We start from the raw sequence: 49,405 nt of genomic DNA on the forward strand, positions 1-49,405 counted from the left end.
GTGTGTCGGTGCTGTCCTCTGCGCTGCCCCACATCGAGTCCGGCAAGATGATTCCCCTGGGTGTCACCACGCCAACACGTTCACGTGCCGCGCCGCAAATCCCTGCGCTCGGCGAAAACCCCAGGCTCAAGGGTTACGACATGAACGTCTGGTTCGGCCTCTTCGGCCCCGCGAAATTGCCCGCGCCCATGGTCGCGCGGCTCAACCGCGAGCTCAACGAAATCCTGCGCGAGGAAGCCGTCTGGCAAAAACTCCAGAAAGCCGGCATTTCGAATGAAGGCGGTACGCCCCAGGCACTTACGGCTTTTGTGCGCGCCGAAACACAACGCGTGCGCGCGGTGGTTAACAAGGCGGTGGCGACCGGTACCACTTCATGATCGGGAGGATCACCAAAGTCCATGCGGTGCAGCTGCAGCCACCAGGGCTGTCTTTTTGGGCGGCGTCCTCCACGGGGATAGCGCATGTGCAGGAGCGCACTTCAACCGAAGCCGGTCCGGAAGTGCTGGTGACGGCGTTGGTGCACGGCAATGAATATTCGGGCGCCTGGGCACTGGATGCGTTTCTTCTCAGCGGGTTGCAGCCGCGCCGCGGGCGAATCACTGCTGTGTTCTGCAACACCGAGGCCTTCATCCGGTTCGACCCCCGCAAGCCCGACGCCTCCCGCTTTGTTGACGAGGATTTCAACCGCGTATGGTCCGCCGACCTGCTGGATGGCCCCAGGCGCAGCGCCGAGCTGCTACGCGCCCGCGAAATCCGGCCATTTGTTGACCGCGCCACCCACCTGCTGGACCTGCATTCCATGCATGAGCCCGGTGGGGCTTTGCTGGTTACAGGCATGTTGCCGCGCAATATTGCTTTTGCGCAAGACTTGGGTACGGCGGGCCAGGTGGTCGTCGATGCCGGCCACGCCGACGGTGTCCGCATGCGGGATTACGGGCTGTTTGGCGACGAAAACAGCGACCGCATTGCCCTGCTGCTGGAGGCGGGCCAGCATTGGGAGCTGGCGTCGCTGCAGGCGGCGCGCAACGTGCTCATGCGGTTTCTGGTGTGCTCTGGGGTAATTGATCGCGGCGATGTCCCCCCTGGCTGGTTGCTTCCTGATGCGGCGCCGCCTCCACCCGTGACGGTGACACACCGCGTCGTTGCGCAGTCGATGGACTTTGCGTTTGTGCAGGATTTTTGCGGCGGCGAAACCATAGGCCGCGCCGGTACACCGATCGCGCATGATGCGGGCGAAGCGGTGGTGACACCCTACGATGATTGCGTGCTGGTCATGCCGTCGGTGCGGCAATTGCGGCCTGGTGTGACGACAGTGCGTCTGGGCCATCGGGCTTGACACGCCCCGCTTCGCGACGCTCCGTTACAGCGGGTGCTCGGTGTAGAACTTGCCGCCGTGAAACAGCAGCGGTGCGGCGCCAGCGCGGTGGGTGCAACGCTCCACCTCGCCCACAAAGATCACGTGGTCACCTTCTTCATACCGGCTGCGGTTAAAGCATTCGAAAGTGGCTGCGGCGCCTGTCAGCAGCGGCGCGCCTCCGACACCCTCCGTAAACAGCACACCTTTCCAGCGGTCTTCGCGCCGGCTGGCGAAGCGTTCGGCCAGCTCTTTCTGGTCAGCCGCGAGGATGTTGATGGCGTAGTGTGATCCGGTGCTGAGCGCGGCCATCGAACCGGCCGCCTGCGCCAGGCTCCAGAGCACCAGCGGCGGTTGCAAAGACACTGAATTGAATGAGTTGGCCGTCAGGCCGACCAACGCGCCATCCGCCGTGCGCGCGGTGACGATGGTCACACCGGTGGCAAACATGGCCAGCGATGCGCGGAACTCCCGCTGTGAGAAGCTGGGGCTGCTCGCTTTGCGAGGGGTGGCGGGGGTCGGCATAGGCGGCTAATTTAACTGAAGCGCCACGGGCGTACCGGCGGCAGGGTTTCGGCGGGCCCCGCCGAAGCGCGGATGGCCTGACAGTTAAACTTGAAGCCATGCACCTTGCCCGCCCTGTCGTCTGGTTTTTTGCTATCTATTTAATAGCTGCTGGCGCTCGTGCTGATTCGCCTTGCGCCGAATATGCCTCCAAACTTCCGAATGTAAGGCGTGAGCTGTGCGAAGCGGCGCAGCTGCAGCCGTCGGGCGCGCGTTCGGTCAACGGCCGGGCGCTGTGGGTGCGCGACATCAAGCCGGAGAATCCCAGCTTGCGTGTGCTGGTCGTTGGCGCGATTCATGGCGATGAGCTGTCTTCAGGCGCCGTGGCGCTGCACTGGATCAGGCTGGCTGCGCAGCCGCCGCTGGATTCGCCGCAGGCCATTCACTGGCGATTTGTTCCCTTGCTCAACCCCGACGGGGTGCTTTCCACGCCGCCGCGCCGCGTGAACGCGCACGGCGTTGATTTGAACCGCAATTTCCCCACCCCCCACTGGGACCGGGACGCCAAGGTGTACTGGGAAAAGCGCACCGGCAAGGATCCGCGCCGCTGGCCTGGGCCGAAGCCCCTGTCCGAGCCGGAATCCCGCTTTTTGCATGAGCAGATGCAGAGTTTCAAGCCGCAGCTGATCGTCAGCATCCACGCGCCTTACGGGGTCCTGGACTTTGACGGCCCTTCGGTTCCACCGTCGCGGCTGGGGCGGCTTTATCTCGATCAGGTGGGCATTTTCCCGGGCTCGCTGGGCAACTACGGCGGCGTGCACAAGGGAGTGCCCGTGGTGACCATTGAGCTGCCCAATTCCACCCGCACACCGCTGGATGCGGAAATGCGCCAGATGTGGCTGGACCTGTTGCGCTGGATGAGTGAGAAGGTGGCGGTGCAGTCCCATTTGCCTGGCCCGGGTGTGGCGCCTTCTTCGCACCCGGTGCCCTGAGCGCTTACAGCTTCTTGTAGGCCCGGTCCAGCTCGGCGCCTTTGCTGGTATCTTTCAGCCCGCGCGCCACATCGTTACCGGCCTGTTCAATCACGGGATGGGGCTTGGCGTTCGTCATGTCCACCGCCTGGTCGCGCTCATGCGGCAATTCGAGGCTGGACTCCACGGCGCCGTCCTTTAAGGTGTCCTGCTTGCCGGGGCGCGAACGTTGCGCCCGCGGGTTTTTGGCCGGCATGCCTTTTCCGGCGGGGGGATCCGCTGGGGTACCGGGATCGGGATTGCCGTGTTGGGAAGAATTCATGGCTTGACTGTGCAGCGGCCGATTCGGCCGGGCTGTCAGCCCGCCCGGGCAGGTCCTGTAGGAAAAAGCCACCTTGCGTGGGGTGGCGCCCCCTGCTCCCAGCCTCAGCCGGCGAGGAAAGTGGCGGCTTGGGCGACGGCCGCTGCATCGGCCTTGACCGCATCGGGCGGCCCGCCTTTGCCCCATAGTTCGCCGCGATAGTTCATGGCCATGAACTGTGCGCACAGCCGGATCGAGTCCACCATGGGCTGGGCCTTGGTGCGGTCGCCGCTGGTGGTGATCAGCCACAACGCCTTTTTCGCCATTTCTTCCTTGAAGGGCAGGCCGGGCACGCGCATCCAGGCGCTCCAGTGGTCCAGGTAAGTCTTCAGCGGCGCCGGAATGCTGTACCAGTACACCGGCGCGACGAAGACGATGTCGGTCGCGGCCAGGGTGGCGTCCAGCAGGGCTTTCATGTCGCCCTCGGGCATGGGGTATTGGCCCGTGGTGTGGCGCTGGTCCACAAAGGGAGGCATTTTCATGCGCGCCAGGTGATGCCATGTTTGGGCCGTGCCGGCCGGCAGCGCCGCTGCTGCCTGTTGCGCGAGCCATTCGGTGTTGCCCAGCGCGCCGGGCTCCCGTGTAGAGGTGGTCAGAAAGAGGAATTGAGGCTTGGAAGTCATGGCGGCATGGTAGCGGCAGCCGCCGGCTCGCGCTGGTGCGGGGTCTGGGCCTCCATGCCAGAATGAATCATCAAATTTTGAGGCCCTTGAGGCGCTCTTTTCATGATTCATATTCGCGATATCGACCACATCGTCTTTCGGATCTTGAACCTCGACAGGATGATGGCGTTTTACATCGATGTGCTGGGGTGCTCCGTTGAGCGCCGGCAGGACGAGATCGGCCTGGTCCAGCTGCGCGCAGGGCGTTCACTGGTGGACCTGGTGCCGGTGGATGGCAAGCTGGGCCGGGCCGGCGGTGCTGCGCCGGGCAAGGAAGGGCGCAACGTCGACCATGTCTGTTTTCGTGTGGAGCCTTTTGACGCCGAGGCCATACGCCGTCACCTTGCCGCGCACGGTGTGGACCCGGGTGATGTGGAGTCGCGCTATGGCGCTGAAGGCGAAGGCCCCTCGATTTACCTCAACGACCCTGAGGGCAACACCCTGGAATTAAAAGGCCCGGCATGGCCCGAAGGCGGCGCTCCGCGCTAGAACCGGCTCCAGCCTTGCCAGGCGGTGAAGGCGGCGCATACGATCAGCACCGCGCCCACTGTGCGTGCCATCGCCACACTGGCGCCAGGCCTCTCGGCCAGCCACTGGCGCGCCCCTGCTACGGCCAGTGCGAGTGAGCCGTACACGCCGGCCTGGGTGATCGCAATGATCAGCCCCAGCGCTGCAGCCTGCACCCAGAGCGAGCCGTACTCCAGTCGCAAAAACTGCGGAAAGATCGCCAGCATGAAGAGGTAGGCCTTGGGGTTGAGCAGGCAAGTCAGCGCCGCCTGCCGGAAGGTTCGCCACGGCGAGGTTTCTTCAATGTCGGGCAAGGCGCCAAACACAGAGGTGCTGCGCATGAGCGACCAGCCTATCCAGGCGATGTAAAGGCTGCCCGCGAGCAACATCACGTTCACCATGCCCGGCACCAGCTGCAGCAAGATGCCCAGCCCAAGGGCGCCGGCCACAACATGGCAAATGCCGCCGGCCACGATGCCCCCTACTGCGAAGAGCCCATACCGGCGCCCGCCGGTCAACGAGCTGGCCATGACAAACGCCATGTCCATGCCGGGCAGGATGATGATGCCCAGCACCATCAGGAAAAACAGCCAGAGGTGTGCAAAGTGGTCCATGAACAAGCCCGTTCTTTTTAGCGGTGCACCGCGTGGTAAGCGGGGCGCGACAGCCGCATGACCCAATTGGTTTCCCAGTGGCGGCCGCCGTCGGCCGAGAATGCCCGCTCCCAGCACGCGTGGCTGGGTGTTATGCCGGACCAGGTGAAGCGGACCCGCACCGGCCGGCCTTCGTGGCTGTCGTTTCCTTCGAACTGGCCGGTACCGTTGGCAAAGCAGCCGACCACGGGCGGCTGTAGCAAGCCGTTGTTGTGGCTGACCCAGTAAAGGCTCCACATCCGCGTTTGCGGGTTGAAAAAGCGCAGGGCCATGCCAATGGTCTTCCTGTCCTCGGTGACCAGGTCGTTCATGTTGCCCAGTCCGCCGAGCAGCAAAGCGCCGTCCTGCACAGCGTCGAAGCTTTCCCAGTCGGCACTGCCCTCCAGGCACCGTCGCAGGCGCTTGTTGCTGACCAGCCAGCGCCCGGTGATGAAATTGAAGTCGTGACGTCCGTCGGCGACTTCGGCCAGGTCCGGCGTGGGTGTCAGGGTAGTGGTCATGGCTTGGAGGGCGCAGGCGCCTGCGGTGAATGCGTGGCAACCCAGTCTAAAAATGTAATAGGGCTATTTCGGCCCTAATTTCCCGTTAGACTTTTTCACCATGTATTCACCCACCACGCGCGTACTCACCGTCCTGGAGCTGCTGCAGTCCCATGGCCGGCTGAGTGGGGCCGAACTGGCGCGGCGGCTGCAGGTGGATGGCCGCACCCTGCGCCGCTATATCGCCAAGCTCGAAGAGCTGGGTATCCCGGTGGTGGCCGAGCGTGGCCGCTATGGCTGCTACAGCCTGATTGCCGGGTTCAAGCTGCCGCCCATGATGTTTACCGACGACGAAGCGCTGGCCTTGTCGCTGGGCCTGCTGGCCGCACGCGGCCTGGGCCTCGCCGAGGCGGCGCCCGCGTCAGAAAGCGCGCAGGCCAAGCTGGAGCGGGTGATGCCCAACAACCTGAAGAACCGCATCCGCGCCTTGGGTGAAACCGTGACGCTGGACATGCGCCAGGCAGACGCCCCTGGCGACAACACGGCCTTGCTGGCGCTCAGCATCGCCGCGCATGGCTGGCAGCGCGTGCACATGGCCTACCGTTCGGCCGACGGCGACATCACCGAGCGCGACTTTGACGCCTATGGACTGGCGTTTCGACGTGGCCGCTGGTATGTGGTGGGTTGGTGCCATCTACGCGGCGCGTTGCGCTCATTTCGCCTTGACCGGGTGAAAGAGGTCAAGCCGCTCAACGTGGTGTTCACGCCACCGGCTGACTTCAACGCCGCCCAGCACCTCGTCTTGGGGCTGGCCACCATGCCGCGCAGCAACGCCGTGCGCCTCTTGCTGCATACCGACCTGCAGACCGCGCAGAAGGAACTTCCCGACAGCATTGGGGTGTTTCAGCCCAGCGACGAAGGCGTGCTTCTGCACAGCCAGACCGATCACATTCCCTGGTTTGCGCGACAGCTTTCGCGCCTGCCGTTTGCTTTCGAGATACAGGAGCCCGCTGCGCTGCGTGTTGCGCTGCGCGAGCATGCCCAGCGCACGCTGGACCAGCACGCTGCGTAAGCCGGCCGCTCAGGCGGTTGTGGCCTGCAGGCGGCCGCGCGCGCGGTCCAGGCCGTAAAAGCCGAAATCCATCGCCGGCACCTCGCCGCAGATCAGTTCGGCCATGGCTTTGCCCGACCCCGCGCCGTGCGTCCAGCCCAGCGTGCCGTGGCCCGCGTTCACCCACAGGCGGCCGACTGTTGTCTTGCCGATGTAGGGAATATTGGTGGGCGTGGCGGGGCGCAGACCGGTCCAGAAATTCGGCGTGCCGCCTTGCTCTTCAAGGCGGGTATCGCACACGCCCGGCAGCACCTCTTCGATGCGGTCGGCCAGCATCTTGCAGCGCGCTTTGGCGAGCGGCGTGTCCAGCGAAAGGTCATAGCCGCCGACCTCAATGGTGCCGGCAACGCGCAGGTGGTCGTCCAGGCGGCTCATGGCGCATTTGACTTCGTCGTCAATGGTGCTGACAAAGGGCGCCCGCTGCGGTTGCAGGAGTTTGAAGGTGGCGCTGTAGCCCTTGCCCGGGTAGATCGGCAGGTCTACCCCCACCGTGCGCAACAGCGGCGCTGTGTAGGACCCGCAGGCCACCACGAACTCGTCGGCCTTGAGGTTGATGGCAGGCTTGTTCCCGCTTCCGGCGCTGCGGTCACGAACAGCCACCGACTGGATCGCACCGCCGGATTTTTCCAGGCGCTCAACGTCGTGCCCATACAGGAAGCGCACGCCCCTGTCAGCGCAGCGTTGCGCCAATGCCTGGGTAAAGATGCGCGCGTCGCCGCTTTCGTCGCTGGCGGTGTAGGTGCCTCCCACGATACGGTGCGCAAACGATTTGAAGGCGGGTTCAATGTCCAGCAGCTCGGCCGTGTTCACCACACGGCGCGCAACACCGTATTTCTGCATCAATGCTGCCGCTTCGCCTGCGGTATCAAACGATTGCTGGTCGGTGTAATAGTGGGCGATGCCTCTTTCGAGGCGGTTGTACTCGATGCCGGTAGCCCGGACCACTTCCTTGAGCGCGGCGTGGCTGTAGGCGCCCAGCGCCACCAGTTGCTGCACATTTCGCTCGAAAGCGGTGTCGTTGCATTGCGCCAGAAACTGCAGGCCCCAGCGCCACTGCTGCCACCCGTCCCCCAAAGGCCATTGCGGCCGGAACAGCAGGGGCGCGTCGTCGCGAAACATCCATTTCAGCGCCTTCAAGGGCGCATCCTTGTTGGCCCAGGGCTCGCAATAGCTGACCGAAATCTGCGCGGCATTGCCAAAGCTGGTTTCCAGCGCCGCGCCGGGCTGGCGATCCACCACGGTCACCTCGTGACCCCGCTCAAGCAACTGCCAGGCTGTGCTCACGCCGATGATCCCCGCCCCCAAAACCACTACTTTCATACAACCCCCTTTACAACTTTCGAGTGTGAAGGATGTTGCTTTCAATTAATAGAAAAATTAAACTATCAGAGAAAACATCAGAATAACTAATAGAGAGAAGGGGTCGTATGAGTACTTTTGATCCTGATGCGCTGGAGTGCCTGGCCGCGATTGTGGAGGAGGGCGGCTTCGAGCGAGCAGCCCAACGCCTGTCGATCACGCAGTCGGCGGTGTCGCAGCGCCTGCGTGCGCTGGAAGCTCAGGTCGGCACGGTGCTGATCGTCCGCAGCCGGCCACTCAAACCTACCGCGGCCGGCCAGCTGCTGCTGAAACACACCAAGATGCTGCGCCTGTTGCGCGCTGACCTGGAGCGCGACATGAAGGAGCTGGCACCGAGCTCGCTCGGAGGCTCGCGCGAGGAAGAGCGCATCTCGATCGCGATCAATGCCGACAGCATCGCCACCTGGGCTTTGCCGGCGCTGACCGATCTGGCGCAGCAGGGCCTGCCCATGGAGATCATTCACGATGACCAGAACTTCACGCACGAATGGCTGCGTGAAGGCCAGGTGCTGGGCTGCGTCACTACGCTCAAGCAGGCGCTGCGCGGTTGCAAGGTGGAGCCGCTGGGCGCAATGCAGTACATCGCGGTGGCCACGCCGGACTTTGCGCGAAAGCGGCTTGGCTTTCGCGACGATTCCGGCGGCCGGCAAACGGCGCCCGCCTTGACGCAATACAACTTCCGCGACGTGCCCTTCATTGCTTTCAACCGCAAAGACGAGCTACCGGTCGATTTCGTCAGCAAAGCCTTCGGACTCAAGCGGGTCACGCTGAACCAGTTGTTTGTGCCGTCGTCAGAAGGCATGGTACGGGCGGTGCTGGCGGGCTGGGGCATCAGCGTGGTGCCGCGCCTGTTGGCGCAGGGCCTGATTGACGAGAACCGGCTCGTCAATCTTGCACCTGGTTACACCTTGCCCATACAGCTCTATTGGCATTGCTGGAACCTGGAGTCCGAGGTGCTGGACGCCCTGACCGCCGCGCTCAAACAGTCGGCAGCGGAGTCGCTGGTCCCCTGAGCACGGGCCGCGGTGCCGCCGTCGGGAAGCCGAAGGCGCAGCGATCATGCGATGTCGTGTGGCCCGCATTCGGGCCGCAGCGGCGGTCCCTGCCGAGGTTGTTTTTACTCACTGGCCAATGCCAGGGGGGAGTAATCCCATTTACAAAAGGCACCGGTTTCCTCACACTGCACACTGTGACGAGATACGCGCGTGGCGCCATATTGCAGTGAAAGGCACGAGGTAACGAATGCTGGGATGGCTGGGGCTGCGTACCCGTCTGGTTTTGTTGGTGCTGTTCGCGCTGCTCCCGGTTTTTGGGTTGCTCGTCTACTATGCCGAGCGGGACCACCAAGCTGCATTGGCACACGCCAAGGTCGACCTGCAGTCGCAGGTCTCTTTGCTCGCCGTTCATCAGCAGCGCACGGTGGAGCGGGTCCATGAGCTTCTCAACGGCCTGGCCAGTGCGCCCCATATCCAGAGCCACGGGCCCGGGTTGTGCGGGCAGCAGCTGAAAAACCTTCATCGGGACCATCCTGAGTTCACCCATGTGGGCGTCGCCGCGCCGGACGGCCGGTTGGTCTGCAGCTCATTGGATCTGTCCGCGGGGAACGTTCAGGTCAACGATCGCTCATTCTTCCAGCAAGTCATGGCAGGGCAGCGGTTTGCTGTCGGCACCTACGGCATAGGCCGCAGCACCGGGTTGCCAGGCCTGATCTTCGCCATACCGCTTCATGACAGCGCCGGCGCCTTGGCCGGGGTGGCTTTCGCGTCTCTGGGCTTAACGGCACTTGCAGAGCCCTTGACTGCAGCGGCCATGATGCCGGGCGCAAGGTTGACGGTGCTTGACCGTGACGGGGTGGTGTTGGCCGTCTCCCCGGCAGCTCCTTCCTGGCTCGGTCGGAGGCATCCAGACTCCGCCGTGCTTCAAGGCGCACAAGCGCGCGATTCGGGCATGTTGCAAGCGGCCGATGCGCAAGGAAGCCAGCGTGTTTATGCCTTTGCGCCCGTTGTGGGGGGTGGCCGCGACGGGCTATTTGTGGTGGTGAGCGTCCCGCAGGAAGTCATTGCCGCAGAAAGCAATGGCAACCTGCTTTCGGAATTGGCGGCCTTGCTCGCCATGGCCGTGGCGAGCGCGGTCGGCGCATGGTGGATGGGAAACCGCCTGATCGTCAATCCGGCCAAGGCCATCCTGAAAGAAGCCAATGAGGTGACGCAGGGCAATCTCGCAGCACGCATCAGGCTGGGCCCGCTGTATCAGGGTGAGCTGGGCGATATCGGGCAGACTTTCAACCGCATGGCCGCGTCGCTTCAGGCCAGGCAGGAAGAACTCGACGCCATGCTCAGCCGCGTGGACAAGGAGCGCTCCCTGCTCGACCTCATCCTCAACAGCATGAGTGAAGGCGTGATTGCGGCGGACACCGAAGGCCGCTTTCTGGTATTTAACGCCACAGCCCGCAAACTCTTTGATGCGGCACCCGGCCCCGGCATTCGCGTCGAGGAATGGCGCCGCAGCCACGAGCTGCTGATGCTGGACCGGAAGACCCCCTTGCCCGAGGCCGACCGGCCGCTGACACGCGCTGCGCGCGGCGTCAGCACGGACAATTGGGACCTGGTCATTCGCAGGCCCGGTGCCGAAGACCGGGTGCTCCGGATGAGCACCCGACCCCTGCAGGATGATGCAGGCGGGTTGGTGGGCGGCGTTGCGGTGTTCAATGACATCACCGAGGTCAAGGCGGCAGAGGACTTCGCACGGGCCCAGGCGCAGATACTGGCGCTGATAGCAGGCAGCGCGTCCCTGCAGCGTTCGCTGGAGGCGGTGGTGCAACTGATCGAAACCAGTTCGCCGGACAGCCTGTGCTCGATCCTGCTGGTTGGCGGACAGCAACTGCATCTGGGCGCAGCGCCCAGCTTGCCCGAGAGTTACAACCAGGCCATCGAAGGCCTGCAGATCGGCGAAGGCGTGGGCGCTTGCGGCACAGCAGCGTTTCGCAATCAGACGGTGATTGTCGAGGACACCCAGCAAGACCCCTTGATGAAGGACTACCGCGAACTCATGCTGACGCACGGCCTGCGTGCATGCTGGTCCACGCCGGTGGTGTCAACGGACGGTGAAGTGCTCGCGACATTTGCGATCTACCGCCGTTATCCCTGTGCGCCCCAGCCTCACGACCTCGAGCTGATCACGTCCGCCGCGCGGCTGGCCGGCATCGCGCTGGTGCGCGCCCGCGCAGAGGCGGCCTTGATCAGCAGCGAAGCCCGTTTTCGCGAACTGGCGGAAAACATCAACGATGTTTTTTACAACGTGGACCCCCGGTCGGGCCAGTTGCTCTACATCAGTCCCGGCTATGAGAAGGTTTGGGGCCGCAGCCGCGAGAGCCTGTATGCCGATCCGCTGTCGTATGCCCAGGCCGCGCTGCCGGAGGACCAGCCTTTGCTGAAGCTTGCCAGGCAGCGTAACCGCGCGGGGGAGGTTTCCGACACGGAATACCGCATCCTGTCTGCGGATGGCCATCTGCGGTGGATACGCGACCACTCTTATCCGGTGTTCGACGCCTCCGGGACGCTTGAGCGCGTGGTGGGCACTGCGCGAGACATCACCGATCGCAAGCTGGCCGACCTGGCGCTGGCCAGCACCAACCGGGCACTGCAGATGCTCAGCCAGTCCAGCATTGCCATCAATCGCATCGAAGACGAGGAGGCCCTGTTGACTGAGGTCTGCCGCGTTGCCGTTGATGTGGGCGGCTATCGCATGGCATGGGTGGGCTACGCCCAGAACGACGAGGCACACACCATACAGCCCATGGTGCACGCCGGCAATGAAGGCGGCTATCTCACGGTGATCCGCCTGACCTGGCGCGATGACCAGGTGACGGGCCAGGGCCCCGCGGGCCAGGCCATTCGCACGGGGCTACCGCAGCAAAGCGGAGACATCAGCCATGCCGAGAACCATTTTCACTGGCATACCGATGCGATGAAGCGCGGCTACCAGAGCGCGGTCTGTCTGCCTTTGCGTGAAGCAACCCGCAGCTTCGGCGTGCTGTGCCTCTATTCGGCAGAGACGCAGCACTTCACACCTGAAGAGGTCAAACTCCTGCAGGAGCTTGCCGACAACCTCGCGTTCGGCATTGTCAGCCTGCGCGAGCGGCTGGAGCGCCAGCGCAGCCAGGAGGCCGCGCGCCAGGCCGCCGCCAAGTTGCGTGAACAGGCCTCGCTGCTGGACCGGGCGCAGGACGCCATCATGGTCCGCAACCTGGACCGGACCCTGCGCTTTTGGAACAAGGGCGCTGAGCGCCTTTACGGGTGGACAGCGGAGGAGGTGTTGGGCAAATCGATGGAGGAGTCCATGTACAGCAGCCCCCAGGTGCTGAAAGACGCCATGGACAGAACCCTGAGCAATGAGGGGGACTGGACAGGGGAGCTGGAGCAGCGCGCGCGGGACGGCTCCACGGTAAGCATCGAAGCGCGCTGGACCGTGGTGCGCGACGAGCACGGAAAAGTCAACGGGGTGCTGGGCATCAACACCGACATCCGCGAGCGCAGGCGCGCGCGGGAAGAAATATTGCAGCTCAACGCCAGCCTGGAAGAGCGCGTGCAGCAGCGCACTGCGCAGCTCGAATTTGCCAACAAGCAGCTGGAGGCGTTTTCCTATTCGGTATCGCATGACCTGCGCAGTCCATTGAGCGCCATCGACGGCTTCAGCGACCTGCTGCAGCGTGCTTTGACCAAGGCCGACAACGCGTCCTCGCTGGAGCGCAGCCGGCATTACCTGGCGCGCATACGGGCCGGGGTGGGGCAAATGGGAGAGCTGATCGATGCGATGCTGTTGCTGGCGCAGGTGTCGCGCTCCAGCCTGCGCTGGGAGCCCATTGATCTCAGCGCGATGGCGCGCGACCTGCTGGAGGGCTACCGCGAACGTGAGCCCGACAGGCCCGTGGTGCTTCATGTGGAAGACGGCCTCACCGGACAGGGCGACCCACGCCTGATCAAGCAGCTGCTGGACAACCTGCTGGGCAACGCCTGGAAATTCAGCGCCAACCAGGCGCGCACCGAAATCAGCGTCTGCCGCGAAACCGGTGAGGCCGGAGAAACGGTGTATGTGGTGCGTGACAAAGGCGCCGGGTTTGACATGGCCTACGCAGAGAAACTTTTCGGCGCCTTTCAGCGCCTGCATTCGCTGACGGAATTCCCCGGTACCGGCATTGGGCTGGCCACCGTGCACCGCATCGTGACACGCCACGGCGGCAAGGTCTGGGCCCAATCATCCCTTGGGCAGGGTGCCGCGTTCTATTTCACACTAGGAGAAACACTGTAATCACCCCCGTCCAGGCTCACTGCGTGTAGCCTGTTCCCCCAAAAATTGGTACGCCCCTGTCCAAGCTCACTCCGTGTAGCTTGTTCCCCCCTCAGGGGGGGGGCGGCGCCTGTGGCCCGGCTAAGCCGGTTCCACGGCCCCCACTGGTAGTGCCAAAAGAACTCTTAAAGCCAGCATGAGCCGCGGGACTGGCTTTGCCAGACCGCAGGCGGGTGGCCCCCTCAGGGGGCAGGGAGCTACGCGCAGTGAGCGATCGTGGGGGCTGTATTAGAAACTCTGCTGTTGCAGGGTTTCGCGCAGGGTTTGTGCCTTGTCGGCGTCAAACTGACCTTCGAAGCGTGCCAGCACTTCACCCTGGCGATTCACCACCACGGCATAAACCTGGTCGATGCTGTTGAGTCCGGCAGAACGCACAAAGCTGGCGCGGTCAGTGAATACCGGCACCAGCCTGGCGCGCTCGGTATCGGCCGGGTAGTGTTTGAGCAGCTTGTCTTCGACGGCGCTTCGTCCCGTCAGCGTCCCGGGGTCATTGACGACCGGCATGCGCATCCAGGTGATCGAGGGATCGTTTCGCAGGTTCATCCCCTGGATCCAGCCCTCAACCTGCGCGTGCTGGCCGCGCTGAAAAGTGATCAGTGCCAGCGTGCGGTCTGAAGGCAGGCCCTCCGGCACGGTGACAGGCTGTCGCAGGAGCGTCTGCGCCATGAATGCAGGCAGGCGCCCCATCACGCTGGAGTCGTTGGGCGACGCAATTGCGAGCCCGAAAGCCAGGCCGACGGCCAGCAGCCAGGCGGCAAGGTAGGACACATTGCTTTTCATGATGCTCTCCCGATGCGGGTCTGGTGCAAGAGATATTGCACAAACCCCTCTTGCAAGATACATGCAAGCCGAAGGCCGTGCAAACCCCCAATTGGAACAAAGTGTTCGGTGTTGCTGATGCCTGTTGGGTTGCGCGCCGGCCGGGAAGTTCAAAAAGTAAATACAAAGGTAAATACATCACATCCCCGGGCAATGGGCGGCCGGCCAGACGGCGATCACGCGTTGCTATCTTTTTGGTAGCTGATTGCGGGTGTGAAATAAGGGCTAGAGCCCGACACCGATCAGCATGTTGGGCAAATACCCTTCTTGTTCGCCCTTGCGCGCATAGCCCAGCGGGTTAGCCACCACGCGGCAGTTACGGCTGGTGTAATCAATGGCGCAATGTAAATGTCCGTGCAGCCACAGTTTGGCCAGCGGCAGCAGCTCGTCAAGTGAATTGCAAAACCCCGCAGTGCCGGCCGCCAGCCCGTAGCGCGGGTCCGCGCTCAGCAGGCTGGGCGCAAAGTGCGTCACGGCCACGGTGGGGCCGTCAAAAGGCTGGGCCAGCACCTGCCGCAGCCATGCCTGGCTTTTGAGGCCCTGCTCACGCACATCGGCTGCCAGAAGGGGCTCGCCGTTCCTGAAAGAGTGGTTTTTGCCGAGGTAGAAATTGGCCGCGCGAAAGGCTTTTTCACGTGCCTTCAGCTGCTCGCCCAGCGTGATGTCCGCGCTCTGGGGCTGGCCCGCGCTCAGGGCGTCGAAATCGGTCCACAGCGTGCTGCCGACAAAGCGCACGCCCTGCAGCACCAGGGTTTCCTCTTCCAGCCAGACAATGCCAAGCCGCTCGCAGGTGCTGCGCAGGCGGCTCCGGGTTTCGTCAAAGTCCAGTCCGTCGTATTCATGGTTGCCAGGCACAAACAGCACCGGCGTGGGCCAGCCCGCACCGCCTTCGGCAACCGGCAGCGGTGAAAACCGCGCAAGTCCGAAGTCCGGGATGTTCAGCTCGGTGAGGAGCGAACCCTGCTGGTACGAGCCAATATCGCCGGCCAGCACAAGGAGGTCGGCGCCCGGCACAGGCTGCGCCACAAAGTGCGGATTGGATTCAAGGTGGAGGTCGGAGAGCAGCTGGATGTTCACCCGCCCGATTGTGCGGGAAGACACCGGGCACCGGCGCCGGCGCTGCGTCACCCTTGCGCGTTCGGTGTTAGGCTTTTGGTGGGGTGACACGGGTTTCGCACCGATATTCGGGCAGTGATGCATCTCATCCGCAGGAGGCGCTGTTGCAGCAGATTTTGAACGCAGGGGTTGCCCAGGTTTTTGCGTCTTACCCGCCGGACCTGCGGCGCAAGCTGATGGTGCTGCGCCAGTTGATACTGGAGACGGCGGCCGACACGCCCGGCGTCGGTCCGATCGAGGAAACGCTCAAGTGGGGCGAGCCCGCCTACCTCACGCCACACAGCAAAAGCGGCAGCACGCTCCGGTTGGGGCCGGTGAAATCCAGCCCCTCGCGGTACGCCCTGTACTTCAACTGCAACACCACCCTGGTGGACACCTTTCGCACCGTGTTTCCGCACGAACTGCGCTATGAAGGCAACCGGGCCATCGTGCTGGAGGTGGCCGACGCCTTGCCGCATGACGCGCTGGCGTTTTGCATCCAGGCGGCCCTCACCTACCACCGCAAAAAGCCGCTGCGATAAGCACAGAGTGCTGCGCCAACGCAGAGTCGATTCCATGAAAGAGAAGGACACACCATGAAACCTCGCCTCACACTGATCACCCTGGGCGTTGACGACCTCCAGCGCGCGCTGGTTTTTTACCGCGATGGCCTGGGGCTGGCGACGCCGGGCGTCGTCGGCGAAGAGTTCGAGCATGGCGCGGTGGTGTTCATCGAACTGCAAGCCGGCCTCAAGCTGGCGCTGTGGCCGCGCGGCAGCCTGGCACACGACAGCGGTTTGCCGCTTTCGCAGCGTGGCGCACCGTCGTTTTCACTGGCGCATAACGTGGCCTCGCAGCAGCAAGTCGACGCCGTGATGGCCGAAGCCGCGAGGGCGGGCGCCACGATCACCAAGCCGGCAGCGAAAACTTTCTACGGCGGCTACGCGGGCTACTTCCAGGACCCGGACGGCCATCTCTGGGAGGTCGCGTGGAACCCGCAGTTCGACGTGGCGGATTAGGCGGCGTGCGCTGGGCGAGGCTGCACGTGCAAGAAATTTCATTGCTGAATTTACAAGAAATAGGCCTCTACCCCAATACCAACGGGCGCAAGCAGCTCCTGAATTGATAGCGCTGAATGAGGCGCTGGGGGCAGGCCTCCTCAGGCCGGTGGTGCGGCCAGGCGTACGGTGAAGGTCGTGCCGAGCCCCAGCTGGCTGTTCACCTCGATGTCGCCTCCGTGCAGGGTCACACACTCCTTCACGATGTGCAGACCGATGCCGGTGCCGGAGATGTTGCCCACATTGCTGCCCCGGTGAAAACTGCCGAAAAGCCGCGGCAGGTCGGCCTCCGGAATCCCGATGCCCTGGTCGCTGACGCGCAGGTGGATCTGGTCGTCCACGCCGCGAACGGCAAACTGCACCGGCGTGTCCGGGTTGGAGTACTTCAGCGCGTTGCTCAGAAGGTTGATCACGATGTAGCGCAGCAGCTGCTGGTCTGCGATGCGCGCTGCGTCCAGCCCGTCGCAGGTCAGCGATATGCGCGTCGCCTGCGGGCTGCCGCGCTCCAGTTCGTCCATCACCTGCACCAGCCAGTCAGGCACCAGAAGGGGCGCGGCTTCAAACCTGAACTTGCCCAGCTCCAGGCGGCTGGTCAGCAGCACCTGTTCAACCATGCCGTTCATGCGCGCGACGGCGGTCTTGATTTGCCCGAGAAGCTCGCGGCGCTCGCCCGCCGGAAAACTCGCTCCGTAGGTGTCCAGCAACTCCACTGACGACAGGATGGCGGCCAGCGGCGTGCGAAATTCGTGGGAGGCGACGGCCACGAAACGCGATTTGAGCTCCGACAGCTCGCGCTCGTGGGCCAGCGCTTTGCGCATGTCTTCTTCGGCCTGGCGCTTGAGCGTCACGTCGGTCAGGAAGTTGAGCGTGGCAGGTGCGCCTTGCCACTCGAACATCACCGCGCTGATCTCCAGCCAGCGCGTGGCAACCTGGCTGTGCTGCACGCGGAACTGGTAATAGTTTTCGACCGTTTCGCCGCGCAGGCGCTTCATGTGGTTGCCCAGCACCTTCTCGCGGTCGTCCGGATGGATGAATTCGATGAAGGGCCGCGATTTGGCGGTTTCCTCGTCCAGCGAGGTCAGCTCCAGCGCCTTTGGGTTGGCGTACAGAATGCGCCCGGCTGCTGTCACCAGAATGCCTTCGCTGACGTTTTCCACCACTGCACGGTACTTGGCCTCGGAGTCGGTGCGCCGGCCGATTTCCACACGCAGCTGCTTGGAGGTGTCGAGCTGCCAGGTGATGTTGTTGGCCAGGTGGATGATGCGCAGCAATTCGCCCGAGGGGCTGTGCATGGGCAGCGCCCGCTGGCTCAGCCGGGCGGTACCGCCTTGCGGCCGAATGACCTTGTACTCTTCGCTGCGCTTCACGGGGCTGGTCTGCAGGCTTCGTACCCGCTCACGGTCTGCCGACTCCACGTGTTCCAGCCATTGCCAGGGCTCGTCTGCCAAAGTGTTGGCCGACAGGCCCCAGAACGCCTCGAAAGCCGGGTTGGTATAAGAGATGCGGCCGTTTTGCGGGTCCCAGGACCAGAGCATCGCGTCAATATTTGAGGCGATCTGCTGCAGCAGCGCCAAGGCTTCGCCCGGCGGCGAAGTTGGGGTCCCCGCCATGGGCGGAGAAGGAGGACGCGGGGGATTGGACACCGGCCAAGCATAGCCTCCGGCTTCGTGAAGTTCTCCACGGAAATCACCTAGACGTGACATACATGTGCCGTGGCGGAGCACGTTATGCATTCTCTGCATGGGTTTGGGCCCGGGTTAGGCTTGAAACCCTAGGGAAAACCCTTATTCTTGGTTCATCGCAACTTTTCGCCCCCATGGGGTGACCCTGACATGTACAGCCTGCTTTCCCAGATCGCCCGTTTCCTGCCTTCCATCGCTGGCGTGGCTCCGGTCAATGGCGTGGCCCACAACCTGATGGAGCGCGCCGAAGCCCGCGCGGGCCGCAACCCGCTGCAAGCCCAGGAACTGCGCACCGCCGCGTACGCTTACCTCAGCGTCGTTCGCTGAAGTTTCAATCCGGCGTTTTTTTACGCTACCTGCGGCCGCGCCGCCAGGTCCTGGACTTCAGGCTGATAAAGCCTCACGCCAGCGCCTTTGACGGCCAGCACCAGCACCTCCCCCTGCTCCGCACAAAAACGTCAACGTGACGGGGCGACCGGGTGGGTGGTATTGCCCAACTCCAGCTTTTTCCTTTTGATGTCACTGCCGGCAAACAGGTCGCTGGTGGTTTGGGCTGCTCCCTTCGTACCTACCAGCGACTGCGCAAGCCCACCAGCACCGCCAGCTTGCGTTGTGCCGAATTGTGCTCGGCCTGCACGTCCGCGAAGAGATCCACTCCCTTGCCAATGCTGCCTGTGGCGCCCAGCCCGAGGATCAGCGTGTCGCGCTTGAGAGTTGCACCCGAAATCTGGAACGGTGAAGCCGCAGCCGCGCCCTGGAACTGCACCGTCATCGGTGTGTTCAGGTCGCCGAACTCATGGGCCCAAATCACTCTTGGTTCGAAGCGTATACGGCCTGCGTCGAAGGATGCTTTTGCACCCAGCAGCGATTTGGATGAGTTGATGGTTTGTTCTGCGACTTGCAGATTCAGTGCGCCTGCGCCGGTTTCAGTAAAACCGTCAGCCTTGCTTCTGCTGAGTGAAAGCCCGGCTAGTGGCTGCAGCGTCCAGCCATTCATCGAAATTGAATAGCTGGCCTCGCCGTAGGTCGCCAGCGTGTTGCTGTCGAAGTCTGACGAAGCCACGCGATTCAAACCACCCACGACGACGTTGCGATCAAGATGGTTCTTGCCCCAGCCCATGCTGGCTGAGCCGCTGAAACTCCACGGACCGTTGGCGTAGCTGCCGTAAACCGCCACTGCAGTTCCGCGAGTCTTGCCGCTTTCGTTGTTGTCAGTAGAAAGCCGCGACGTGCCGCCGGTGGCCGCGACGCCGATGCGAACGCCGTCCTGCACTTCAGCATCAAAGCCAACGCTCAGGCCGCTGCTGCGAATCCGGCTGGCTGCGGCGTTGCCGTCGCTATCGGTATTGCCATAGCCGCCGTTGCCGCGAACCCAGAAGCCTTTGCCCGCTGCTTCTGATGAAGAAGAAAGTGAAGAGGCACCGCCGGCTAATGAAAACTTCTGCGGTGCCGAGTCAGAAACAGGCGCCATCAGGTCCGCCAAATGGTCGTTGGCTGCAAGCAGCACCGGTCGGCTGTTGAATGAATTGGCAGCGAAGCCCGATGCTGCGTTGGCTTGGGCGCCCAGCCGCGCGTGCAGCTGGCTGCCGAAGCTGGCAGCGAAGCCCGCACCCGCGCGCCGCAGGGCGACGATGCCGGCGCCGCTGGCTGAGTCATACGCAGCCTTGGCCTGCGCTGCTGAGAGTCCAGTCAGCGCGGTTTGCACTGTGCTCATATCGCCCGTTGCACCAGCGTTCGCATTCTGCAGCGCGGTCGATGTGGCGATCTGGTTAGGCGTGACCGCCACGGCGCTGAAGCTGATGTCGTTGCGCGCCAGTGTCAGGAAAACGTTGTTGGCGTCGTAGCCCAGCGTGGGGGTCAGGAAGGCGAGGTTGGAAGTGACGCCGGCAAAGTTGCCGGTGCGCCCGCCAGCGGCATTGAGGATGGTGTACTGCGTGCTGGCCTGGTAGGTGCCGGCGCTGGCCTGCACATCGACGGTGCCGCCGTTGATTGTTGCCGTGCCCGTGGCGTTGATGCGGTCGTTCGCGCCGGTGGCGTCGACTTCCACGCGGTAGATGGAGCCTGTCGCGAAGCTCAGGTTACCGTTGACCGTCAGCGTGCCGATGGAATTGCCCGGCGCCAGCACGCCGCCCGTGGCGATAGTGGTACTGCCTATCGTGCCGCTGCCGCCCAGCGTGCCGCCATTGTTGACGGTGACAGCAGAGTTGCTGGTGGAGCCGTTGACCGACAGCCTGCCGGCGTTCACGGTGGTGGCGCCGGTATAGGTGTTCACGCCCGACAAGGTAAAGGTGCCGGTGCCGGTTTTGGTCACGCCGCCGCCGGGGCCGCTGATGACGCCGCTGAAGGTGGTGCTGGTGTTATCGCTGCCGGTAGTCAGCCTGCCTCCTCCCGCAGTGACGCTGCCGCCGCCCGCCAGGGACCCGATGCTCTCGTCAAAGTTATTCAGGTTGAGCGTTGCGGGGGCATTCACGGTGAAGGCGCTGCTTTGCGAGAAGGCGGCGGAATTGAGCGCCTGCAGGGTACCGGCCGAGAGGGTGGTGGCGCCGCTGTAGGTGCTGGCGCCACTGAGGACGGTTATTCCCGTGCCCGTCTGCGTGAGGCTGCCCGTGCCGGCCACGTTGCCGGTCACGGTCGTCACGCCCAGGGCGTTGAAGACCAGCGAACCGTTGGTGGTGATGGCCGTGGTGCCTCCCAGGGCACTGACGTTGTCGATCTGCAAGGTGCCGCCGCCGGCCACCGTGGTGGCGCCGACGTAGCTGTTGTTGCCCGACAGGATGACGGTGCCGCCGGCGACGGCCAGGGTGCCCGTGCCCTGGATGGCGTTGGCAACAGTGAGGGTGTCGCTGCGGTTGAAATTGAGCGAGCCGTTGTTGGTGACGGAGCCCGTCCCGAGGGTGCCGGTGGTGCCGCCGTTGCCGATCTGCAAGGTGCCGGCAGAGATGGTGGTGCCGCCGCTGTAGGTGTTTGCGCCCGTGAGGATCAGGTTGCCAGTGCCCTGCTTGGTCAGGTTGCCCGCGCCTGAAATGACGCCAGAGCCGGTCAGCGCGTTGACGCTGGTGTCCACGGTTCCATTGCCGCCCAGAACAAGGCTGCCGAATGACAGGCCGGTGTTGCCCGCCACGATGCTGGCCGTTGCGCCGCTGTTGATACCGATGGCGCCCGTCAGCACGGAGCCGGTCTGCAGCGTCAGGCTGTTGCTGCCGCCCGTAAAGGTGATGGCATTGGCCCGCACGCCTGCCGCGGTGCCGCCCGCGATGGTGCCGCTGTTGGTGAGGGTGATGCCCGCACCGGTTACGCCCACGCCGCCTGTGCCTGTTTGGGGCGTATTACCCACAAAACCCAATGCGCCGCCACTGCCCGTGCCGCCGTTGGACCAGGCCACTCCCCCGCTGACCGTCCCTGCGCCATTGCCGCCCTGGACGATGCCGGCATTGACGAGGGTGCCGCTTGAGAGCAGGGCCACACCCGTGCCGCCTAAACCGATGCCGCTGGCGTTGCCGCCGGCAATCACACCAGTCGCTGTGGTGTTGATGCTGCCCGCACCGACCATGAGCACGCCGGCACCGGCGTTCCCCCGGCGGCTAGGGCTGCCAGAGGTGTTGCCATCGCCCCCGGTGATGCCTGCGGAAGTGGTGAGCTGCCCAGCGCCTTGCAAAATCACGCCAGCGCCGCTGCCGCCGCTGCCACTGCTGCCGCCGCCGCCGCCGATGCCGCCAGATACCTGCGCCGAGGTGGTCAAACTGCCATTGCCCAGCCACACCACGCCAGCGCCGCCGCCGCCGCTGCCAATGATGCCGTCGCCACCGTTGCCGCCGGTCACGGTGGCCGATACCGACACCGGACCCGGGGCTGTGATTCGCACACCATCGCCACCGCCACCGCCGCCGCCGGAACCAATGCCGCCAACAATGCCGATGCCGCCGTTGCCGCCCTGGAGCGGCGAATTGATGTCTCCGGTTGCTATGTTGCTGTAGCCGCCGCCGCCGCCGCCTTCGCCAAAGTTAATTCCGACACCTCCATTGGGTGATCCCAATGTCCCCGCCGCCCCGCTCCCCGCTCCGGCCCCTGCGGCACCGGCAGCACCTCCGTTAGGTGCGCCGCCGGTAGCCCCGTAGTTTTGTGCCCGGCCCATCCCGGGCGCCAGCAGCAAGCTCAGCGCCAGCACGCCACCGGCCACCGCCGTCAGGCGGGACCCGCCGCTGCGTTTGCCGCAAACCCGGGTAATTTCAGAGACGGCGACCCAGGCGCCAAGCGAGGGGTTCCAGAGACTGCGGTGGGATGTGTTCATGGTTCAGACAAAGCGTGACTGCAAACGTGCCACGCGATTAAAGACGGGTGCAGCACCGCCGTAAATACCGCAAAGGGGTTAGATGGCGTTTTGGAACGGCAACGGTCGGGCTGGCATTGCTATGCTATTAATAGCAATTGATCCGCGCAGTGATTGGGCTGCAGTACTATTTGATTCAGAGAACCGGTGCCTGGCAGCTGCAGGCCCGGGAACTATTTACGCGTTCCAGGTTGCCGCCAGCACCTCGCGCAGGGCCGATTGCAGCGCCTGCGGCTGGCAGGGCTTGCGCACCACAGGCACGCCGCTGTGGGCGATGCGCTGCAGCTGGGCCGGTGCGGTTTCACCGGTGATGACCAGTGCGCGCAGGCCGGGCAGCCGTTCGCGAAAGGCGGCGAGCACCGTCAGGCCGTCGCGGTTTTCGGCATCGTTCAGGTGCAGGTCGGTCACCAGCAGGTGAAGGCCTTGCTTTGCTTCACGGCCTGCTTGCCCCAGCCAGGCAAGCGCGGCTTCGGCGCTGTCAAACGGCTGCACCGGCAGGCCGAGGTCGCTCACGGCTTGCGTGGTAGCGGCCAGCGCCATCGGGTCGTCGTCAAGCACCAGCGCCTGCCAGCCGCTGAATGCGCCGGACGATGCGTCGCCTGCTGCCTGCGGTGGACTGACGCGGGGTGTTCTGCCTGCATGCAGGGGAAGGTTGACGCTGAAGATGCTGCCACGACCCGGTGCGGACTTCAGCGTCACGCCGGCGTCCATTTGCGCGGCCAGCCGCTTGACGATGGCCAGGCCCAGGCCAAGCCCGGCCTGCTCTTTGTCTTGCGGCAGCCGCACAAAGGCGTTGAACAGGCGCTGCTGGTTGGCTTCTGAAATGCCGGGGCCGGTGTCAATGACGCCGATGTGCACGCGGCCGGCCTGTAGTCGGGCACACAGCAGCACCGCGTTTCCGCTCGTGAACTTGATGGCGTTGCTGGTGAGGTTGAGCACGATGCGTTGCAGCGCATCGGGTGGCGCGTTCACCCACAGGTCGGGGCGGGCGCGCACACGCAGCCGGATATTGCGCTGGGCGGCGGTGGCAGCCAGCGTGCCGGCGACGGAATCCAGCAGCGCATTCACGGGCAGCGGTGACGCGGCAAGCGGTGTGGCACCGGCATCGAGCTGCGCCAGGTCGAGCAGGCCTTCAAGCAAACCGTTGAAAGCCATGACGCTGGCTTCCAGCTGGCCGGCCATGCGCTGGGCCTGCGCAGCCGCGGGCTGGCCGCTGCCCGTGAAGGCCTTGGCCAGCGTGGTTTTCAGCCCAGTTGCAAACAGGCCTGCGGCATACGCGGGCTGGCGCAAGTCATGCGTGGCGGCGGCCAGCAGGGCGGTCTTGTCGGCGCTGGCCAGTTCGGCCCGGTCGCGTGCGGCCGCGAGGTCGCGCACCAGCTGGGCGTTTTCAAAACGCAGCGCGATGGAAGTGAGCAGGCTGCGGTTCAGACCGCGGCCATAGCCCAGGCACACCAGCATGAAGACCAGCGTCAGCAGGCCGAAGCCGGCAAACTCGCGCGGGCCTTCGGTCATGCAGCGTAGGGCAAACGGCAGCACCGATGGAATCGAATAGGCCATGAAGGCCGGGTAGTACACCGAGAGCGAACCGAGTGCGCCGCTGACCATGCCGCCGAGCAGAAAACCCAGAAACAGCGTGGGCACATAGGCCTGCGGATCAAACGCCATCAGCCCCAGGATGCCCCAAAGGCATCCCGACATGAACGAGCCGGTGGCAAAAGCGCGTGCCGCGCGGCGCGTGCTGCTGATGTCCAGTCGCGGCTCCGGCGCCGCCTGTACCCGTTTGAAGAAGCGACGCACCAGGGCGAACCGGCTGGCCGTAAGTAACACCACAGCGCCCAGCCAGCCCCAGAGCAACTGGCTGGCCAGCGGGTTGGTGTGGCCAGACGGCTGCAGCACCACCGCAGCGACGGTGCCCGCCAGCAACGTGCCGAGAAAGGTGCTGGTGGACTGTCTGTAGAGCGTCTGGAGCTGCTCGAACAGCACAGGATGGGCAGAGGTCATGGTGCGTAGAATCCGTCAGGGTTGGCGTGGCGATGCCGGTAGGCGCACAGCCTGCGCTGCCCTCTGCCCGTTTTTCCGGCCCCGCCGATCGTAGTTGATTCCCTTGCCTGACGACATGACGCAAACACCCATACGCCTGCTGCTGGCCGACGACCACGACCTGGTTCGCGAAGGTCTTGCTGCGATGCTGGCGTCGTGTGAAGACATCGAAGTGGTGGCTTCAGTCGCCGGCAGCGACACCGCCATCGCCGAAGCGCTGGCGTTGGCGCCCGATGTGGCGGTGGTCGACTTTCAGTTGCCGCCCGCAGACGGCGTGGTCGTTGCGCTGGCCCTGCAGGCGGCGCAGAGCCCGACCCGCGTGCTGTTGATCACCGGCAGCCAGGAGCGCGCCGACATTGAACGCATTTTTGCGAGCCCGGCGCAGGGTGCATTGCACAAAAGCGGCGCAGCGGCCGAGCTGATTGCCGCCATCCGCGCGTTGGCCGAAGGCGACCTGCACTTTTCTGAATCCATCGCCGCACTGCGCCAGCCGCCGGGCATTGACGCGCTGGTCGAGCTGCACAAACTGACCGAACGTGAAAAGCAGGTGCTGTGCTCGGTGGCGGAGGGCGCGTCCAGCAAGCTCATTGCCGCAAGCCTGCTGCTGCAACGCGAAACCGTGCGCACGCACAGGCGCAACCTGATGCTGAAGCTGGGCATGCACAACAGCGCCCAGCTCACGGCTTTTGCGATTCGCGCCGGCTTGATCTAGCACCCACGCTTAAAGCCGGACGCCCGCGCCCTTGACGGCCGGCGCCAACACCGCCACCTGCTCCCGCACAAAACCGGTGAACGCTGCCGGGCTCATGGGCTGGGTGGTGATGCCCAACTCCAGCATCTTCTTTTTGATTTCCGCCGTCGCCAGAATTTCATTGCAGGCGCTGTTCAGCCGTGCCACGACATCGGCCGGCATGTGCGCCGGGCCGCTCAGGCCGAAAAAGTTGTCGAGCACCAGCTTGCGGTAGCCGAACTCGACCACGCTGGGCACGTCCGGCACCAGCGGTGAGCGGGTGGCCGAGGTCACCGCCAGCGGCACCAGCTGCCCGCTCTTGAAATAGGGCACAAACGCCGTCAGCACATCAATGCCCACCGGGATCACCCCGGCGATCAGGTCGGTCGTCATGGGTGCGCCGCCGCGGTACGGAATGTGCACCAGGTTCACGCCCATGGCTTTTTTCATCAGCTCGCCGTAGATATGGCCGATCGAGGCGGGCCCGCCCGAACCGAAGTCGAGCCGGCCGGCCTTGCGCGCCTGTGCTTCGACGTCGGTGATGGTCTTGATGGGTGCGTGCGGGTTGGCCATGACCACGCAGGGCGCATTGCCGATCAGCGCAATGTGGGTGAAGCTTTCCACCGGGTCATACGGCTGCTTTTCCAGCGCGAACGGGCCGATGGACACGGGGGTGGAGTTGCTCAGCATCAGCGTGTAGCCGTCTGCCGGGGCCTGCGCCACCACCAGCCCGCCCACGCTGCCGCCGGCGCCTGGGCGGTTGTCGACCACCACCGCCTGCCCCAGCTTTTTGCCCAGTTGCTCGGCCATCACACGCGCGACGATGTCGCTGGCGCCACCGGCGGGAAAGGTCACGACGATCTTGATCGGTTTGTCGGGCCAGGCGGCCAGGGCCGGCAAGGCCATGGCCGCTGCGCCGCTGGCGAGGATCTTCAGCGCAGTGCGGCGCGGGAAGGCGCGCGGGGATTGTGGATGGTCTGGCATGCGAGGCTCCTGCGTACAGTTTGTGTGCAAAACTGTGTGCAAAAACCATGCCCTTGGGACACCAACCATCCAAACCGGATGGCTGGCGCGCACTGGGTGCCGCGCGATGCTACTAAATTAATAGCTGCTGGCGCTCGTCCCTGTTGGGCTGTGACCCGATTGGGTACCTAAAAATGGCGATTCAAGGGCTTTTTGACCCTCAAATTTGCGTCTGGACGCCGCGAAATTCCCCTTGGGGCTGGAAAATCCGGAAAACCATCGATTTTCAGTGCCAAAAATGGCCGCGGCCCAATAAGACAGTGCGCCAGCAGCTATTAACTTGATAGCAATCAACATAATGGCCACCCCCTGGCTCAGCCTGCCTCTCCAGGTGCATGCGCACGATCCCGTTGCAGGCTCGCGATTAGCGCCACAGCTCTCCATTGAAAGAGACGCTTTTGACCATGCGCTCTTCTAAATAGGCTTCCTTGTACGCGGATCGCACGGTTTTCCAGGTTTCGCTGGTGGCGGGGAGGTCCGTGCGCGCCGAGACGGCAGCGCGAAACGGGATGTTGCCGACGCCGGTAAAGGTAGCCTCGGAACGCAGCACCACATGGCAGTTGATGGTCTCCCCCGGGCCGATCAACCCGGCAGGGCAAATGTCAGCCTGTACATCGCTGGATTTGAGGGTCAGTCTGGTATTGGGCAGGGGGTTGAGGGTCAGCGCGATGCGCGGCGGGGTCACCCGGACGGCGCGGCGGCCTGCGTTGGTCAGGGAAAAGTCGAAGGAGACGGTGCGGTCCAGCCAGGTGACCTTTTGCTGGAACTTGACCTGCAGGTTAGGCGCCAGGGAGTCCACCAGTTCGTCGACCACCTTGACCCGTTCCAGCCGCTTGCGTTCTAAGGCCTGGGCGTCGGGGACAGGTTTCGGGGCGGGCTCCGGAACCGGTTCCGCAGCGGCTTTGGGCAACTGGATCTCGGCCTTCATCTGCTCCACGTTGGCGCGCAATGCCTCGGTCTGGGCCTTCGCCTCGGCGAGCTTTTGTTCTAGCTGCTGCTGGTTCTTCTGGTTTTCGGCCATCAGTTGCTGCATCAGCCACTGGGCCTCCCTTTGCGCCTTGGCCGCAGGCCGGTCCACCAGGACGTAGCGCGCCGCGCCGCCGGCCACCACCATCACGAGGCTGACGATGAGCAGAAAAACAATGGTGTCGTACCGGCGGGCCCCTGCGTCTTTGCCGGGGTTTAAGGGCTTGAGGGGCTTGAGCGGCGGGTTTGCCGGGGGGATGGGGGGCATGCTTTTGTAGGGCATGGGTTGTGCGCGGGTCATGTGGATCAATCGGTTTCAAACGGTCAAACGGTCAATTGGCCAAAAACGGATCGACAGGGCGCAGCCGGGGCTGGCAGACCAATGCGAGGGCCGTGCTCACCATTTGCCGCGCACCCCCATCAGCAGGGCCAGGTTGCGCTGGCGTGCGTTCTGTTCGGTTTGAAGGTCAGCGAAGAGCTTGAAGTTGTCATGGATGCGGCCCGAGGCCCCGACGCCGAGGATCACGGTGTTGGCATTGAGGGCCACGCCTGCAATCTGGAACTGGTAGGGTGTGGCGGCGCCCTGCAGCTGGGCCGTCATCGGGGCGTTGTATTGGCCAAACTCGTGCGCCCACATCAGCCGCGGCTCAATCCGCAGCCGGCCCACGTCAAAGCCGGCCTTCAGCCCCAGCAATGATTTCGTCGAATACACGGTTTGCGCGGCGACCTGCAGGTTGAGCGCACCGGCGCCCTGTTCGGCAAAACCGTTGGTCTGGTTGCGGCTGAAGGCCAGCGCGGCCATGGGCTGCAGTATCCAGCCGGCCATGTCCAGGTCATAGGTCAGTTCGCCGTAGCCCGTGGCGGTGCTGCTGTCGAAATTCGACGAGGCCATGCGGCTGATCGGCCCGACCACGATGCCGCGGTCCATGTGGTTGCTGTGAAAAGCCAGGCTGGCCAGGCCGTTCAGGCGCCAGGCGCCGTCAGCGTAGCCGGCGTACATCGCCAGTGCTGCGCTGCGGGCCCTGCCCTGGTCGCCTGAATCAAAGCCGACCTTTGATGTGCCGACCGTGACGGCGCCGCCCAGCATCAGGCCCGGCGCCACTTCGGCGTCGTAACCCGCGCTCAGGCCGGTGCTGTTCAGGCGGCTGGCCATGGCATTGCCGTCGCTGTCGGTGGTTTGGAGGCTGCCGTAACCGCGCAGCCAGAAACCGCAGCCGTCCTCGACGGCCGGGAAAAGTGCCCGCAGGGCTTCGCGGCCCGCTACATCGTCGTTTCCGCATAGGGTGCCCTGGCTGCTTCGGCCCATGCGTGCCTGCAGCTGTTCGCCAAATGCGGCGGCAAAGCTGGGGCCGGCGCGGCGCAAGGCCACGAGGTTGGCGCCGCCTATGGCGTCAAAGGCGGCCAGGGCTTGCGGCGCCGACAGGCTGTTGACGGCACTGAGCACCGTGCTCATGTCACCGCTCGCGCCGCCGGAGGCATCCTGCAGCGCGTTGGAGGCCGACTGCTGGTTGGGCGTCATGCCTGGCAGGTTGTTGTAGCTGACGTTGTTGCGGGCGAGTGTCAGGTACACATTGTTGGGGTCGTAGGTGAGCGACGGTGTCAGGAACGCCAGGTTGGTGTTCACGCCGTTGAAGAGGCCGGTGCGCCCGCCCGCGGCATTGAGGATGGTGTACTGCGTGGTCAGCGAGTAGGTGCCGACGTTGGCCAGCACGTTGACCGTGCCGCCGTTGATGGTCAGCGTGCCGGTGGCATTGGTGCGGTCGTTGCTGCCCGCTGAGTCGACCTCCACGCTGTAAACGGAGCCCGCATTGAAGGTCAGGTTGCCGACGACGGTGAGTGTGCCGATGGAGTTGCCGGGTGCCAGCGTGCCGCCCGACTGGATGGTGGTGTTCCGCACGGAGCCGGTGCCGCCCAGCGTGCCGCCATTCAGCACCTGCACGGCAGAGTTGGTCAGGCTGCCGTTGACCGACAGTGTGCCGCCACTGACGACAGTGCTTCCGCTGTAGGTGTTGGTGCCGGAAAAGTTGACGTTGCCGGTGCCGCTCTTCACCACCGGGCCGATGCCGCTGATGACCCCGGCAAAAGTGCCGTTGCCTGGCTGCGAAAACTCCAGGTTGCCATTGTTGGTGATGAATCCCTGCAGGCTGCTGGTGGTGCCGCGCAAGGTACCGCCGGAGATGATGGTGGCGCCTGTATAGCTGTTGGTGCCGGACAGAATGACCGTGCCGCTGCCTTGCTTGAGCAGTGTGCCGGTGCCGCTGATGGATCCTGCATAGGTGCCGTTGGCGATCTGGTCGAATTCCACTCTCCCATCGTTGCTGATGGTGCCCTGAAGGCTGGTGGTGGTGCCCTTCAGGTGCCCGCCGTTAGCCACGAGAGTACCGCCGGTATAGCTATTGGCGCCGGTCAGTATGGTGGCGGCGGGGCTGTTACCGAGCACAACGACCGATCCGGTGCCTGAGATCGCGGCGGAGAATGTGTAGTCCGTGCTGTCGTTCTGGTTGAACCTGATCAGGGAGCCGGCAGTGCCAAGGACCACGGCGCTGGCATCCAGGGTGCCGCTGGGACCGATGTTCCCGATGGTCACGAACCCGTCGGCGGCGCCGCCGACGTGCAGCGTGCGTGAGCCGTTGACAATGACCGTGGCACCCGATCGAATGTTGAGGGAGCCTTCGCCGTTCTTGCCGACCACAAACTGGTCGGCGGCAGCCAGGCTGGCGGGCGCGAGGACCAGGCTCGCGCCTGCACCATCCACGACGATCTGGCCACCCGCTGCCACCTCGCCCACGCTGCCGCGAGTGGCGCTGACCGTGCCATTGATGATCAGGGATGCCGTGCTTGGGGAGGCGACGCTGCCGACCTGGAGCGTGTCCACCGTCAGAGTTCCGCCGGGATTTACGACAACTTGCCCGGTGTGCTGGATCTGCAAGGTACCCGCCTGGGCGCCTGGCGCAGTCACATTAACTTCCTCGTTGATCGGGACCCGCACGACGCTGGCTGCTGTGGGCACGCCGGTGCTCCAGTTCGTCGGGGTTTGCCAGTCCTGGTCGGACGTGGAAGCGAAGTCATTGTTCTGGGCACGGCTTGTACCTGACGCCATCAGGGTCAGCCCAGCCAGGGTGAGTGCCCGGTGAAGCGGGTGCGGCGACAGCTTGAGGCGCAAAATCATGGGAGGCGATTGGTGTGTTCGGATGCCTCCGGGGCGAACTCAAGGCTGAAAGCCAGCCCGTTTTCCCGACCCGGGGATGGCTTCAACTTTGCTGTATGTTACATTTTTTTGCAAGTAGGGCATTTGACCGAATTTATGCGGGTCGAGGCTGAATGCCAGTACAAAAGTACTAAATTTCGGAATGAGCAGGGCTTTGTGTCCATGATCCCCAGCACCATGAGAGGAAAAAGGGGGTCGATCCACGCTGCTACCGTCCAATGTCAGGCTTGGTTTGCGGCGAAAGTACACGTAAGTAGTTGTGATGATGTGCCCGATTCGCGCACTTTCGGTATCCGGCCTGCCCGGCAAGTGCCATTAAATTGGTAGCTGGTTGCGCCCGCCCTGTATGGACCAGGCCCCGAATCTTCGGGGAACAGGTGGGGTCAGCACGGCGTCAGGCCGAAAACGCCTTGTCGGCAGCCCGCGCCACGGCGTGCCGCAGCCACATGTGGGCGCTGCGCTGTTGTGAGCGGCGGTGCCACACCGCGTCCACATGCACCGGCGACACATCAAAGGGCAGGGGGCGCAGCACCAGTTGTTCAGCGATGCCGGTGACGCGCACGAAGTGGCGCGGCAGCACGGTGAGCAGGTTGGAATTGGCCACCACGCGGCCTGCGGTGAAGAACTGGTTCACGGTCAGTACGACCTGGCGTTCACGTCCTAGCGAGGCCAGCGCTTCGTCGATAAAGCCGTAGGGTCGACCCGAAAAGCTGACCAGCATGTGGCGCGCGGCGCAAAAGCGGGTGAGCGTGAAGGGACCGGTGGCCAGCGGGTGGTCTTTGCGCATCACGCAGACGTATTCGCCGTCATACAGGCGCTGGTGCAGAAAAGGCAGGGGTTCGCCGCTTTGGGCGTGCGCGGTCAGGTCGGCCAGAAATGAGGGAAAGTAGCCAACGGCCAGGTCGCAGGTTTCTTCGTCCAGCAAACGCCGCGGGTCACGCGTGGTGAGCGGCAACACCCGCATCGATACGCCGCGCGCTTCCTGGTCCAGCGTTTCCACCAGGCCCGGCACCAGTTCGGCCGCCGTCGCGTCGGCCATGGCCAGCACAAAGGTCGTGTTGGCCTTGCCGGGCTCAAATTCGTTGGGAATCAGCGACTCCTGCAGCTGCTGCAGGGCCTCGCGGACCGCCGGCCAGATGGCCACAGCGCGCGGCGTGGGGGCCATGCCCTGGCCGCTGCGCTGCACCAGCTCATCGCCCAGGGTTTCGCGCAGGCGCCTGAGCGCGTTGCTGACGGCAGGTTGCGTCAGCGACAGGTTGCGCGCGGCCCGCGTCAGGCTGCGCTCGGCCATCACCTCGTCGAAGACGCGAAGCAGGTTGAGGTCCAGCGTCCGGAAATTGAGGGGGGTCAACGGGTTTTTCATGGGGTCTGGCCGTGGATAGCCGGCGGAAGAGATGTCTGATAACTGGCTACCAGTGCAAGTTATCACTAGTATGAATGAATCTCATCATAAAGATAAAGTTGAATAACATCAGTGATAACCCTAATATCCTCCTACCCGCTGCAATTTTGGTTTGGCGGGAACCGTTAAACCAGGGAGTCCATCATGACCAGCTTCGTCAATATCAAACATTCCACACAGCACCCCGGCGTTGTCCGTGCTGAGTCGGCCTTTGGTGCCGCACGTCAGCTGGTGCATGCTTTTTCCGGCACCCGCGGGCTGGCTACGCTGCTGCTGTCCGCCATTGCCGCTGCCGTCATGGTGGTGGCCTACCAGGTGATGGACAGCGTGACCGAAGGCCACTTGCTGGTGATGTGGATCGGTCTGTGGGCTGTTGCTTTTGCCGTTCTGGCAATTTTTGCCAGCGCTGCCCGCAATGCAGCGATCAGCCTCAAGGCCGGCCTTGACGGCTGGTCACGCAGCCTGGCTGAAGCCCGCGCCGACCAGCGCCTGTGGCAAGCCGCCAAGAACGATCCCCGCGTGATGGCTGACCTGCAAATGGCTTTGCTCCGTGCGCAAGCCGATGTCGAAGTTGCGGCTGACGTCGCCGTGGCAAGCCCTGCTGCCGTGGTATCCGCCCCTGCTGGCCTGACACAGCGTGCCATTCGTATGGGCGGCGCCGAACTGAAGGCCTTCCTGCAAAATGCCAAAGCTGACGCACAAGTCGCTACCAGTGCACCTGCTGCGGCGGCTGCTGCTGAGTCGGCTCCCGCCGGCCTGACACAACGCGCCATTCGTCTGGGCGGTGCAGAACTGCGCGCCTATCACCACTACTACGTGTAAGCGTCTTTTCACTGTGCCGCTCTTGCAGCGGCCACAAAAAAGCCACCCGATGAGGTGGCTTTTTTATGCCCCGGAGATGTCAAATCAACCGTGGCAGAGGTGCAGCGCAGGTTATGCGCAACGCCCCCGCGCGTGGTGTTGCCGGTCAGGCAGCCAGGCGGCGCTCGATCGCGGTTTTGGTCTCCTCCAGCTCTTTCGGCAGGTGATGTTCGAGTTGCTTGAACAGTTCGGCGTGCAGCGCCAGCTCTTTGGTCCAGGCGGCCTTGTCGATGCTGGTCACGGTGTTGAACTGCTCGGCGCTGAAGTCAAGGCCGGTCCAGTTCATGTCTTCGTAGCGGGGGCTGACGCCGGTGATGTGCTCCACGCCCTGGCCTTTGCCTTCGATGCGGTCGATCATCCACTTCAGCACGCGCATGTTCTCGCCGTAGCCGGGCCAGACGAACTTGCCGTCTTCACCTTTGCGGAACCAGTTGGCGGTGAAGATCTTGGGCAGCTTGGCGCCCGAGGTTTCCAGCTGCTTGCCCACATTGAGCCAGTGCTGGAAGTAGTCGGACATGTTGTAGCCGGCAAAGGCGATCATCGCGAACGGGTCGCGGCGCACCACACCGACCTGGCCGGTGATGGCGGCGGTGGTTTCGGAGCCCATGGTGGCGGCCATGTACACGCCTTCCACCCAGTTGCGTCCCTCGGTAATGAGCGGTACGGTATTGGAACGGCGGCCGCCAAAGATGAAGGCGTCAATCGGCACGCCGGCGGGGTCGTCCCAGGCCGGGTCGAGTGCCGGGTTGTTGATGGCGGCGACGGTAAAGCGCGAATTGGGGTGGGCTGCCTTGGCGCCGGTTTCCTTGGCAATCTGCGGCGTCCAGTCTTTGCCTTGCCAGTCGATCAGGTGCGCCGGCAATGCCTTGCCCGGGGCGTCCTGCTCCATGCCTTCCCACCAGACATCGCCGTCGTCGGTCAGGCCGACGTTGGTGAAGATCACGTTTTTGTCCAGGCTGCGCAGGCAGTTGGGGTTGGTCAGCATGTTGGTGCCAGGCGCCACGCCGAAGTAGCCGGCTTCCGGGTTGATGGCGTAAAGGCGCCCGTCCTTGCCCGGCTTGATCCAGGCGATGTCGTCGCCGATGGTGGTGACTTTCCAGCCCTCAAAGCCTGCAGGCGGCACCAGCATCGAGAAGTTGGTCTTGCCGCAGGCTGACGGGAACGCCGCCGCGACGTGGTACTTCTTGCCTTCAGGTGAGGTCACGCCCAGGATCAGCATGTGTTCGGCCAGCCAGCCCGGGTTGCCGGAGCCGTCTTGCGAAGCCGCGCGGCCCATGTTGGAGGCGATGCGCAGCGCAAAGCATTTTTTGCCCAGCAAGGCGTTGCCGCCGTAACCGGAGCCGTAAGACCAGATCTCGCGCGTCTCAGGGTAGTGCACGATGTACTTGGTCTTGTTGCAAGGCCATTTCACGTCTTTCTGGTCTTCGGCCAGCGGTGCACCCACGGTGTGCACGCAGGGCACAAACTCACCGTCGAGGCCAAGCACGTCAAACACGGCCTTGCCCATGCGGGTCATGATCTTCATGTTGACGGCCACGTAGGGGCTGTCGGACAGTTCGATGCCAATGTGCGCGATGGGTGAGCCCAGCGGGCCCATGCTGAAAGGCACCACATACAGGGTGCGGCCCTTCATGCAGCCGTCAAACAGGGGCTGCAGGGTGGTGCGCATGTCGGCGGGCGCCATCCAGTTGTTGGTCGGGCCGGCGTCTTCCTTTTTGGCTGAGCAGATGAAGGTGCGGTCTTCGACGCGTGCGACGTCGGTCGGGTCGGAGCAGGCCAGGAAGCTGTTCGGGCGCTTGGCTTCGTTGAGCTTTTTGAAGGTGCCGGCATCGACCAGCTGTTGGCACAGCCGCTGGTATTCGGCGTCGCTGCCGTCGCACCAGTAAATGTTGTCGGGCTTGCACAAGGCCACCATGTCGGCGACCCAGGCGATCAGTTTGGCATTCTTGACGTAGCTGGGCGTATTGAGATTCAGCCCTTGCATCGCGGGGTGGTTCATCGAAAAAACTCCAAAGTTAAAAAGCGTTATTTCGGGAAACGTCGCGCGGCAACCTGGGCGGTGACGGCAAGGAGGCGTTTGTCGAAATAAAGCTTGGGGGCGTAGAACGTTCTCGGGCCAGAAACTTCCTCGTGAGCAACCAGTCCCGCCGGCGGGCGAAAAGCCGCAGCTTTGAGGGATGCTGCGGCGTCGGTGGAAAAGCCCCGGCAGAGTGACGCTTTTCCATCTCCACGGGTCGGCTGGAAAATTCATTTTAAGAACATCAGGCCCAGTTACCTTGGAGTTACACCCAAAAGTTATGCATAACAAGCATGAGGTTATGCATCACAAAGTTTTGATTCAGGCCGCCATGATCTAACGGTCATGAATCCGCAAAAACTGGAATGAGTGTTGGAAGCCCGGGCTCGCCTGACGGGGGAAGGGCGCCCAATATAAGAGGGACAGTCGGGGTCAGCGCTACGGTGACAACGAGGGGGAAGGAGAGTCAGGAAGCAAAAAAGTCCGCACGAGGCGGACTTTTGGGGGTGACCGGGGAGCGGTCTTCAGGCCATGTAGATGGCGATAAAAGCCAGCAGGAACATCAGCACGCCGCCAACAAGGGGCAGAACAATCGGAATCATCGGGACGATGGCGTCAACGGCTTCCTGCTCCTGGACTGGAGTAACAGTGTCGTGTGCGGCGTTGGTGGTGTGGCTGGTTGGGCTGGACATGGTGATTCCTGAATGCTTGAAAGTCTTGCGGTATTTTACCTATTTGGTGTGCCGCAGGGCAAAGGGGCGGGTTTACTGGTTGCGGTACCCTTTAAGCATGATCATTTTGTGGAAAGACGCATGAAATCTTCCCTTTCTTTTTTTTCGGCCTGTGCGGCCCTCTGCGCAGTGGCCCTTGTCTCGGCCTGCGCTTCCAGTGGGCCGCAAAGCGCTTCAGCCCGGCCCGTGCTGTATCCCAACGCCACCCTTCAGCGCGTGGGCGATGCGCAGGGCCAGGTGGAAGTCAGCGGCTGCATGTCGCGGGCCTCGGCCGCCGGGCTCAGCCCGTCGCAAAGTACCAACGAAGTGGGCCGGCGTGCCGGTGAAGGCGCGGCCGTTGGCGGCGTGGCTTCAGCTGTAGGGGCGCTGATCACGGGGCGCGGCGGCGAGGGCGTATTGCGCGCCGGTGCCGCAGGTGCTGCCGTGGGCGGTTCGGCCGGCGCAGTGTCAGGCGCGTTTCACAACGACAGGCCCAACAGCACCTACCGCAGTTTTGTCCAGCGCTGCCTGAGTGAAAGAGGCTTTGATGTGATTGGCTGGAACTGATAGGCCCCCACGCTTTTCACTGCGTGTAATGCGCTGACCCCCGAGGGGGATGTGCGGCCCCAAGGGGTACTCAGTGCTGCTCTGAAGCCTCAAAACCGGCAGCATTCAGCGCGGCCAACACCTGCTGGATGTGATCGCGCCCACGCGTCTGGATCACCAGCTCGATCTCGACATTCTGGGCCGACAGCATGGTGAAGGCCCGTTGGTGATGCACCTCGTCGATGTTGGCGCCCGCGTCGGCCACGGTGGCCGTGACCTTTGCCAGTGAACCGGGAATATCGCGCACGCTGACCTTGATGCGCGCCAGGCGCCCGGCGCGTACCATGCCGCGCTCAATGATGGCAGCCAGTAAAAGCGGGTCGATGTTGCCGCCGCACAGGACCAGGCCCACTTTCTTGCCGGCGAAGCGCTGCGGGTACTTGAGCAGTGCGGCCAGTCCGGCCGCGCCGGCGCCTTCGACCAGCGTCTTTTCAATCTCCAGCAGCATGACCATGGCCTGCTCGATGTCTCCTTCGTCCACCAGCAACAGGTCATCGACCAGCCTGGCGATGATGGCCTGCGGGATGACGCCCGGTGTTCCCACCGCAATGCCCTCTGCAATGGTGCTGGTGCCTTGCGGATGTTTGGTGCCCTTGATGGCGTTGACCATGCCGGGAAAGCGCGAGGTTTGCGCACCGATGATCTCGATGTCCGGCTTGATCGCCTTCGCTGCCGTAGCCATGCCGGCAATCAGGCCGCCGCCGCCTACTGCGATGACCAGCGTGTCCAGGTCGGGCACGGCGCGCAGCATTTCCAGCCCCACGGTGCCCTGCCCGGCGACGATGGCTTCGTCGTCATAGGGGTGCACGAAGACCAGCCCATCCCGTTCAGCCAGCGCCAGCGCATGGGTGCGGGATTCATCAAGCGTGTCGCCGTGCAGCACCACTTCAGCGCCGAAGCCACGGGTGCGTTCGATCTTCACGCCCGGCGTGAAGCGCGGCATCACGATCACGGCCCGCAAGCCCAGGCGCTGTGCATGGTAGGCCACGCCCTGGGCGTGATTGCCTGCGCTCATCGCGATCACGCCGCGGCGTCCATCCTCGCCCGAGAGCTGGGCCAACTTGTTACAGGCGCCGCGCTCCTTGAAGGAGGCTGTGTACTGCAGGTTCTCGAACTTCAGGTAAATCTGTGCTCCGGTCAGCTGCGAGATCGTCTTGGACTCTACGCAGGGCGTATCGAGCAGGTGGCCCTGCAGGCGTTGGGCGGCTTGTTCTACATCGTAAAGACTGAGCATGGGGTTCCTCTGCGGGGCGTGGGCGATTGTGCCGGGTCATTTTCCGTGTCTTTGGAAGAGATTCTGTGGCGCATTTCACACCAGGGCATTCAAGTAGTGTCTTCCATGATGCTTCAAGCTGCGTTATGGTGGAGTCTCTTCGAATCAGGTCGCGCCTGTGGTGCTTTGGTGTCCAGTCAGTGGGAGTCGGTCCCAATGCAGGCACCTCACCGTATGTCGACCCGCCGTGCCGTTGCAAAGGGAGTCTGTCCATGAGCAAGCGTTCCGTTAGCGAGCAGCAGTGGCTGCTGTCCCCCGGGCTGAAAGAGGCCCCGGTGCTGGACCTGATGTGCTCGCACTTCGTGCTGACGCTGGCGGCAAGGCAAGGCGCCAAGTTCAATGTGCGCCGCGACCTCAACAGCCTGCTTTCACTGTCGGGCCGGCATCTCGTGTGGCCCTTGCCGGCCTTGCAGCGGCTGCGTGAGTTCCTCGGTCGGCGCTGCAAAGACAATGAGTTTTGGCGCGGGCATGAGAGCCTCACTGACGCGGAGTTCATGGCACGCCACGGCGCCTGGCGCGGGCCTTATGAAGAAGGCACCCTGTTCTTCTACCTCGACGAACACGCGAAGGACCAGCCCAAGGACTTGCTCTCGGTGCTGGCTGCCACCGGAGAATGGCTCACGCATGCGCTCAAGAAGCAATCCACGCTGGTCGAGAAGAACATCGACGCGCTGGCCAACCTGCTGCAACTGAACCGCGCCGAGCGGGCGTTGCTGCTCTACGGGACTCTGGCGCGCTACCAGCGTGACCTGCGCTCGCTGCTGGTGGAGTTCAAGGTCAGCAACGCACCGGAGGCCTACGCGGCCATTGCGGATGTGGCCGGCGTGAAAGCGCCCGAGGTTGCCGAGGCTCTGCGCGCCGGTTCGCGCCTTGAGCGCATCGGCATGGTCGAAAACCTGATCTCCGAACACAACATCACCGACCTGGCAGATCTGATGAAGGTGAGCGAGAAACTGCCGCCCGTGCTGATGCGCGAATACCGCGACCAGAACGAGTTGATGGCCGTGTTTACCCGGCCGGCCGCGCACAGCAGCCTGGGGCTTGCGGACTTCGCCTTCGTGCATGAGGACACGCAGGTGCTGGTGTCGCTGCTGCGCAATGCTGTTGCCGGCAAGGAGCAGGGGGTCAATGTGCTGCTTTACGGCCCGCCCGGAACCGGCAAGACCGAACTCGCCAAGGTGGTGGCGCACGCCGCCGGCCTGGATTTGTTCGAAGTCGAATATGCCGACCGCGACGGCAATTCGCTGAGCGGACGCGACCGCTACCGCTCGCTGCAAATTGCACAGGTGTTCCTCAAGGGCAGCACCCACTCCGCCTTGCTGTTTGACGAAGTGGAAGACGTCTTCCCGCCGATTTCCAGCGAAGCTGCGCAACTGATGGCGCGGTCCGAGCAATTGCCCGTACCCGGCAGCAGCTCGGTAAGTGGCAAGGCCTGGGTCAACCAGATCCTGGAGTCCAACACGGTACCCACGCTGTGGGTCACCAACCGCATCGAACAGATCGACCCGGCGTTTCGCCGCCGCTTCGCCTATCACCTGGAGCTCAGGTCGCCCCCGCCGGGTGCCCGCGAAGGCTTGGTGCGCAAGACCCTGGAAGGCGTTCAGGTCAGTGATGCATTTGTTGCCAAGCTGACAGCGCGCAAGGGACTTACGCCTGCGCAGATACGCACGGCCGTGCGTTTTGCCCGGCTGGCCAGCGCGCCCGAAAACACGATGGACGCAGACGTGGACGCCGAAGGCATGCGGGCCATCCTGTCGGGCGGGCGGTCGTCGCTGACGGAGTCGCTGATTGAGCGCCAGCTCAAAAATGCCGATGTCGCGCTGGGCAACCGCTCAGAGACCTCGGGGCGGCGCAACGTGACGACGTACGACCTGTCCATGCTCAATGTTGAATCCCGGTTCGAGGTGCCGCGCATCGTGGAAGCACTGAAGAGCCGAAGCCACGGGAGCCTGTGTTTCTACGGTCCGCCAGGCACCGGCAAGACGGCCTTGGCCGAACACATCGCGAAAGCGCTGGATCTTCCCCTCATCATCAAGCAGGCAAGCGACCTGATGAGCAAATACGTCGGTGAAACCGAGCAGAACATGGCGGCCATGTTCCGTGAGGCCGAGAGCGAAAAGGCTGTGCTGTTGCTCGACGAGGCCGACAGCTTTCTGCAGGACAGGCGCGGCGCCCAGCGAACTTACGAGGTAACCGAAGTCAACGAAATGCTCCAGGGCATGGAGCGCCACAACGGTATCTTCATCTGCACCACGAACCTGCTCGAAAGCATGGACCAGGCGGCGCTGCGGCGGTTTACTTTCAAAATCAAGTTCATGCCGCTGACGCAGCCGCAGCGGGAGCAAATGTTCGTGACCGAAGCCCTCGGCGGCGATGCAGGCAGGCTTGCAGCGCCACTGGGAGAGCGCCTCCACAAGCTGACGCAACTGTGCCCGGGCGATTTTGCCGCGGTCAAGCGGCAGGTGGATATTCTTGCGGCGGAATTTTCCGCTGAGGAATTTCTGGCCCAGCTGGAAGCCGAGCACCGCATCAAGCCCGAGGTGCGCGAAGGGCGAACCATGGGTTTCATGCAATAGGTGTTGCCATGACCGTTGCGGAGTGCTATCAAAAAGATAGCTGCCTGCGCACGTTGTTATTGGGCAGAACGCCAATAACTATACGCAAGCCAGATTGGCTTCATTCTTTCGCTGCACGTCCTCACTGACTTTCAGTTGTGCCTGCCGCACGATGCGGCCGCCCTCAATCCACAGCAATTGCCCAGGCTGCAGCTGTTGCCAGTTTTCATTGAGCGTCAGCGGCTGGGTGGCGACGACGCACAACCGGTCTTCCTGGGCATTGGTCTGGGCAAAGTCGATGCTCAGGTCGGCATCAACGAGCTTGGCGTTTGAAAACGGCCACTCCCGCACCAGGTAATACAGCCGCGTGGAACAGTGCGCAAACAGGGCCTGTCCGTTGGACAGCAAATAGTTGAACACGCCGTACTCGCCTGTGCTTTCACTCATGCTGCACAGGGTTTCAAACACTGTGTCCAGCGAGCAGGGCTCACGCGGGCTGATGGCCTTGAGTTTTTCCATCAGCGCGCAGAAAGCCCGTTCACTGTCGGTGGTACCGACCGACTGGTAATTGCCGCCCAGGGCCGGAACGTAATTGATCAGGTCGCCGTTGTGGGCAAACAGCCAGTGGCGGCCCCAAAGCTCGCGGGTGAAGGGATGGCAGTTTTCCAGGCGATGCGCATCGCCCTGCGTCGCCTTGCGGATATGGGACACGACATTGCAGGACTTGATGGCATAGCTTTTGAGCAGCTCGGCCACGGGTGAGGTGGCCGCGGGCTGGCTGTCCATGAAAATGCGGCAGGCCTTGTCTTCAAAAAAACCGATGCCAAAGCCGTCACCGTGGTGGTCCGTCAAGCCGCCGCGAGCGGCAAAGCCGGTGAAAGAAAAACGAAGGTCTGCCGGTTTGGCCGAGTTCATGCCGAGGAGCTGGCACATTCGCTCAGTGCCCCAGGATCTTGGAAAGGAAATCTTTCGCCCGGTCAGTCTGCGGGTGATTGAAGAAGTCCACCGGCGTGTTCTGCTCAACAATCTGGCCCTGGTCCATGAAGATCACACGGTCGGCGGCCGCCTTGGCAAAGCCCATTTCATGCGTCACGCAAAGCATGGTCATGCCCTGCTCGGCAAGCGAGATCATCACATCCAGCACTTCCTTGATCATCTCCGGGTCCAGTGCGGACGTCGGCTCGTCAAACAGCATGATCTTGGGTGTGAGGCACAGCGCGCGCGCAATCGCCACGCGTTGCTGCTGGCCGCCCGACAGCTGCAAGGGGTACTTTTGGGCCTGCTCTGCGATGCGCACGCGCTCGAGCTGGTGCATGGCCCGCTCCGTAGCTTCCTTTTTGGAAAGGCCCGCCACCCAGGTGGGTGACAGCGTCAGGTTTTCCAGAACGGTCAGGTGCGGAAACAGGTTGAACTGCTGAAATACCATGCCGACCTGCCGGCGCACCGCATCGATCGCCTTGACGTCGTCGCCGAGCACCGAACCGGCCACGGTCAGCTTGCCCTCCTGGTAGTCTTCCAGCGCATTGATGCAGCGAATCATCGTGGATTTGCCCGAGCCGGAGGGCCCACAAATTACCAGGCGCTCGCCTTGCCGCACGTCCAGCTGCAAGTCGCGCAGCACGTGAAAGTTATTGCCGTACCATTTGTTGACTTTGTCAAAGCGGATGATGGGTTCGGTCATGGGGGTCCTTGATCCTTGGTATTAGCGGGCTTTGCCCACAGCCAGCCGGCGTTCAACCCACAGGCTGTAGCGAGACATGGCGAAGCAGCAGGTAAAGTAAATGGCGGCGATAAAGAGGTAAGCCTCAATCTTGAACGGCCGCCAGTTGGGGTCGGAGCCTACCGCCAGCGACAGGGCGCCCGTGAGCTCATACAGCGACACGATGGTCACCAGCGAGGTGTCCTTGAAGAGCGAAATGAAGTTGTTCATGATGCTGGGCACCACCGCACCCAAAGCCTGCGGCAGGACAATCTTGATCTGCGTTTGCCAATAACCCAGGCCCAGGCTGGCGGCCGCTTCGGTCTGTCCCTTGGAAAGCGACTGCAGGCCGCCCCGGACAATTTCCGCCATATAGGCCGCCGCAAACAGCGTGATGCCGACGATCACGCGGATCAGCACGTCGGGTGATTTGCCGATGGGCATGAACAGCGGAAACATGAAGCTGGCCATGAACAACACGGAAATCAGCGGTACGCCGCGGATCAGCTCGACGTAAATGATGCACAGGGTTTTGATGGCCGGCATGCTGGAGCGCCGGCCCAGCGCCACCGCCACCGCAATCGGGAAGGCCGCAGTCATCGAAATCACCGTCAACATCACGGTCAGCGGCAGTCCGCCCCACTGGTCCGTAGAGACCTTGGACAGGCCGAGTATGCCGCCGCTCATGAGCGTGAAAAACACGGTCAGCACGACCAGCCAGATTAAGGCCAGCCAGGGCTTCCAGAACCAGCGGCTGCAGCTTGCCACCACCAGGCCCAGCAGCAAAAAGGTGGCCAGCGACGGCCGCCAGTGCTCCGCCATCGGGTATCGCCCCAACAAGATGATGCGGGCTTTCTCATTGATCACGCCCCAGCAGGCGCCGATGCCGCGCGCGGCCTGGCAGGCGTCCGCGTCGGCGGCCGTCACGGCGTTCAGCACTGCCCAGCGGAAGGCGGACACGGCCGCCCACAGCAGCAGCATCACTACCGCGGCCGATACCAGCGTGTTGCCGGCGCTGGAAAACAGGTTGTTGCGCAGCCAGGGGCCTGGCCCTTCCATTTTGATGGGGGCGGGGCGTGGCGCCACGGGAACAAAGGTCTGGTTCATGTCAGCGCTCCTTGATCGCGGCACGGCTGTTGAACCAGTTCATCAACGCCGAAGTGGCCAGCGAAGTGGTGAGGTAGATCAGCATGATGATGGCAATGCATTCGACGGCGCGGCCGGTCTGGTTGAGCGATGTGTTGGCAATCGACACCAGATCGGGATACCCCACGGCGACTGCCAGCGACGAATTTTTTGTGAGATTCAGGTACTGGTTGGTCAGCGGCGGAATGATGACCCGGAGCGCCTGGGGCAGCACCACGAGCCGCATCGAGTGGCTGCGCGACAGCCCCAGTGATGCACTGGCTTCATGCTGGCCCAGCGACACCGAAGCAACGCCCGCGCGCACCACTTCGGCCACAAAGGCCGAGGTGTACAGCACCAGCCCCAGCAGCACGGCCAGGTATTCGGGCGACAGCGCGCCGCCGCCTTCCACCTGGGTCTCCGTCAGCTTCGGCAGGTTCCATTCGGATGGTGCTCCGCCAGCCAGCCAGCCCAACAGCGCACCCGCTGCCACCAGCGCCAGCACCACCCACAGCACGGGGCGCGCCTGGCCGGTCTGGTCAAAGTGCCGGCGTGCCCGGCGCGCATACACAAAGCCCGCCACGCCGCCAGCTGCCGCACCGCACAAAGCCAGCGTCTGCCCCAGATGCCAGACCGGGAAGGGGTACGAGAGGCCGTTTTTGCTGACATACACCAGGCTGCCGATATGCAGCGCCTGGTCAATGGCAGGCAGATACTCGGTGAACAGCAAGTACCACATCAGCAGCTGCAGCAGTACCGGGATGTTGCGAAACAGCTCGACATAGCCGTAGCACAGGCCGCGCACCAGCGCATTTCGTGAAAAGCGGCCCACGCCCAGCAGGGTTCCCAGGATGGAAGTGAGCACAATGCCCACCACGGCCACGCGCAAGGTGTTGACCAGCCCCACCAGGAAGGCCTTCCAGTAGGGATCGATCGAGTCGTAGTTGAGCCAGCCTTCTCCAATGTCAAAGCCGGCCGGCTGCAACAGGAAATCAAAGCCGCTCTGGATGCCGCGCGTTTTCATGTTGCCCAGCGTGTTGCTTACGAGCAGCCACACCAGCAAGACAATCAGGCTGACGGCCAGTATCTGGTAAACCACAGCGCGTGCCTGCTTGCTGCGCCACGAAAAACCTCCGCGCCGCAACGCCGGCGCAGGCCGCGCGGGAATTAGTGAATGCTCGGACATATGGTGGACATAAGGCGGTACCCAAGTAAAACGGGCCGCTCGCCAACGAATGGTTGGGAGCGGCCCGTTGCGTTCAGCGCATCGGAATCAGGCGATCAGCGCACCGGCATGGCGTACATCTGCCCGCCCTTGTTCCATTGGTTGTTCTGGCCGCGCGGCAGTGCCAGGGGCGTTTTGGGGCCGACGTTGCGTTCGAAGACTTCACCATAGTTGCCGACGGCCTTGACGGCACGCACCAGCCATTCCTTGTCCAGGCCCAGCAGTTTGCCGGTATCTTCGCCGCTGCCGGTCAGGCGCATGACCACGGGATCCTTGCTGTCCTTCACCATGGCATCGACATTGGCTTGCGTCACGCCATATTCTTCCGCTTCGATCAGCCCGTAAATCACCCATTTGACGATGGCGAACCACTCGTCGTCACCGCGGCGTACCATGGGGCCCAGCGGTTCCTTGGAGATCAGCTCGGGCAGGATCAGGTGATCGGCGGGGACCTTGGCTTCCTTGTTGCGGACGGAGGCAAGACCCGAGGCGTCGGTGGTGTACGCCTGGCAGCGGCCGGAAAAGTAAGCGGCGTTGACGGCTTCCTGCTTTTCAAACACGACCGGCTTCATGCCGAGGTTGTTGGCTTTGGAGAAGTCAGTCAGGTTTTTCTCGGTGGTGGTTCCGGACTGCACGCAGACCGTGGCATTTTTCAGTTGCTTTGCGCTTTTGATCTTGCTCTTCACCGGGACCATGAAGCCCTGACCGTCGTAATACGTAACGGCCGTCATGTGCAGGCCGAGTGAAGCGTCACGCGTCAGCGAGAACGTGGTGTTGCGCGACAGTACGTCGACTTCGCCGGACTGCAATGCGGTGAAGCGCTGCTGGGCATTCAGCGGAACCCACTTGACCTTGTTGGCGTCGCCCAGCACGCTGGCCGCGACGGCCTTACAAACATCCACGTCAAGTCCGGTCCAGGCGCCGTTGCTGTCGGCAGAGGAAAACCCCGCCAGCCCGACGTTCACGCCGCAGATGACCTGCCCCCGTGCTTTGATGGCATCCAGTGTCTTGCCGGCATGGGCAGGAGCCATGGCCGCAACAGTGAGGCCGGCAGCCGCCAGGGCGACCCAGCCATGTTTTTTTACGAGTTTGATCACGGGGATTCTCCAGTCAATAAGTAGGCCAACATCAGCATGAACCATGCCAATGGGCGGATGCTAGCGCAACTCTTGTGCGCGCCCACTCAGGGCAACCCCCTACGGCATGGCACAAATGTCGGCCGGAATTGCATAACCTTATGCAGCAAGCCGGCCGCATGGCGGGGCACTTCGGCGCTCGTCATCAAGGCGTGCATGCAGCTTGTTCAGGCACCTGGCAGTGCCTGACCTTCCCCACACATCGTGCTTCTGCACTAAAGCAACTCTGCCGCTTACTGGTACGAATCTTGCGCTTCATGCGTCGGGTGGCAAGGCCGCCTGCATCTTTGCCGTGCTATGCACCTTTCGCGGGCGGCCTCCGGGCGTTGAGCCCCAGCCTGTAGCAGATCTGGCGTGCGGGATTGTCACGTGAACGTATGAAAGCTCAATAGCCATGGCTTTTTTTGAGGATTTGCGTGTGGCGCAGGAAGGCGTCTTGTCACTGGGTTTCTGGGCCTTGCAGGTGTACCGGCTGGGGCATCTGCGATACCGGTTTCAATCCCGCTGGGTGCGTTATCCGCTGGGCGCAGTGCACCTGGTACTGGCCAAACTGGCCGAAATGTTTTGTGGCGTCACCATCGGCGTTTCGGCGCAGATCGGGCGGCGCCTGGTGATAGAGCATTCCGGCGCGATTGTGGTGCATGGCCGGGCCGTGATCGGCGACGACTGCATCATCCGCCAGGGCGTCACCATCGGCAACCAGCGCATCGACAAGCCGCTTGAGGCGCCCCACATCGGCAACCGCGTCAACATCGGTGCCGGCGCCAAGATTCTGGGGCCGGTGCGAATCGGAGACGACGTCGACATCGGCGCCAACGCGGTGGTGATCACCGACGTTCCGGCCGGGGCCCTTGCCGTGGGCGTGCCCGCCCGCATCATTTTGAGGCGCCGTGATGATGCCACTTCGTGAAGCCAACGCCGCGCCTTGCACGGTCAGCATTGTCATCAAGGCGTTAAACGAGGAAAAGCGCATCGTGGCCGCGGTGGAAAGCGCGCTGGCCGCAGTCCAGAGGGTCGGTGGCGAAGTGGTGCTGGCGGATTCCTGTTCGAGCGACCGCACGGTGGCGCTGGCCAGCGCCTATCCCATCCGTATCGTGCAGCTTGCGCGCGCCCATGAGCGCTGCTGCGGCGTCGGCCCCCAGCTGGGCTACCAGCATTCGGCGGGCGAGTTCGTATACATCCTGGACGGCGATATGGAAATGCTGCCCGGTTTTTTGCCGGAAGCGCTGGCCTTCATGCGGGCGCACCCCGATGCGGCCGGCGTAGGCGGGCAGGTCGTGGAAATGAATACCAGCAGCCTCGAATACGTCGCCCGCGTGGAGCGGGGCCTTGGCCACATGCAGGCCGGCGCGGTAGACCGGCTGGACATGGGCGGCCTGTACCGGCGGGCCGCGGTGCAAGAGGCCGGGTATTTTTCAGACCGCAACCTTCACAGTTATGAAGAGTTTGACCTGGCCATGCGCCTGCACGCCAGGGGCTGGAAGCTGTGGCGTCTGGACATCGATTCCGTGCGGCACCACGGCCACGATGCGCCGCCCTACCAGTTGCTGGTGCGCCGCTGGCGCAGTCGCTACATCTGCGGCCTGGGGGAAGTTTTGCGCGCCGCTTGGGGCGAGTCGCATCTGGGTTTGGTGTTGATGCGGGTGCGTGAATTGCGGCTGTATGTCGCGGTATTGGTGTGGTGGGCTGTTTTGCTTGCCATCTGGGCGGCTCCAATGCCCTGGACGGCGCGCGCCCTGGTTTTCTCTGGCATTGCGGCGGCGCCGGTACTGCTGATGGCATGGCGAAAACGCAGCGCCAGAAAAGCCGTGTTTTCCGTCGTCTCGTGGTGTTTCAACGCTGCGGGGCTGGTGCGTGGGTTGTTGACACCGCAGCGCTCTGCGCGCGCGGCGATCGACAGCATCGAGATCCGAAACGCGCCCGGCCCCTAGCGCTGCGGCGCCGCAGGTGGGCTGGGGCGCCTAATCGTTTGCGGCGCAGACGCGCAGCACCTCAGCACCGTAAGCCTCAAGCTTCTTGACGCCGATGCCGCTGATGCCTTCGAGGTCGGCAATGTCTTGCGGTGCGCGCTCTGCGATGGCACGCAAGGTCGCGTCATGAAAAATCACGAAGGCCGGCAGGTTGTGCTCACGAGCGACTTCGGCGCGCCAGGCCTTCAGGCGGGCCAGCCGCTCCAGTGCGCCGGCATTGAGCGCGGCTTCTGCCAGGCCCTTGACCGAGGTTTTGGTCACGCGTTTGCGGCCGCCGGCCTTGGTGCCTGCTGCCGCCTGTTCGCGCAGCACCACGCTCACCTCGCCCTTCAGCACCTGGCGGGCGTCGGGCATGAGCTGCAGCGTGCTGAACGCCTCGGCGTCTACACGCACCATGTTGCGTGCGATCAGCTGCCGCAGCACGCCTCGCCACTGCGGCTCGGTCAGGTCGGCGCCGATGCCGAAGGTGCTGAGCTTGTCGTGCCCGTACTGCGTCATTTTTTCGGTCATCTTGCCGCGCAGGATGTCCATGATGTGCCCGGCGCCGAAGCTGATGCCGCTGGCCTGCTGCACACGGTAGATGCAGCTGAGCATCTTGCGCGCGGCCTCCGTCGCATCCCAAATAGCAGGCGGGTTCAGGCAGTTGTCGCAGTTACCGCAATAATATTTGGCCCCCACGCTTGCCACTTCGTGTGCTGCGCTGCCCCCCGAGGGGGCTAATTTTCCTTGGGGCGGCCCGGCGGAAAATTGCTCGCAGTCTTCACCAAAATAGCCCAGCAGGCCGACGCGGCGGCAGCGCGTGTCTTCGGCCAGCGTCAACAGGGCATCGAGCTTGCCGCGCATCACCTGCTTGAACTCCTCGCTGGCGACCTCGCTGGTGTCTATCATGCGGCGCTGGTTCACCACGTCCTGCAGGCCGTAGACCATCCAGGCATCCGCGCTCTGGCCGTCGCGGCCCGCGCGCCCCGTCTCCTGGTAGTAGCCTTCGATGTTTTTCGGCATGTCCAGGTGCGCCACGAAGCGCACATCGGGCTTGTCGATGCCCATGCCGAAAGCAATCGTGGCCACCATGACGATGCCGTCTTCGCGTAAGAAGCGGTCCTGCCGTTGCTGGCGCACGCCTGAGTCGAGGCCGGCGTGATAGGCCAGCGCCTTCAGGCCCGCGTCCTGCAGCATCCCGGCGATTTCTTCCACGCGTTTGCGTGACTGGCAATACACGATGCCCGCTTCGCTCTCGTGCTCGGACTCGATAAAGCGCAGCAGCTGTCGCGTCGGATCGGTTTTCTCGACGATGGTGTAGCGGATGTTGGGCCGGTCAAAGCTGCTGACGAACTGGCGGGCGTCTTCCAGCTTGAGCCGCTCGATCATGTCCTGGCGCGTCAGCGCGTCGGCAGTGGCCGTCAGCGCCATGCGCGGTACGTCCGGAAAGGTCTCGTGCAAAAGGCTCAAGGACCGGTACTCGGGCCGGAAATCGTGACCCCACTGGCTCACGCAATGCGCCTCGTCGATGGCAAACAGGCTGAGCAGGCCGCGCTCATGCAGCGAGGCCAGCAGGCCTTTCATGCGCGGCGTGTTGATGCGCTCGGGTGCCGCGTACAGCAGCGTCAACTCGTTGCGCAGCAGCTGCTTTTCGAGCTGGCTGCTTTCATCAAAGCTTTGCGTCGAATTCAAGAACGCCGCGGACACGCCGGCCTCGTGGAGCGCGCCCACCTGGTCATGCATGAGCGCGATCAGCGGCGAGATCACCACCGTCACGCCGTGGCCGGCGTTCTGGCGCACGATGGCCGGGATTTGGTAGCACAGCGATTTACCGCCACCGGTGGGCATCAGCACCAACGCGTCGCCCCCTCCCACGACGTGGTTCACGATGGCCTCTTGCGGACCGCGGAAGCTGCCGTAGCCAAAGACCTGGCCAAGCACATCCAATGGCGTCGGCGCGGGCGGAGAAAGGGGCAATGAAGACAAGGAAATAAAGCGGGAAGTCGCGGTAGACGAAGATAAGTGCTATGAAAAGAGGAGCTGCTTGCGCAGGCGCATAAAGGGCTGGAGGCCTATTTGATGCATAGACAGCCGCCAGGTGGCCGTACTGGCAATTACATTTGCTCCCAGGGCAGCCCGTCAAAACGCCAGCCGGAAAGCGTGGAGCGCTGGAACTGCTCGTCCAGCTCGCCCTCAAACCCGTGCACCACGTGCTGCACGTTCGAAAAACCGGCCGCCTCCAGGGCCAGGCCCGCGTCGAGCGTGCGCTTGCCGGAGCGACAGATCAGCAGCACCGGCTGCGCCTTGCCGTCGGCCTCACGCGCCACCGCGTCGGCAAACTTTTGCGGGTCCGGTTGCAGGTCGGGGTATTCGTACCATGGCACGTTGACGACTCCCGGTGGGCGGCCGACATACAGCGACTCGATTTCCATGCGCACGTCTACAAACAGTGCGTCGGGGTGGGTCTGGAGCCAGGTCCAGGCTTCCTTGGGTTGAAAGTTTTTCATGATGGGGCCAATCCCCCTATTGTCGTCTAAGGCTACGCTGAATAAGGCCCGTCAAAGCACCGGCTCGGGTTGATGCGGATCGATT

The 49,405-nt window shown here is 63.4% G+C and carries 41 protein-coding genes; 16 read left to right on the top strand and 25 right to left on the bottom strand.

What is annotated here, in order from left to right; translation table 11 throughout:
- A partial coding sequence (locus tag ABI546_RS08655; protein ID WP_348046083.1) for a tripartite tricarboxylate transporter substrate-binding protein occupies window positions 1-377 on the top strand: 377 nt, incomplete at its 5' end.
- Window positions 374-1,336 (top strand): succinylglutamate desuccinylase/aspartoacylase family protein, encoded by a 963-nt coding sequence (locus ABI546_RS08660; protein ID WP_348046085.1) that lies wholly within the window; start codon window positions 374-376, stop codon window positions 1,334-1,336. The genes ABI546_RS08655 and ABI546_RS08660, both read left to right, overlap by 4 nt.
- A gap of 24 nt (window positions 1,337-1,360) precedes the next feature.
- On the opposite strand, the gene ABI546_RS08665 is transcribed toward ABI546_RS08660, so the two are convergent.
- Window positions 1,361-1,879 (bottom strand): flavin reductase family protein, encoded by a 519-nt coding sequence (locus ABI546_RS08665; protein WP_348046087.1) that lies wholly within the window; start codon window positions 1,877-1,879, stop codon window positions 1,361-1,363.
- 98 nt (window positions 1,880-1,977) lie between these two features.
- On the opposite strand from ABI546_RS08665, the gene ABI546_RS08670 reads away from it, so the two are divergent.
- A complete protein-coding gene (locus ABI546_RS08670) occupies window positions 1,978-2,850 on the top strand; it encodes a M14 family zinc carboxypeptidase (protein WP_348046089.1) in 873 nt (290 codons plus the stop codon).
- Window positions 2,851-2,854: 4 nt separating this feature from the next.
- Here the strand turns inward: ABI546_RS08670 and ABI546_RS08675 are convergent, their stop codons facing one another.
- Complete coding sequence (locus tag ABI546_RS08675; RefSeq protein WP_348046091.1) at window positions 2,855-3,151, bottom strand: hypothetical protein; 297 nt, start codon at window positions 3,149-3,151, stop codon at window positions 2,855-2,857.
- A gap of 104 nt (window positions 3,152-3,255) precedes the next feature.
- The gene (locus ABI546_RS08680) at window positions 3,256-3,813 is read right to left on the bottom strand and encodes an NAD(P)H-dependent oxidoreductase (RefSeq protein ID WP_348046093.1); all 558 of its coding nucleotides are present in this window, start codon (window positions 3,811-3,813) and stop codon (window positions 3,256-3,258) included.
- 102 nt (window positions 3,814-3,915) lie between these two features.
- Between ABI546_RS08680 and ABI546_RS08685 the strand changes: the two genes are divergently transcribed.
- Entirely contained in the window at window positions 3,916-4,341 is a 426-nt protein-coding gene (locus ABI546_RS08685) for a VOC family protein (RefSeq protein ID WP_348046095.1), read from the top strand.
- Here the strand turns inward: ABI546_RS08685 and ABI546_RS08690 are convergent.
- Together ABI546_RS08690 and ABI546_RS08695 are read right to left on the bottom strand one after the other, a co-directional pair.
- On the bottom strand, window positions 4,338-4,973 hold the full coding sequence (locus ABI546_RS08690) for a LysE family translocator (protein ID WP_348046097.1): 636 nt from the start codon (window positions 4,971-4,973) through the stop codon (window positions 4,338-4,340). The two genes, ABI546_RS08685 and ABI546_RS08690, sit on opposite strands and share 4 nt — an antisense overlap.
- Window positions 4,974-4,990: 17 nt before the next feature.
- Window positions 4,991-5,512 (bottom strand): hypothetical protein, encoded by a 522-nt coding sequence (locus ABI546_RS08695; RefSeq protein WP_348046099.1) that lies wholly within the window; start codon window positions 5,510-5,512, stop codon window positions 4,991-4,993.
- Between the two features lie 100 nt (window positions 5,513-5,612).
- On the opposite strand from ABI546_RS08695, the gene ABI546_RS08700 reads away from it, so the two are divergent.
- On the top strand, window positions 5,613-6,563 hold the full coding sequence (locus ABI546_RS08700; protein WP_348046101.1) for a YafY family protein: 951 nt from the start codon (window positions 5,613-5,615) through the stop codon (window positions 6,561-6,563).
- A gap of 9 nt (window positions 6,564-6,572) precedes the next feature.
- Here the strand turns inward: ABI546_RS08700 and ABI546_RS08705 are convergent, their stop codons facing one another.
- Entirely contained in the window at window positions 6,573-7,922 is a 1,350-nt protein-coding gene (locus ABI546_RS08705) for a D-amino acid dehydrogenase (protein WP_348046103.1), read from the bottom strand.
- Window positions 7,923-8,029: 107 nt separating this feature from the next.
- On the opposite strand from ABI546_RS08705, the gene ABI546_RS08710 reads away from it, so the two are divergent.
- Window positions 8,030-8,974, top strand: coding sequence for a LysR family transcriptional regulator ArgP (locus tag ABI546_RS08710; RefSeq protein WP_348046105.1), 945 nt, complete (start codon window positions 8,030-8,032; stop codon window positions 8,972-8,974).
- A gap of 229 nt (window positions 8,975-9,203) precedes the next feature.
- Window positions 9,204-13,268: a PAS domain S-box protein gene (locus ABI546_RS08715; protein ID WP_348046107.1), complete on the top strand. Its 4,065-nt coding sequence runs from the start codon at window positions 9,204-9,206 to the stop codon at window positions 13,266-13,268.
- Window positions 13,269-13,535: 267 nt separating this feature from the next.
- Here the strand turns inward: ABI546_RS08715 and ABI546_RS08720 are convergent, their stop codons facing one another.
- Together ABI546_RS08720 and ABI546_RS08725 are read right to left on the bottom strand one after the other, a co-directional pair.
- A complete protein-coding gene (locus tag ABI546_RS08720) occupies window positions 13,536-14,087 on the bottom strand; it encodes a hypothetical protein (protein WP_348046109.1) in 552 nt (183 codons plus the stop codon).
- Between the two features lie 264 nt (window positions 14,088-14,351).
- Window positions 14,352-15,203, bottom strand: coding sequence for a metallophosphoesterase (locus ABI546_RS08725; protein ID WP_348046160.1), 852 nt, complete (start codon window positions 15,201-15,203; stop codon window positions 14,352-14,354).
- 143 nt (window positions 15,204-15,346) lie between these two features.
- On the opposite strand from ABI546_RS08725, the gene ABI546_RS08730 reads away from it, so the two are divergent.
- Together ABI546_RS08730 and ABI546_RS08735 are read left to right on the top strand one after the other, a co-directional pair.
- Window positions 15,347-15,763 carry a DUF1801 domain-containing protein gene (locus tag ABI546_RS08730; RefSeq protein ID WP_348046111.1) on the top strand — a complete coding sequence of 139 codons (417 nt, stop codon included), beginning with the start codon at window positions 15,347-15,349 and terminating at the stop codon, window positions 15,761-15,763.
- Between the two features lie 54 nt (window positions 15,764-15,817).
- Window positions 15,818-16,240 carry a VOC family protein gene (locus ABI546_RS08735; RefSeq protein ID WP_348046113.1) on the top strand — a complete coding sequence of 141 codons (423 nt, stop codon included), beginning with the start codon at window positions 15,818-15,820 and terminating at the stop codon, window positions 16,238-16,240.
- A gap of 140 nt (window positions 16,241-16,380) precedes the next feature.
- Here ABI546_RS08735 and ABI546_RS08740 read toward each other — a convergent pair whose 3' ends face one another.
- Window positions 16,381-17,889: a PAS domain S-box protein gene (locus tag ABI546_RS08740; protein WP_348046115.1), complete on the bottom strand. Its 1,509-nt coding sequence runs from the start codon at window positions 17,887-17,889 to the stop codon at window positions 16,381-16,383.
- A 222-nt stretch (window positions 17,890-18,111) separates the two neighbouring features.
- On the opposite strand from ABI546_RS08740, the gene ABI546_RS08745 reads away from it, so the two are divergent.
- Window positions 18,112-18,288 carry a hypothetical protein gene (locus ABI546_RS08745; RefSeq protein ID WP_348046117.1) on the top strand — a complete coding sequence of 59 codons (177 nt, stop codon included), beginning with the start codon at window positions 18,112-18,114 and terminating at the stop codon, window positions 18,286-18,288.
- Window positions 18,289-18,529: 241 nt separating this feature from the next.
- Here ABI546_RS08745 and ABI546_RS08750 read toward each other — a convergent pair whose 3' ends face one another.
- Both ABI546_RS08750 and ABI546_RS08755 read right to left on the bottom strand, forming a co-directional pair.
- The gene (locus ABI546_RS08750) at window positions 18,530-22,249 is read right to left on the bottom strand and encodes an autotransporter domain-containing protein (protein WP_348046119.1); all 3,720 of its coding nucleotides are present in this window, start codon (window positions 22,247-22,249) and stop codon (window positions 18,530-18,532) included.
- 216 nt (window positions 22,250-22,465) lie between these two features.
- Window positions 22,466-24,289: an ATP-binding protein gene (locus ABI546_RS08755; protein WP_348046121.1), complete on the bottom strand. Its 1,824-nt coding sequence runs from the start codon at window positions 24,287-24,289 to the stop codon at window positions 22,466-22,468.
- 115 nt (window positions 24,290-24,404) lie between these two features.
- Here ABI546_RS08755 and ABI546_RS08760 point away from each other — a divergent pair, with 115 nt between their 5' ends.
- Window positions 24,405-25,040, top strand: coding sequence for a response regulator transcription factor (locus tag ABI546_RS08760; protein WP_348046123.1), 636 nt, complete (start codon window positions 24,405-24,407; stop codon window positions 25,038-25,040).
- A gap of 9 nt (window positions 25,041-25,049) precedes the next feature.
- On the opposite strand, the gene ABI546_RS08765 is transcribed toward ABI546_RS08760, so the two are convergent.
- The 4 genes from ABI546_RS08765 to ABI546_RS08780 form a co-directional block, all read right to left on the bottom strand.
- Window positions 25,050-26,042 carry a tripartite tricarboxylate transporter substrate binding protein gene (locus ABI546_RS08765; RefSeq protein ID WP_348046125.1) on the bottom strand — a complete coding sequence of 331 codons (993 nt, stop codon included), beginning with the start codon at window positions 26,040-26,042 and terminating at the stop codon, window positions 25,050-25,052.
- A 403-nt stretch (window positions 26,043-26,445) separates the two neighbouring features.
- Window positions 26,446-27,348, bottom strand: coding sequence for a hypothetical protein (locus ABI546_RS08770; protein WP_348046127.1), 903 nt, complete (start codon window positions 27,346-27,348; stop codon window positions 26,446-26,448).
- A 96-nt stretch (window positions 27,349-27,444) separates the two neighbouring features.
- Entirely contained in the window at window positions 27,445-30,216 is a 2,772-nt protein-coding gene (locus ABI546_RS08775; protein WP_348046129.1) for an autotransporter domain-containing protein, read from the bottom strand.
- A 433-nt stretch (window positions 30,217-30,649) separates the two neighbouring features.
- Window positions 30,650-31,618 (bottom strand): LysR family transcriptional regulator, encoded by a 969-nt coding sequence (locus ABI546_RS08780; RefSeq protein ID WP_348046131.1) that lies wholly within the window; start codon window positions 31,616-31,618, stop codon window positions 30,650-30,652.
- A 183-nt stretch (window positions 31,619-31,801) separates the two neighbouring features.
- On the opposite strand from ABI546_RS08780, the gene ABI546_RS08785 reads away from it, so the two are divergent.
- Window positions 31,802-32,479, top strand: a complete 678-nt coding sequence (locus ABI546_RS08785; RefSeq protein ID WP_348046133.1) for a hypothetical protein — start codon at window positions 31,802-31,804, stop codon at window positions 32,477-32,479.
- 145 nt (window positions 32,480-32,624) lie between these two features.
- Here ABI546_RS08785 and ABI546_RS08790 read toward each other — a convergent pair whose 3' ends face one another.
- Both ABI546_RS08790 and ABI546_RS08795 read right to left on the bottom strand, forming a co-directional pair.
- On the bottom strand, window positions 32,625-34,517 hold the full coding sequence (locus ABI546_RS08790) for a phosphoenolpyruvate carboxykinase (GTP) (RefSeq protein WP_348046135.1): 1,893 nt from the start codon (window positions 34,515-34,517) through the stop codon (window positions 32,625-32,627).
- A 542-nt stretch (window positions 34,518-35,059) separates the two neighbouring features.
- Window positions 35,060-35,227 carry a hypothetical protein gene (locus tag ABI546_RS08795; RefSeq protein ID WP_348046137.1) on the bottom strand — a complete coding sequence of 56 codons (168 nt, stop codon included), beginning with the start codon at window positions 35,225-35,227 and terminating at the stop codon, window positions 35,060-35,062.
- A gap of 120 nt (window positions 35,228-35,347) precedes the next feature.
- On the opposite strand from ABI546_RS08795, the gene ABI546_RS08800 reads away from it, so the two are divergent.
- Entirely contained in the window at window positions 35,348-35,812 is a 465-nt protein-coding gene (locus ABI546_RS08800) for a glycine zipper family protein (RefSeq protein ID WP_348046139.1), read from the top strand.
- 70 nt (window positions 35,813-35,882) lie between these two features.
- Here ABI546_RS08800 and ABI546_RS08805 read toward each other — a convergent pair whose 3' ends face one another.
- Entirely contained in the window at window positions 35,883-37,085 is a 1,203-nt protein-coding gene (locus ABI546_RS08805; protein ID WP_348046141.1) for a threonine ammonia-lyase, read from the bottom strand.
- A 251-nt stretch (window positions 37,086-37,336) separates the two neighbouring features.
- Between ABI546_RS08805 and ABI546_RS08810 the strand changes: the two genes are divergently transcribed.
- Window positions 37,337-39,700, top strand: coding sequence for an AAA family ATPase (locus tag ABI546_RS08810; RefSeq protein ID WP_348046143.1), 2,364 nt, complete (start codon window positions 37,337-37,339; stop codon window positions 39,698-39,700).
- 78 nt (window positions 39,701-39,778) lie between these two features.
- Here the strand turns inward: ABI546_RS08810 and ABI546_RS08815 are convergent, their stop codons facing one another.
- The 5 genes from ABI546_RS08815 to ABI546_RS08835 form a co-directional block, all read right to left on the bottom strand.
- The gene (locus tag ABI546_RS08815) at window positions 39,779-40,612 is read right to left on the bottom strand and encodes a class II glutamine amidotransferase (protein ID WP_348046145.1); all 834 of its coding nucleotides are present in this window, start codon (window positions 40,610-40,612) and stop codon (window positions 39,779-39,781) included.
- Between the two features lie 4 nt (window positions 40,613-40,616).
- The gene (locus ABI546_RS08820; protein ID WP_348046147.1) at window positions 40,617-41,360 is read right to left on the bottom strand and encodes an amino acid ABC transporter ATP-binding protein; all 744 of its coding nucleotides are present in this window, start codon (window positions 41,358-41,360) and stop codon (window positions 40,617-40,619) included.
- A 21-nt stretch (window positions 41,361-41,381) separates the two neighbouring features.
- On the bottom strand, window positions 41,382-42,485 hold the full coding sequence (locus tag ABI546_RS08825) for an amino acid ABC transporter permease (RefSeq protein ID WP_348046148.1): 1,104 nt from the start codon (window positions 42,483-42,485) through the stop codon (window positions 41,382-41,384).
- A gap of 1 nt (window position 42,486) precedes the next feature.
- Window positions 42,487-43,689 carry an ABC transporter permease subunit gene (locus tag ABI546_RS08830; RefSeq protein WP_348046150.1) on the bottom strand — a complete coding sequence of 401 codons (1,203 nt, stop codon included), beginning with the start codon at window positions 43,687-43,689 and terminating at the stop codon, window positions 42,487-42,489.
- Window positions 43,690-43,784: 95 nt separating this feature from the next.
- On the bottom strand, window positions 43,785-44,759 hold the full coding sequence (locus tag ABI546_RS08835; RefSeq protein WP_348046162.1) for an amino acid ABC transporter substrate-binding protein: 975 nt from the start codon (window positions 44,757-44,759) through the stop codon (window positions 43,785-43,787).
- A gap of 499 nt (window positions 44,760-45,258) precedes the next feature.
- Here ABI546_RS08835 and ABI546_RS08840 point away from each other — a divergent pair, with 499 nt between their 5' ends.
- Both ABI546_RS08840 and ABI546_RS08845 read left to right on the top strand, forming a co-directional pair.
- Window positions 45,259-45,774, top strand: coding sequence for a serine O-acetyltransferase (locus ABI546_RS08840; RefSeq protein WP_348046152.1), 516 nt, complete (start codon window positions 45,259-45,261; stop codon window positions 45,772-45,774).
- Window positions 45,758-46,795 carry a glycosyltransferase gene (locus ABI546_RS08845; protein ID WP_348046154.1) on the top strand — a complete coding sequence of 346 codons (1,038 nt, stop codon included), beginning with the start codon at window positions 45,758-45,760 and terminating at the stop codon, window positions 46,793-46,795. The genes ABI546_RS08840 and ABI546_RS08845 overlap by 17 nt, the downstream gene beginning before the upstream one ends.
- Before the next feature lie 30 nt (window positions 46,796-46,825).
- Here ABI546_RS08845 and ABI546_RS08850 read toward each other — a convergent pair whose 3' ends face one another.
- Window positions 46,826-48,799, bottom strand: coding sequence for a RecQ family ATP-dependent DNA helicase (locus tag ABI546_RS08850; RefSeq protein ID WP_348046156.1), 1,974 nt, complete (start codon window positions 48,797-48,799; stop codon window positions 46,826-46,828).
- A gap of 128 nt (window positions 48,800-48,927) precedes the next feature.
- Window positions 48,928-49,320 carry a rhodanese-like domain-containing protein gene (locus ABI546_RS08855; RefSeq protein WP_348046158.1) on the bottom strand — a complete coding sequence of 131 codons (393 nt, stop codon included), beginning with the start codon at window positions 49,318-49,320 and terminating at the stop codon, window positions 48,928-48,930.
- Between the last annotated feature and the right edge of the window lie 85 nt (window positions 49,321-49,405).

Source organism: Polaromonas sp. (assembly GCF_039932935.1).
GTDB lineage: Bacteria > Pseudomonadota > Gammaproteobacteria > Burkholderiales > Burkholderiaceae_C > Polaromonas.

Excerpts from the sequence above, each read along its gene's own strand:
- ABI546_RS08710 (WP_348046105.1), top strand. The coding sequence starts at position 8,030 with ATGAGTACTTTTGATCCTGATGCGCTGGAGTGCCTGGCCGCGATTGTG.
- ABI546_RS08845 (WP_348046154.1), top strand. The coding sequence starts at position 45,758 with ATGATGCCACTTCGTGAAGCCAACGCCGCGCCTTGCACGGTCAGCATT.
- ABI546_RS08775 (WP_348046129.1), bottom strand. The coding sequence starts at position 30,216 with ATGATTTTGCGCCTCAAGCTGTCGCCGCACCCGCTTCACCGGGCACTC.
- ABI546_RS08695 (WP_348046099.1), bottom strand. The coding sequence starts at position 5,512 with ATGACCACTACCCTGACACCCACGCCGGACCTGGCCGAAGTCGCCGAC.
- ABI546_RS08770 (WP_348046127.1), bottom strand. The coding sequence starts at position 27,348 with ATGACCCGCGCACAACCCATGCCCTACAAAAGCATGCCCCCCATCCCC.
- ABI546_RS08660 (WP_348046085.1), top strand. The coding sequence starts at position 374 with ATGATCGGGAGGATCACCAAAGTCCATGCGGTGCAGCTGCAGCCACCA.
- ABI546_RS08800 (WP_348046139.1), top strand. The coding sequence starts at position 35,348 with ATGAAATCTTCCCTTTCTTTTTTTTCGGCCTGTGCGGCCCTCTGCGCA.
- ABI546_RS08780 (WP_348046131.1), bottom strand. The coding sequence starts at position 31,618 with ATGAAAAACCCGTTGACCCCCCTCAATTTCCGGACGCTGGACCTCAAC.
- ABI546_RS08715 (WP_348046107.1), top strand. The coding sequence starts at position 9,204 with ATGCTGGGATGGCTGGGGCTGCGTACCCGTCTGGTTTTGTTGGTGCTG.
- ABI546_RS08790 (WP_348046135.1), bottom strand. The coding sequence starts at position 34,517 with ATGAACCACCCCGCGATGCAAGGGCTGAATCTCAATACGCCCAGCTAC.
- ABI546_RS08840 (WP_348046152.1), top strand. The coding sequence starts at position 45,259 with ATGGCTTTTTTTGAGGATTTGCGTGTGGCGCAGGAAGGCGTCTTGTCA.
- ABI546_RS08785 (WP_348046133.1), top strand. The coding sequence starts at position 31,802 with ATGACCAGCTTCGTCAATATCAAACATTCCACACAGCACCCCGGCGTT.
- ABI546_RS08675 (WP_348046091.1), bottom strand. The coding sequence starts at position 3,151 with ATGAATTCTTCCCAACACGGCAATCCCGATCCCGGTACCCCAGCGGAT.
- ABI546_RS08765 (WP_348046125.1), bottom strand. The coding sequence starts at position 26,042 with ATGCCAGACCATCCACAATCCCCGCGCGCCTTCCCGCGCCGCACTGCG.
- ABI546_RS08750 (WP_348046119.1), bottom strand. The coding sequence starts at position 22,249 with ATGAACACATCCCACCGCAGTCTCTGGAACCCCTCGCTTGGCGCCTGG.
- ABI546_RS08720 (WP_348046109.1), bottom strand. The coding sequence starts at position 14,087 with ATGAAAAGCAATGTGTCCTACCTTGCCGCCTGGCTGCTGGCCGTCGGC.
- ABI546_RS08670 (WP_348046089.1), top strand. The coding sequence starts at position 1,978 with ATGCACCTTGCCCGCCCTGTCGTCTGGTTTTTTGCTATCTATTTAATA.
- ABI546_RS08690 (WP_348046097.1), bottom strand. The coding sequence starts at position 4,973 with ATGGACCACTTTGCACACCTCTGGCTGTTTTTCCTGATGGTGCTGGGC.
- ABI546_RS08705 (WP_348046103.1), bottom strand. The coding sequence starts at position 7,922 with ATGAAAGTAGTGGTTTTGGGGGCGGGGATCATCGGCGTGAGCACAGCC.
- ABI546_RS08755 (WP_348046121.1), bottom strand. The coding sequence starts at position 24,289 with ATGACCTCTGCCCATCCTGTGCTGTTCGAGCAGCTCCAGACGCTCTAC.
- ABI546_RS08805 (WP_348046141.1), bottom strand. The coding sequence starts at position 37,085 with ATGCTCAGTCTTTACGATGTAGAACAAGCCGCCCAACGCCTGCAGGGC.
- ABI546_RS08735 (WP_348046113.1), top strand. The coding sequence starts at position 15,818 with ATGAAACCTCGCCTCACACTGATCACCCTGGGCGTTGACGACCTCCAG.
- ABI546_RS08820 (WP_348046147.1), bottom strand. The coding sequence starts at position 41,360 with ATGACCGAACCCATCATCCGCTTTGACAAAGTCAACAAATGGTACGGC.
- ABI546_RS08680 (WP_348046093.1), bottom strand. The coding sequence starts at position 3,813 with ATGACTTCCAAGCCTCAATTCCTCTTTCTGACCACCTCTACACGGGAG.
- ABI546_RS08685 (WP_348046095.1), top strand. The coding sequence starts at position 3,916 with ATGATTCATATTCGCGATATCGACCACATCGTCTTTCGGATCTTGAAC.
- ABI546_RS08815 (WP_348046145.1), bottom strand. The coding sequence starts at position 40,612 with ATGTGCCAGCTCCTCGGCATGAACTCGGCCAAACCGGCAGACCTTCGT.
- ABI546_RS08795 (WP_348046137.1), bottom strand. The coding sequence starts at position 35,227 with ATGTCCAGCCCAACCAGCCACACCACCAACGCCGCACACGACACTGTT.
- ABI546_RS08825 (WP_348046148.1), bottom strand. The coding sequence starts at position 42,485 with ATGAACCAGACCTTTGTTCCCGTGGCGCCACGCCCCGCCCCCATCAAA.
- ABI546_RS08855 (WP_348046158.1), bottom strand. The coding sequence starts at position 49,320 with ATGAAAAACTTTCAACCCAAGGAAGCCTGGACCTGGCTCCAGACCCAC.
- ABI546_RS08700 (WP_348046101.1), top strand. The coding sequence starts at position 5,613 with ATGTATTCACCCACCACGCGCGTACTCACCGTCCTGGAGCTGCTGCAG.
- ABI546_RS08740 (WP_348046115.1), bottom strand. The coding sequence starts at position 17,889 with ATGGCGGGGACCCCAACTTCGCCGCCGGGCGAAGCCTTGGCGCTGCTG.
- ABI546_RS08665 (WP_348046087.1), bottom strand. The coding sequence starts at position 1,879 with ATGCCGACCCCCGCCACCCCTCGCAAAGCGAGCAGCCCCAGCTTCTCA.
- ABI546_RS08810 (WP_348046143.1), top strand. The coding sequence starts at position 37,337 with ATGAGCAAGCGTTCCGTTAGCGAGCAGCAGTGGCTGCTGTCCCCCGGG.
- ABI546_RS08760 (WP_348046123.1), top strand. The coding sequence starts at position 24,405 with ATGACGCAAACACCCATACGCCTGCTGCTGGCCGACGACCACGACCTG.
- ABI546_RS08835 (WP_348046162.1), bottom strand. The coding sequence starts at position 44,759 with ATGGCTCCTGCCCATGCCGGCAAGACACTGGATGCCATCAAAGCACGG.
- ABI546_RS08830 (WP_348046150.1), bottom strand. The coding sequence starts at position 43,689 with ATGTCCGAGCATTCACTAATTCCCGCGCGGCCTGCGCCGGCGTTGCGG.
- ABI546_RS08745 (WP_348046117.1), top strand. The coding sequence starts at position 18,112 with ATGTACAGCCTGCTTTCCCAGATCGCCCGTTTCCTGCCTTCCATCGCT.